We start from the raw sequence: 57,671 nt of genomic DNA on the forward strand, positions 1-57,671 counted from the left end.
TGGAGATGACGGGGTTGATAGGCCGGATCTGGAAGCCCAGTAATGGGTGGAGGTGACCGGTACTAATAGGCCGAGGGCTTGTCCATAGAGGCTCGCGTCCACTGTGTTTGGTTCTGAGACAATAACCGCACTTCTAAATGAAGAGTGTGCTTGTTCGCTTTGAGACTCCGGGACCTGGATCAAAGATCCGGGTGACCCGATCAGAGTTTCGGTGGTCATAGCGTGAGGGAAACGCCCGGTTACATTTCGAACCCGGAAGCTAAGCCTTTCAGCGCCGATGGTACTGCATGCGGGAGCGTGTGGGAGAGTAGGACGCCGCCGAACAATCTTTATGGCCCTTGGCCTCCAGCGTGCATGCGCTGGAGGCCAAGGGCCTTTTTTTGTTTTCTCTCCGCTTTCTCAAAGAGCGTTGTTCCACTGCCTGCGCGAGAATCGTGTACAGGCACCGCAGACAGGAGTCACGTCGATGTCCCCCAGCTCCTCCGACGACCGCGACCGCCCAGAACGCCGGCCACGGCAGTCCGGCTCCGGCCCGCGCCGCGATGACGCCTCCCGTCCGGGGGGTCCGCGCGGCCCGCGGCGTGAGGACGGCGGCCGCGGCGGCCGCGGTGGGGGTTTCCGCTCCGGCGGTGGCTACCGCTCGGATGACAGGGACGGGCGCGATGCGCGCGGCGGGCGGGGCGACCGTGGCCGGCCTCAGCGCTCCGGCGGCGGCTTCTCCCGCGACGGCCGTTCCCGTGACGGCCGTCCGCGCGATGACCGTCCGCGCGAGGGGCGGGACGAACGCCGGGGCCAAGGGCCCCGGCGCGAGGGTGACCGCGACCGTTCCTTCTCCCGTCGCGACGACCGCCCGGGTGGTTCCTACCGTAGTGACGACCGCGACCGTGACCGCGATCGTGGCTCGTTCCGTCGTGACGACCGTGACCGCGATCGTGGCTCGTTCCGTCGTGACGACCGCGACCGTGACCGGAGCCCGTACCGTCGTGACGACCGCGACCGCAGCCGTGAGCGCGACTCCTACCGCCGTGACGACCGCGACAGGGGTCGCGGCCGTGAGGGCGACCGCGACAGGGGGCGTCCGCAGGGCGGGCCCGGGGCTCGGCGGGACGAGGGGCGTGACCGTGGGCGTCGACCGTACGGGGGCCAGGGCGATGGCCGGGACCGTCGGGACGAGCGGCGGGGTGGTTTCCGGCGGGACGACGACAGGTCGGGCGGCTTCCGGCGCGGTGGCGGCGATCGTGGGCGGTCGTACGGGCGCGACGATCGGGAGCGGGGCCGCGACCGGCAGGATCGTGAGCCGTTGCGGCGGCTGCCGATCGATGAGGACGTCACCGGCGAGGAGCTGGACAAGGACGTCAAGCAGGAGTTGAAGAGCCTGCCGAAGACGCTGGCCGAGGACGTCGCGCGGAACCTGGTGATGGTGGCGCGGCTGCTGGACGAGGATCCCGAGCGGGCGTACGCGTACGCGAAGGTGGCGCTGCGGCTGGCGTCGAGGGTGCCGTCGGTGCGTGAGGCGGCGGGTTTCGCCGCGTACGCGGTGGAGAAGTACGCGGAGGCGTTGGCGGAGTTCCGTGCCGCGCGCCGGATGACCGGGCTGCAGCATCTGTGGCCGGTGATGGCGGACTGTGAGCGCGGTCTGGGGCGTCCCGAGAAGGCGTTGGCCATGGCGGGTGAGCCCGAGGTGCGGCAGCTCGACAAGGCGGGGCAGGTCGAGATGCGGCTCGTCGCGGCGGGGGCGCGGCGGGACATGGGGCAGGCGGACGCCGCGGTGGTGACGTTGCAGAGCCCGGAGCTGGCGTCCACGTCCGTGCAGCCGTGGACGGCGCGGCTGCGGTACGCGTACGCGGACGCGTTGCTCGAGGTCGGTCGTGAGGACGAGGCGCGTGAGTGGTTCGCCAAGGCCTTGGAGGCCGATCAGAGTGGTGTGACGGATGCCTCCGACCGGCTCGCCGAGTTGGACGGTGTGGAGTTCATCGATGCTCTGGACGGGGACAAGGACGGGGAAGACCAGGCCGACGCGGAGGGGACCGCTGGAGGGTCCGCCGGCGGGAGCGGGCGGAGCGGCGAGGGGCAGGCCTCGGAAGGCTGACCCCGGCCCGCACGGGGTTCCCGCCCCCGTGCGCGTGTGCTGGCGAGCAAGCCAAGCAGGTCGAGCAAGCCGAACAAGCCGAACAACGAGTACGAGGGGCGGCCCCCGGGTGGGGGCCGCCCCTCGTACTCGTTACGCGCTCTTTGTCACCGCGCGCTCGTGCTCACCTGTGCGCGGCCAGCGGGTTCTTCAGGGTGCCGGTGAGCTGGAGCGCCCCGGCGGGGTCCTGGAGGTCGACCATCTGCTGGTTGTTGCGCAGCTGGAGACGGTTGAGGCAGGAGAGGGCGAACTCGTCGGCGAACAGGTCGTAGCGTGCGTGGCGCTCGGCCAGGTGCGGGGTGGACTTCTGGTACTCCTTGGCGACGTCGGCGACGGTGGTCCAGAAGGTGTCCTCGTCGAGGATCCCGGCCGTGTCCAGGACGGGCGCGAGGAAGCGGAAGAAGCAGTCGAAGACGTCCGTGAAGAGGGAGAGGATCTTCATGTCCTCGGGGACGTCGGCGCGGATGCGCTCGACCTCGGTGGGGAGTTCGGCGTCCTCGCTCATGACGGCGATCTCCTCGGCCAGGTCCTTGAAGAGGGCCCGGCGGGGGACGCCCTGGTCGTCCAGGACGAGGATGACGTTCTCGCCGTGCGGCATGAACACCAGGTCGTAGGCGTAGAAGCAGTGCAGCAGCGGGGTGAGGTAGGCGGTCAGGTAGGAGCGCAGCCACTCGGTGGGTTCGAGCCCTGAGCTGTGGATGAGGGCGGCGGCCAGGGAGTTGCCGTCGCGGTCGGTGTGCAGGAGCGAGGCCATGGTGGCGGGCTTCTCGCCGTCGTGCAGGAACGGGATGGGGCTCTCGCGCCACAGTGCGGCGAGCATCTTCAGGTAGGGGGAGCCCTTGGGGGCGGCTGTCTCGTAGGGGGCGGGGTGGTAGCCGACGGCGGCGCGTTCGCGCAGGACGCCGAGGCCGGTGGCGCGGAGCGTCTCGTCGCCTGCCACCAGGTCGGCCAGCCAGTCGTTGATGGCCGGGGTCGCTTCCATGTAGGAGGCGGACAGGCCGCGCAGGAAGCCCATGTTGAGGACGGAGAGCGCGGTCTTCACGTAGTGCTTGTTGGGCTGGGTGGCGTTGAAGAAGGTGCGGATGGACTGCTGTGCGAGGTGTTCGTCGTCGCCGTGGCCGAGGGGCACCAGGTGGCGCTGGGCGACCTCGGCGGCGAAGGTGACCGACAGTTTGTTCCACCACTGCCAGGGGTGGACGGGCACGAGGTGGTAGTCGTCCATGTCCAGGCCCTGTTCGGTCAGGGCGGCGGAGAAGCGGCGGAGGGTGGCGCCGGAGAGCTCGGAGAGGACGAGTTTGTCGTAGGTGAGGTCGGCGCAGGCGGTGAAGGTGGTGCGGTCGCGGCGCGCGGCGAGCCAGATGAGGCGGACGGGGGCGCCGGTCTCGGGGGCGTAGGCGCGGTATTCGGCGATGTCGAAGCCGAGGCGGCCGTTGTTGGCGATGAAGCAGGGGTGGCCCTCGGTCATGCCGGATTCGATGTCCTGGAAGCCGGCGGCGGCGAGTTCGGCCGCGGTGGTGTGGGGCGCCGCGAGTTTGTACGCGGTGCTGGCCAGGGTGGAGCTGATCTCCTCCAGGTAGACGGGGAGGATGTCGTCGCCGAGGCCGAGTGAGGTCCGCAGTTCGGTGATGAAGGCCAGCGCGTCGAGGGGGAGTTCCGCGCCGTCGTGGTGACGGCTGATGCTGTCGGCTTCGACCTGCCAGTGGTCGAGGGCGAAGCGGCGGGCGGTGAAGCGGTACTCGGTGGTGCCGTCGTCGGAGCGGACGGCGTACCGGCGTGCGCCGTTCCCGTGGGACGCGTCTTTCTGCGTGTCCCCCCGCACGTCCCCCTGTTCCGCCTCGTCGAGCGGTGCCGGGGTCAGCAGCCGCTCGTGGGTGAACTCGGCGAGGGCCTTGCGCACCAGGAGTCGGGTGGCGCGGGCCCAGCGTTCGGGGGTGAGGTGGCTGACGGCCGCGTGCGGCGGGGTGGGCTGCGGGGTGGTGGCAAGGCTCATGCGGGGGTCACTCCTGTGGCGGCCTGGAACTGCTCGCGGGTGCAGAAGCTGAGGAGGGCTTCCTTCTCCGGCTTGGTGAGGGTGGTCTCGGCGCGGAAGCCGACGGCCTCGTTGAGGGCGTGTACGGCGGTGTTGCGCACGTCGGGTTCGACGACGACGCGGTGGGTGCCGGGGTCGGAGAAGAGCATCGCCATGACGGTGGTGAGGACGGCACGGGTGAAGCCGTGCACGGCCTCTTGGGTGGGGGCGCACAGGAAGTGCATGCCGATGTCGCCGTCGGCGTGCGGGTAGAGGCCGGCGAGTTCGACGTGGCGGGGGTCGTAGCGTTCCATCAGGAAGGCGGGTTCGCCGTTGTGCCGGCCGAGGAAGGCGTCGTGGTGGGGCGAGGCCGCGATGTCCATGAACTCGCGTTCGACGTCGGGGAGTGTCGCGTCCTGTAGCAGGTAGAACGCCGCCTTGGGGTGGGTGACCCAGGTGTGCAGCAGCTCGGCGTCGGTGAGCGGGTCGACGGGGCGGAGGGAGAAGCATCCCACTTCCGCGTCGGTGCGGGTGAAGACGGTGGCGTCGGCGGTGGTCACAGGGCGGCCTCCGCGTCGGTGGCGGGCGTGCCGTCGGGCAGGGGGGCGGCGAACTCCTGGAAGGCGATGGACCGCTCGATCGGGTACACCTCGCGGCCGAGCAGCGCGCGGACGATGCTGGAGTTGCGGTAGGCGGCCATGCCCAGGTCGGGGGCGACGAAGCCGTGGGTGTGCAGCTCCGCGTTCTGTACGTAGATCTCCCGCCCGGCGGTGTCGACGCTGTAGTCGCGGCGGACGGCGAAGCGTCCGCGCGGGTCCCACTCGATGCGGTCGGCGATCGCGTCGAGGAAGGCGGGGCGCTGGTAGCGGTAGCCGGTGGCCAGGATGAGGCCCTCGGTGGTGAGGGAGAAGTCGCGCTTTTGTTCCTCCTGGCGCAGCCCGAGCGTGTAGGTGCCGGCGGCCGCGTCGTAGGAGGCGTCGGTCAGCGCGGTGTTGGTCATCAGCCGGGTGGGGCAGGAGCGGACGCGGTTCTTCTGGTAGAGCAGGTCGAAGATGGCGTCGATCAGCTCGGAGTTGATGCCCTTGTAGAGGTTCTTCTGCGAGGCGACGAGGTCGTCGCGGGTGTCGGGCGGGAGGGAGTGGAAGTAGTCCACGTACTCCGGCGAGGTCATCTCCAGCGTCAGCTTGGTGTATTCGAGGGGGAAGAAGCGGGGGGAGCGGGTGAGCCAGTTGAGCGTGTAGCCGTGGGCGTCGATGTCCTGGAGGAGGTCGTAGTAGATCTCGGCGGCGCTCTGGCCGCTGCCCACCAGGGTGATGCTCTTCTTTTTCTGGAGGGTTTCCTTGGCTTCCAGGTAGCGGGAGTTGTGGATCAGGTCGCCGCCGAGGTCCTGGCAGGGTTCGGGCAGGTAGGGCGGGGTGCCGGTGCCCAGGATGAGCTTCGGTGCGCGGAAGGTGCGCCGCTCGCCTGTGGGCAGGTGCTCGGTGTGGACGGTGTAGAGCCCGGCGCTCTCGTCGTGTGCGATGTCGACGACGCGGTGGCCGAAGCGCACGGTGCCGTCCGCGAGCCGTTCGGCGGCCCAGCGGCAGTAGTCGCTGAACTCGGCGCGGAGCGGGTAGAAGCTCTCGCGTATGTAGAACGAGTAGAGCCGTCCCGATTCCTTGAGGTAGTTGAGGAAGGAGAACGGCGAGGTCGGGTCCGCGAGGGTGACCAGGTCGGACATGAAGGGCGTCTGGAGGGTGCTGTCCTCCAGCATCATGCCCGGGTGCCAGGTGAACTCCGGCTTGTCGTCGAGGAAGACGCCGTTCAGGTCCGGTATCGGCTCGGTCAGGCAGGCGAGGCCCAGGTTGAAGGGGCCCAGGCCGATGGCGACGAAGTCGTGTACGGGGGCGTCGTGGGTCACGTCGGGGCTCCGGGGTGTGGGGAGGTCGTGGGGGTCAGGCCTGGGCGGCGCTGAGGGCGGGGGCGTGGCCGTGGGCGTCGAGGTACCGTCCGGCGTGGCCGGCGATCAGGTCGAGGACGGTGGCGATGTCGGCCAGTGAGGTCTCGGGGTTGAGCAGGGTGAACTTGAGGTGGTGGCGGCCGTCGACCACGGTGCCGGCGACGATGGCCTCGCCCGAGGCGAACAGGGCGTCGCGTGCGTGCAGGTTGGCCTGGTCGGTGAGGGTCTGGTCGGCGCCGGCCCCGTCCGGGTCTCCCGCGGGGACGTAGCGGAAGACGAGGGTGGACAGCTCGGGGGTGACGACGACCTCGAACCTGTCGTCGGCGTCGAGCAGTTTCCAGGCGTCCGCGGCGCGGTCGACCACCTCGTCGAAGAGTTCGCCCACGGCGTCGGCGCCCATGACGCGCAGGGTCATCCACAGTTTGAGCGCGTCGAAGCGGCGCGTCGTCTGGATCGATTTGTCGACCTGGTTGGGCAGGCCCTTCTCGACGCTGTGGGTGGGGTTGAGGTAGTCGGCGTGGTAGGTGACGTGGCGCAGGGTGTCCTTGTCCCTGACCAGGACGGCGCTGGAGGAGACCGGCTGGAAGAACGACTTGTGGTAGTCGACCGTCACCGAGTCGGCGCGCTCGATGCCCGTCAACAGCGCGCGGCGGCGCCGTGAGGTGAGCAGCCCGCAGCCGTAGGCGGCGTCCACGTGCAGCCAGACGCCCGCCGCCGCGCACAGGTCCGCGAGGTCCGGCAGCGGGTCGATGCTGCCGAAGTCGGTGGTGCCCGCCGTGGCGACGACGGCCATCACCGTCTGGCCCGCGCTCTCGCAGCGCGCCAGTTGCTCCGCGAGCGCGTCGGGGCGCATCCGGCGCCGCTCGTCGCAGGCCACCGGGATGACGGCTTCGGGGCCCAGGCCGAGCAGGACCGCCGACTTCTCGATGCTGAAGTGGCTGCACTCGGAGGTGAGGATGCGCAGCCGCGGCAGGATCTGCGGGGTGCTCGGCGACGTCTCGGAGTTCTTGCGCACCAGCCGGCAGGTCTCCTCGCGGGCCAGCAGCAGCGCCTGGAGGTTGGACTGGGAGCCGCCGCTGGTGAAGATGCCGTCCGCGGCCCGCCCGAAGCCGATCCGCTGCGCCGTCCACTCGACGAGGCGGCGCTCGATCAGAGTGCCGCCCGCGCTCTGGTCCCAGGTGTCCAGCGAGGAGTTGAGCGCGGAGATGACCGCTTCGCCGAGGACCGCGGGTATCACCACGGGGCAGTTGAGGTGCGCGAGGTAGCGGGGGTGGTGGAAGTAGACGGCGTCGCGCAGGTACACCCGCTCCAGCTCGTCCAGCGCCTCGCGGGCCGTGCCCAGGGGTTGCTCCAGATCGACGGCGGAGACGGTGGGGGCGAGCTCCGCCGGGGTGACGCCGGTGAAGGGTTGCCCGGCGCCGGCGAGTTTCTCGGCGACGCGCTCGACACCGTCGTGCAGGGAGCGCCTGTAGTGCTCCGCTGTCCTGTCGTTGAGCAGGTGGGACCTGCTGCTCATGAAGTGTCCTCCTGACACGGACGTGGCACACCGCGCGGCTCGCGCGGTCAGGTAAGGCTAGCCTAACCGGGCCGGTCAGTCGGCGTGCAAGGGGGACTCCTCGGTCAGCCGCGCACCGCTCGGGCAGGGCGGAATTGCACGGCAATGCCCGTATGGGGGAGGGGACGTCGGACGCCGCGGCAGCCGGTGGCCGTAGCGGTTGTGCTGGTCAGTGCGGTGCGTCGGCCAGGGTGCGCAGCACGAGTCCGGTGGCCGGTTTCGGGCCGAACGAAGTGGACTTACGCGGCATCGTGACGCCCTGCTCGGCCAGCGCCCGCACCCTCTCCTCGACGACAGGCCGCATCAGCACGGCCGTGCCGCCCCGCGCCGCAGCCTGGCTGAGCGCGGCCTCGGTGTGGTGCAGATAACCGATGTCCGCCGGGGAGTCGGGGACCTGCCAGACGGCGTCCAGCAGCGTCGCGTGCAGGACCGTCGCGTCCAGCTCCCGCCACGCCGCCGGCCGCCCCGCCGGAACCGTCCGCTCCAGCAGCTCGGGAGCCGGCCTGTCGAGCAGATGGAAGACGCCGTCGCCCGCGCTCAGCAAAAAGGCGTTGCCTGCCGCCTCGTCCAGCGCGCGCAGCGCCGCCGCCGGCGGCCCTGGGAGCGTGCGCACCCGGAAAGCGCCCCGCTCCCCGCAGCCCTCCCCCGCACGGGAGAGCAGGTCGAGCGCCTTCTCCAGCGGCAGCCTGGGCAGCACCCGGTGGATGGCCCGCACCTGGAGCGGATAGCGCGCCGTGTCGACCAGCAGCACCAGGCCGTGGTCCCAGGGGGAAGGCGCGGCGGGGGAGGACGCGGCCCGCTGCCCCTGCTCCTCGCGCAGCCGCAGATACGTCGCCCAGCGGTGGTGGCCGTCCGCGATCAGCGCACGCCGCACGGCCAGGTCGGCGTCGACCGCCGCGAGCTCGGCCGGGTCCGTGACCGCCCACAGCCGGTGCGAGAAGCCGTCCTCGGTCGTCGTCGCCACCAGCGGCGGGCGCCGCGTCGCCCGCTCGATGACGGCCGTGGCACCCGTCCTCGAGCCGCTGCCCCGGTAGGAGAGCAGCAGCGGCTCGGGGTTGGCCGCCATCTGGCGCATCAGCGCGGCACGATCGGCGACGACCTCCGCTATAACGTCCTCGTGGGGCAGCACGATGCCGTCCTCGGGCGGGGTCAGCCGCAGCGCCCCGATGAGACCGCGCTGCAACAGCTCGCCCTCGCGCTGCTCGTACACGTACAGCGCCGGAAGCGGATCGTGGACCAGTACGCCGTCGGCCTGCCAGCGGCGCAGCGTCTCGGCCGCCTGGCGGTGCCGCACCTCGGGGTCCGCGGCCTGGGGGAGGATGAGCCGCACGATGTTGTACGGGTCGGCCGTCTCCAGCTGCCGCAGCCCGTCCGGCCTGACCACCACGTCGTACGGCGGGGAGGTCACGGCAGCGAGGCTGCTGACCTTCTCCGGCGCGTAGCGCAGTCCCCGGAACGGAGCGAGTCGAAGGCCTCGGGCGGTCATCCGTGCATCGTATGACGGTGCCCGGTGGCGCCGGGAGTGGGGCACAGGGGGCGCGCGGTGGCGGGGCCCGGTGGGACGTGGGAGAGGATTCCAGACGGCGCCGAGGCGAAGGCGCCCGGAGCACCACGAGAAAGCGAGCCCCCATGCACGCCAGCCCGTCAGCTCGAGCCGCCGCGACCCGTCCGCAGCCCAGCGAGCGCCCCCTGCACGAGTGCTACGACACCGCACTGCTCGACCTGGACGGAGTGGTCTACGCCGGGGGAGAGGCGCTGCCGCACGCCGTCGATTCCCTGGCCGCCGCGCGGGAGAGCGGCGTGCGCCTCGCCTACGTCACCAACAACGCGGCCCGCACCCCGCAGACCGTCGCCGCGCACCTGACCGAGCTGGGCGTGGCAGCGGGACCGGACGAGATCGTCACCTCGGCCCAGGCGGTCGCCCGGCTCGTCGCCGAACAGCTGCCCGAGGGCGCGCGCGTGCTCGCCGTCGGCGCCGAGGGGCTGCGGGTGGCCCTGGAGGAGCGCGGGCTGACCGTCGTCGAGTCGGCCGACGAGGAGCCCGCCGCCGTGGCGCAGGGCTACGGCGGGCCCGGCATGCAGTGGGGGCGGCTGGTGGAGGCCGCGCTGGCGGTGCAGCGCGGCGTGCCGTGGTTCGCCTCGAACACCGATCTGACCATCCCCAGCGGACGCGGCATCGCCCCGGGCAACGGCTCGGCCGTGGAGGTCGTACGGCTCGCCACCCGCTGGATGCGGCACCCGCCCGAGCCGCAGGTCGCGGGCAAGCCGCTGCCCCCGATGCACCGCGAGTCCATCATCCGTACCGGCGCGCGGCGGCCCCTGGTCGTCGGCGACCGGCTCGACACCGACATCGAGGGCGCGCACGCGGGGCGCGTGGACTCGCTGCTCGTCCTCACCGGGGTCACCGACGCGGGAGCGCTGCTGGCCGCGGGGCCCGTGCACCGCCCCACCTACGTGGCCCGCGATCTGCGCGGCCTGCTGGAGCCGCATCCCGCGGTCAGCGGCGACGCCGGCGCGGGGTTCACCTGCGGCGGCTGGAGCGCGCACGCCGAGGCCGGCCGGCTGCGGCTGGAGGGCGAGGGAGAGCCGGCGGACGGCCTGCGTGCCCTGTGCGCGGCCGCCTGGTCGGCGGCGGGCGACGCGACGTGCCGACTCGACGCGGACGAGCCCCTGGCCCGGCTGGGGCTGTGAGCCGCACGGGGCGGAAGGAGCCGGGAGGGGCCGTGGCCTCCCCGTGCGGAAGCAGCCGCGGGCGGCCGCGGCCGCCCGCGGGGGACGGATCAGGCGGCGGTGGCCGCCAGCGCCTCGGCCACCAGCTGCTCCTCGCTCGCGCCCAGCCGCCAGTAGCCGGTGAACTTGACCGCCCTGCGGTCGAACCCGCGCTCGCGCACCAGGTGGCGCCGCAGCGTCTTGACGGTGCAGGACTCGCCCGCGAGCCAGGCGTACGGAGTCCCCTCGGGTAGCTGCGCGGAGCGGACCGACTCCACCATCCGGTCGGCCCGCGAGGCGTCGGGCGCCTCGTCGCGCACCAGCCAGGTGATCCGCGCGTCGGAGACGGTCGGCAGGTCCTGGACGTCCTGCAGATGCGGGACCTCGGCGAACACCCGCACGGGCATCCCGGCCGGCAGCCACTCCAGGATGGCGCCGAGGGCGGGCAGCGCCGTCTCGTCGCCGCTCAGCAGCACCCAGTCGGTGCCGGCGGGCGGCCGGAAGTCGACGCCGCCGTTGTCCTCGACGACGGGACCGAGCAGCGTGACCCGGTCACCGGGCGCGGCGCGCAGCGCCCAGCGGGAGGCGGGGCCGATCTCGCCGTGCAGCGCGAAGTCGACGTCGAGCTCGTCGGCCGCGCCGTACTCGCTGCCCCGCCGCAGCGCCCGCACCGTGTAGCTGCGCATGATCCCGCGGATGTTCTCGTCCATCGCGCGCCAGGCCGGGAACCAGGCCTCTCCCGCCTCGGTGGGCACCACCGGCGCGGTCTGGCCCGGCTGCGGCAGGAACAGTTTGAAGCGCTGGTCCCGCCCGCCGGAGGCGAAGCGCTCAAGACCCTCGCCGCCGAAGGTGATCCGCAGCATGGTCGGGCCCAGCGTTCGGGTCCGTACGACGTGCAGGTCGAAGAACTGGAACGGTGCGGCGGCGGGCGCGGGCCGCGCCTGGGAGACCTGGCTCATCGTGTCTGCTCCTCCCGTGAGGGGTGTGCGGGTCGAGGGACGTGCCGGCGGCCTGTCGGCCGCCGCTCGGCGGTGTGCCGGTGGCCCCGTTGCGTCGGGGGCCTCCGGCGGTCGGTCAACGGAGCTTCTTGGCCTTCTCGATCGCCTCCGCGAGGTCCTCCAGCAGCGGCGCGGCACCCGCGTAGGAGAAGCGGGGCTCGGCCGCCCACTGCGCGACCTGCCCGGCCTTGACGGCGGGAAGGTCGTTCCAGGACGGCTTCGACGTGAGCGCCTTGGGCTGGAGGGACTGGGTGCGGTTGTCCAGGATGATCAGGTCGGCGTCGTACTTGTCGGCGTTCTCCCAGCTCAGCTCCTCGAAGAAGCCCTGCTCATTGAGCTTTTTGGGGGTGACGAGGTCGACGCCGAGCTCCTTGAAGTACGTCAGGTCGGAGTTGGCGTCCGGGTGCGAGACGTAGAACAGGTCGGCGGCGCCGGCGGCCGCCATCACGCGGATGCCGCTCTTGGCGGCCTTGCGCAGCCGCTCGGCGGCCTTCTCGAAGCGGGTCTTGGCCGCCGCGTTGGACTTCGACTTCAGGTCCGCGCCCAGCGACTCGGCGAGCTTGCCGAACTGCTGGATGACCTCGGCCATCGACACGTGCGCCGCGTTCATGGCCACCTGCGGCGCCAGCTTGAAGATCTTGTCCTTGCTCTCGGCGGGGACGTAGAAGAACTCGCCCTTGACGTACATGTTGCTGATCAGCAGCTGGGGACGGGTCTTGGCGTACTTCTCCAGGTCGAACTCGCCGAAGGCGTTGCCAATGACCGACAGCTTGGAGATGTCCATGTCGCCCGCGAGGACGTCGGGCTCGCCGTTCTTCTGCTTGGTCGGCCCGAAGACGCCGACGACCTTGTCCCGGATGCCGAAGTCCCACAGCGCCGCCGCCGTGCCGACGTAGGCCACGATGCGCTCGGGAACCGCGTCGAGGCCGACCTTCTTGCCCCGGCCGTCGGTGAAGGACCAGCCGTCGCCCTTCGAGCCGCCGCCCGAACCCGAGCCCGATCCCTCGCCGCCGCAGGCGGCCAGCAGCGCCCCGAGACCGGCGGCGCCACCCGCGGCCAGCAGGCCGCGGCGCGAAAGGTGGGGGAGGGAGGAGGAGCTGGGCATGGTCACGGGCCTTCTCTCGCGTTGCTGAGGGCGCACCGCGGGCATGCCGCGGACGTCACTGCGGGGCGGCCATGGGACCGCGTTCGCAGTTAGGCTAACCTAACCAAAGTTGTTGTTGTCCAGTGGTCGGGCGGTCCCTTCTCCCGGCCCCTACCGGAGCGGGTACGTGACTCTCACCAAGTCCCCGAAGGTGCACGGGGGTTCGGCGGCCGGTCAGCCGCCGGACGCCGAACCGGATCGCCCGGAGCGCGCACGGGCGCCCCTCGCACGCGCCGCCGGACTGCTGGCTTCCCTCCTCCTCCTGCTGGTCGTCCTGCTGCTCAGCCTCGCCTTCGGCGCCCGCCCGCTCTCCCTGGGCGACGCCTGGTCGGGGCTGGTCGACAGCGGCTCGGCGAGCTGGACCGTCGTCCACGAGATGCGGCTGCCCCGCACCCTCCTCGGCCTGCTGGCCGGGATCGCGCTCGGCCTGGCGGGCGGCGTGATGCAGGCGCTCACCCGCAACCCCCTGGCCGACCCAGGACTGCTGGGCATCAACGCGGGCGCCGCCGCCGCCGTCGTCACCGCGATCTCCTTCTTCGGGGTCGCCGGCTACACCGGCTACATCGGCTTCGCCTTCCTGGGAGCGGCCGCCGTCTCGGTGCTCGTCTACGCCGTCGGCGGCGGCCGCGGCGCCACCCCGGCCCGGCTCGCGCTCGCGGGGACGGCGCTCAACGCCGCGCTGGTCTCCTACGTGAGCGCCGTCCAGCTCATGGACACCGCCTCGCTGGACCGGATGCGGTTCTGGCAGGTCGGCTCGCTGGCCCGCGCCCAGGACGCGACGGTCACCTCGGCGCTGCCGTTCATCGTCGTCGGGGTCCTCATCGCCCTGGCGCTGGCCCGGCCGCTCAACGCGCTCGCCCTCGGCGACGACGCGGCCCGCGCCCTCGGCTCCCGGCCCACCCGCACTCGTGTCGCCGCCATCGTGGCCATCACCCTGCTGTGCGGAGCGGCCACCGCCGCGTGCGGGCCCATCGTGTTCGTCGGGCTGATGGTGCCGCACATGGTGCGCGCGCTGACCGGGCCCGACCAGCGCTGGATGCTGCCGTACTGCGCCGTCCTGTCCCCGGTGCTGCTGCTGGCAGCCGACATCCTCGGGCGCGTGCTGGGGCGGCCCAGCGAACTCCAGGTCGGCATCGTGACCGTCGTGCTCGGCGGTCCGTTCTTCCTCTACTTCGTGCGCAGGCGGAGGGTGGCACAGGCATGAGCGTCATACGCACCCCCGGCGGCCTGTCCGTCAGCTACCGGCCGCGCGCGCTGTTCGTCGGCGCCGGCTGCGTGGTGCTCGCGGTGGTCGCCGCCGTCCTGGCGATCGGCAGCGGCGAGTACCCGATGGCGCCGGACGAGGTCGTCCGCACCCTGGTCGGCCAGGGCGACCCGGCCGACGCCTTCATCGTCAACGAGCTGCGGCTGCCGCGCACCGTCACCGCGCTGCTCGTCGGCGCGGGTCTCGGCCTGTGCGGGGCCGTCTTCCAGGCCGTCGTACGCAACCCGCTCGGCAGCCCCGACATCCTCGGCTTCACCACCGGGGCGTCCGCGGGGGCGCTGGTGGTCATCGTGCTGGCGGGCGGCAGCAGCGCCTTCCTCGCGGGCGGCGCCGTCGTCGGGGCCCTGGTCACCGGCGTGCTGATCTACGCCCTCGCCTGGAAGGGCGGGCTGCACGGCTTCCGGCTGGTCCTCGTCGGTGTCGGCATGACCGCCATCCTGACCGGCGTCAACAGCTACCTGATCACCCGCGCCGACATCACCGACGCCTCCCGCGCGGTGCTGTGGATGACCGGCACCCTGGACGGGCGCGGCTGGGACGACGTACTGCCGCTCGCCCTCGGCATGGTCGTCCTCGTCCCGCTGGTCCTGCTCGGCTGTGCGCGGGCGCTGCGGATGATGGAGATGGGCGACGACGCCGCCGCCGCGCTCGGCGTCCGCGTCGAGCGCACCCGGCTGGCGCTGCTGGGCGCGGCGGTCCTGCTGGTGGCGCTCTCGGCCGCGGCGGCCGGGCCCGTCGCCTTCGTCGCCCTGGTGGCCCCGCAGGTCGCCCGGCGGCTCACCAAGTCGCCGGGACCCAACCTGCTGCCCTCGCTGTGCATGGGCGCGACCCTTTTGATCTGCGCCGACCTGGTCGCCCAGCGGGCCTTCGGCGACCATCAGCTGCCGGTCGGCGTGGTCACCGGCGTGGTGGGCGGCGGCTACCTGGTGTGGCTGCTGGCCACCGAACGCAAGGCGGGACGGATATGAGCGGCCGCACGGGCACGAGCCGCGGCCGTACGGGCACGAGCCGCGGCCGTACGGGCACGAGTAGCCGTACGGGACTGGACAGCCGCACGGGCGCGAACGGGCCCGCGGGCGCGCGCGGCCCTGCGGACACCGACGCACGAACGGACACGACGGAGGCGGGCACGGTAATGACGACCGCGACAGACGCAGAGGACCGGGTCACCGGCGACGGCGCCGCGCAGCGGGACACCACGGCTGCCCGGCTCACGGGCCACAACCTCACTCTCGCCTACGACCAGCGCACCATCGCCAGCGAACTGGACGTGGCGGTGCCCCACCAGTCCTTCACGGTGGTCGTCGGCCCCAACGCCTGCGGCAAGTCCACGCTGCTGCGTGCCCTCTCCCGGATGCTCAGGCCCACCAGGGGACAGGTACTGCTGGACGGCGAGGACATCGCCGGCATGCAGGCCAAGGCGCTCGCCCGCACCCTGGGCCTGCTGCCCCAGTCCTCCATCGCGCCCGACGGCATCACCGTCGGCGACCTGGTCGCCCGCGGCCGCTACCCGCACCAGGGACTGCTGCGCCAGTGGTCGCGCGACGACGAGTCCGTGGTCGCCGAGTCGATGGCGGCCACCGGTGTCGTCGAGCTCGGCGACCGCTTCGTGGACGAGCTGTCCGGCGGGCAGCGGCAGCGCGTGTGGATCGCCATGGCCCTCGCCCAGCAGACGCCGCTGCTGCTGCTGGACGAGCCCACCACCTACCTGGACATCGCCCACCAGATCGAGATTCTCGACCTGTGCGCACGGCTGCACGAGGAGGAGGGCCGCACCCTCGTCGCCGTGCTGCACGACCTCAACCACGCCGCCCGCTACGCCACCCACCTGATCGCCATGCGGGAAGGCCGGATCGTCGCGCAGGGCACACCGCGCGAGGTGGTGACCGCGCAGCTGGTGGAAGAGGTCTTCGGCATGCCCTGCCGTGTCATCGACGACCCGGAGACCGGCACCCCGCTGGTGGTGCCCGCAGCGCGCCGCTGATCCGTCGCCCCCGATGTCACACCCGGGAGGTAGCGTCGGGGGCATGAGCGAGTTCGCGCCGGGGACCGGCCCCGGATACGCCTTTGACCAGCACCGGACAGGGGACGGCAGCGGACGCCCCGAGCGCCACGAGGCCGGCGCGGAAGGGCCGTCGGGCGGTGTCCGGGAACAGCCCGTCCAGCCCCGGGACGGTGCGGGGCCACCCGACGAGCCGGCTCCGGAAGCCGGCACCGGGAGCGCCGAGGAGAGCGGCGAAGGCCCCAGGCCGCTGGGCGTCGGCGTGCGCCCCACGGGGCACGCCCCCGTCGACGAGCGGCTCAGGCGTCTGGAGGACGCCGACCACCTCGCCGTGTCGGGCCACCAGGAGGTGTACGAAGATGTGCACCGCGGCCTGCGGGAGACCCTGGCCGCGCTGGACCGCCCCCACACCCCCCGGAGCTGAACCGTGGCACGACGCCGACTCGACGCGGAGCTGGTGCGCCGCAGCCTCGCCCGTTCCCGGGAGCACGCCGGGCAGTTGATCGCCGCGGGGCGGGTCACGGTCGGCGGCAACATCGCCGCCAAGGCCGCCACCCAGGTCGAGACCAGCGCCGCGCTGGTCGTCAGGGAGGACGCGAGCGACCCGGACTACGTCTCCCGCGGCGGCCACAAGCTCGCCGGTGCGCTGGAGGCGTTCGCCCCCCGCGGGCTGCGCGTTCGGGGCCGCAGGGCGCTGGACGCCGGCGCCTCGACCGGTGGCTTCACCGACGTGCTGCTGCGCGCCGGCGCGGGCCACGTCGTCGCGGTGGACGTCGGCTACGGACAGCTGGCCTGGTCGCTCCAGCGTGACGAGCGCGTCACCGTCAAGGACCGGACGAACGTGCGGGAGCTGACGCCGGAGGACATCGGCTCGCAGCCGGTGGAACTCGTCGTCGGGGACCTCTCGTTCATCCCCCTGGGTCTCGTCCTGCCCGCGCTGGTGCGCTGCGCCGCGCCGGAAGCCGACCTGGTGCTGATGGTGAAACCGCAGTTCGAAGTGGGCAGGGAAAGGCTGGGCAGCGGCGGAGTCGTGCGCAGCCCGCAGTTGCGTGCCGAGGCCGTGCGGACGGTCGCCGGACACGCGGCGGCCCTGGGTCTGGGCGCGCTGGGTGTCACCTCGAGCCCGCTCCCCGGGCCCTCGGGAAACGTCGAATACTTTCTGTGGCTGCGCGCCGGGGCCGACGACCTCGACCCGGCGGCGGTCGACCGAGCGGTGGCGGAGGGGCCCAAGTGACCGAGGACAGCCGAGCGACGCGACCCACACCGCCCACACCGTGCTCCACGGCGCCCGGCACCGGCACCGCCGGCGCGGCCCCGGCGCACCCCGTCGGCGACCGTACGGTCTTCCTCCTCGCCCACACCGGCAGGCCCGCCGCGGTGCGCAGCGCCGAACTGGTCGTCCAGGGCCTGCTGCGCTGCGGTATCGGCGTCCGCGTGCTGGCGGACGAGGCCGCCGACCTGCCGCTGCCCGACCCGGTCGAGAAGGTCACCGCCAAGCCGGACGCCGCCGAGGGCTGCGAACTGCTCGTGGTGCTCGGCGGCGACGGGACGCTGCTGCGCGGCGCGGAGTTCGCCCGCGCCTCCGGCGTCCCCATGCTCGGCGTCAACCTGGGCCGGGTCGGTTTCCTGGCCGAGGCCGAGCGGGACGATCTGGACAAGGTCGTCGACCGTGTCGTCTCCCGCGCCTACGAGGTCGAGGAGCGGATGACGCTCGACGTGCTGGTGCGCAACGGCGGGCTGGGCACCAGCGGCCGCAGCGGCGGCCAGATCGTGCACGCCGACTGGGCGCTGAACGAGGTCTCCGTGGAGAAGGCGGCCCGCGAGCGGATGCTGGAGGTCGTCATCGAGGTCGACGGCCGCCCCGTCTCCAGCTTCGGCGGGGACGGTGTGGTGTGCGCCACCCCCACGGGTTCCACCGCCTACGCCTTCTCGGCGGGCGGCCCCGTGGTGTGGCCGGAGGTGGAGGCGCTGCTGATGGTGCCCATCAGCGCGCACGCGCTGTTCGCCAAGCCGCTGGTGACGGCACCGGACTCGGTGCTGGCCGTCGAGGTCCAGCCGCAGACGCCGCACGGCGTCCTGTGGGCCGACGGGCGGCGCAGCGTCGAACTGCCCTCCGGCGCGCGGGTGGAGGTGCGGCGCGGCGCCGTCCCGGTGCGGCTGGCCCGGCTGCACCACGCCTCGTTCACGGACCGCCTCGTGGCCAAGTTCGCCCTCCCGGTCACCGGCTGGCGCGGAGCGCCCCGCTAGGTGTGTCCTGCGGCTCGCGTTCCGGGTACCGGGTAGGGGGTGCCGCTTCCCGCCGTGTGCGGTCGGCGGGTGGGTTGGGGTTTGTGGGGGGCGCCTCCCGGCCGAAGTCCCCCAGCCTTCGGCCGGGAGGTGCCCCCAGGGGGAGCAGTTCCCCGGCGCGGCTGCGCTGGGGCAGCCCCGCTCGCCGTGGGCCGCTCGCGGTGACGGTCGGCACACCCGCCGCCGTCGTCACGGGGCGTCGCCGTGCGGTCGGTGGGCCGGCCGGCCGCAGGGAGGGAACCGGGCAAAACCGCCCGAACACGCGGGGACGACCGTCGTACGTATGTGCGGAAAACCGGGCGTCCCGGACCGTGCGCGAGCACCCTTCCGCGGCGGTCGGGGCCCGGCGCACGGCCCCCCGATCCGGCTACCACCCGCACCACAGGTGTGGCCACCGTGGCGGAACCTCGTATGGTCGTATCCGTGTTGGAGGAGATGCGGATCAAGGCCCTGGGCGTGATCGACGACGCCGTTGTCGAGCTGTCGCCCGGCTTCACCGCGGTGACCGGTGAGACCGGTGCGGGCAAAACCATGGTCGTCACCAGCCTCGGACTGCTGCTGGGCGGACGCGCCGACGCCGCGCTGGTGCGGGTCGGTGCCAAGTCGGCCGTCGTCGAGGGACGAATCGCCGTGCGACCGGAGGCGCCGGCCGCCCGCCGCGCCGAGGAGGCCGGCGCCGAGCTGGACGAGGGCGCCCTGCTGGTCAGCCGCACCGTCTCGGCCGAGGGCCGCTCACGCGCCCACGTGGGCGGGCGCTCGGTGCCGGTCGGGCTGCTGGCGGAGCTGAGCGACGACCTGGTGGCCGTGCACGGCCAGACCGACCAGCAGGGCCTGCTGCGCGCCGCCCGGCAGCGCGAGGCGCTCGACCGCTACGCGGGAGCGGCCGTGACCGGGCCGCTGACCGCCTACCGCGACGCCTATCGCAGGCTGCGCACCGTCGCCGCCGAGCTGAGCGAGCTGACCACCCGCGCCCGCGAGCGCGCCCAAGAGGCCGACCTGCTGCGCTTCGGCATCCAGGAGATCGAGGCCGCCGAGCCGCAGCCGGGTGAGGACACCGACCTGGCGGCCGAGGCCGAACGGCTCGGGCACGCCGAGGCCCTGGCCTCCGCCGCCACCACCGCGCACGGCGCCCTGGCGGGGGACCCCGCCGACCCCGAGGGTGTGGAGGCCGCCACCCTCGTGGCGGGGGCCCACCGCGCGCTGGAGGCGGTAAGGGTCCACGATCCGGCGCTCGCCACGCTCGCCGACCGGCTGGGCGAGGTGCACATCCTGCTCTCCGACATCGCGGGCGAACTGGCCGGTTACGCGGACGACCTGGACGCCGACCCGCTGCGGCTGGCCGCCGTCGAGGAGCGGCGCGCGGCCCTGGCGCAGCTCACCCGCAAGTACGGCGAGGACCTCACGGCCGTGCTCGCGTGGGCCGGGCAGAGCGCCGAGCGGCTGGCCGAACTGGAGGGGGACGACGACCGCATCGGTGAGCTGGGCGCCGAGCGCGACGCGCTGCGCACCGAACTCGCCGAGCTCGCCCGTACGCTCACCGAGGCCCGCGCGGACGCCGCCAAGCGGTTCGCCGACGCCGTCACGGAGGAACTGGCCGAGCTGGCGATGCCGCACGCGCGGGTCTCCTTCGACCTCAAGCACACCGAGGACCCCGACGGGCTCGGCGTCGAGGGGCGCACCCTGGCGTTCGGCCCGCACGGCACCGACGAGGTCGAACTGCTGCTCGCCCCGCACCCGGGCGCCCCGCCCCGGCCCGTCGCCAAGGGCGCCTCGGGCGGCGAGCTGTCCCGGGTGATGCTCGCGGTCGAGGTCGTCTTCGCCGACTCCGACCCCGTACCGACCTATCTGTTCGACGAGGTGGACGCGGGCGTCGGCGGCAAGGCGGCCGTGGAGGTGGGCCGCAGGCTCGCGCGGCTGGCCAGGTCGGCCCAGGTGGTGGTCGTCACGCACCTGCCCCAGGTCGCCGCGTTCGCCGACCGGCACCTGGTGGTGCACAAGACCGACGACGGCTGCGTGACCCGCAGCGGCGTGCGGGCGATGGAGGGCGAGGACAGGATCCGTGAACTCTCCCGCATGCTCGCCGGCCAGGAGGACTCCGAACTCGCCCGCGCGCACGCCGAGGAGCTGCTGGAAGCGGCCCGCGCGGGAGGCTGAGCCCGGCCCGGCACTGGGCGTCGCCCGCGAGGGAGCACAGCGGTGGCGCAGCGCCTCGGCCGGGTCGGCCCCGGTCGGGTGGGTGCTGAGCCGGGCGCCCGAGGAGGGCGTGCGACGGCGCGCGCGGGCGGCGTATCGAAGCCGGGCACCGGCGCGCGGCGCGGTATGCGCGCCGTCGCCCGTGTGAGTGAGAGTGGGTGAGCGCCGCCGTGCTGTGGCGCCGACCGGGGCCGGCCGGGGCCCCACCGCGGCGTGCCCGGCGGGCGTTACCTGGCATCCTGGGCAGGCCTCCCCACCCGCCACCGGAGAAAGCCCGCCTGCCGTGAGCCCGAGCCGCACCCCCGCCCCGCGCCGGTCACCGGTCGGCGCGCGGCCGACGCACGCCGTGCACCTGCTGGGCGGCACCGAAGGCCCGGACGGCGACGACAGCCCCTCGGCGGACACGACGGCCTACGCCCGTTCCCTCGCCCAGGGGCTGACCGCCCGCGGCGCACGGATCACCGTCTGCTCCCGGCACGACCCCACGCTGCGGCACGCCTTCACCGGAACCGGAGCGGACGTGCGCATGCTGCGGGGCCGCACGGAAGCCGAGACGGCCGTCTCGCTGCGCGCCGTGTGCCAGGACGCCGACCTCGTGCACGCACACGGGCCGCACGCCGGGCTGCTGGCCGCCCTCGCGCTCGGGTCGGGGCGCCGGTGCACCCCCCTCGTCGTCAGCTGGCACGCCCCGCCGGGGCCCGGCCCCGGACCCGCCCGTCCCACCCGCGCCGACGCCGCCCGCGAGCTGGTGGTCAGGCTGCTGGCCCGGCGTGTCGCCCGCGCGGCGACCGTCGTGCTCGGCGCCACCACGGCGCTGGTCGACGCGGCGCGCCGCAGCGGCGCCCGCGACGTGCGGCTGGCCCCGGCGCCCATCCCCCTCGAAGGGCCGCGCGCAGGCCCGCCCGACGACGGGGCGGACGGCGCGGAGGCACTGCTCCACAAGGTGCGCGCGGGCATCGGCGCGCTCGACCGGCCGCTGGTCATGGCCGTCGGGCGCCTGGACGGGCGGAGCGGGCACGAGACGGCGCTGACCGCCTCCCGCGTCTGGCGCGGGCTCGACCCGCCGCCGCTGCTCGCCCTGGCGGGGGAGGGGCCGCAGCGGGCCGCGCTGCAGCGCCGTATCGACCGCGAGGCGCTGCCCGCCCGGCTACTGGGCCGGCGCGACGACGCGCTGCGGCTGCTGGCGGGCGCCGACGTGGCGCTGGTGCCGGGCCGCTGCCAGGGCCGCTCGCTGGTCGCCCAGGAAGCCCTGCGCTCCGGCGTACCGCTGGTGGCGGCCGACGGCGGCGGCGTCCCCGAACTCGTCTCGGACGCCGCCGTGCTGGTGCCCTGGGGCGACGCCGACTCGCTGGCGGCCGCCGTGCAGACCCTGCTGACCGATCAGGGCCGCCGCGCGGAGCTGTCCAAAGCGGGCCGCGCCCGTGCCCGTACGTGGCCCACCGAGGACGACGCCGCGGCCCAGATCCTCAGCCTCTACGACGAACTCACCGAGGCGGCGGCCGGACGCTGAGCCGGAACGCCGCCGCGCACCCGGACACCGCCGCGCACCCGGACACCGCCGCGCACCGGAACGCTCCCGCCGGGGGCCGCGGCCCCTGCGGACACAGCAGTGCGCCCGGTTCGCCTGTGGGCACCGGGCGCTCGCACTTCGCTCTTCCGCCGGGCCCCGGACCTGTGGATCCAAGGCCTCGACGTCTCAGACCCCGTAGGCCCCCGAGGCGGTCAGCCGCAGGGCCGTGTCGATCAGCGGGACGTGGCTGAAGGCCTGCGGGAAGTTGCCCACCTGCCGCTGGTTGCCCGAGTCCCACTCCTCCGCCAGCAGGCCCACGTCGTTGCGCAGGGCCAGCAGCTTCTCGAACAGCTTCCGTGCCTCGTCGACCCGGCCGATCATCGCCAGGTCGTCGGCGAGCCAGAACGAGCAGGCCAGGAAGGCTCCCTCCTCGCCCGCGAGCCCGTCGAGGTTCTCGCACGGCTCGCCGTCGGGTCCCGCCTCCGCGCTGGTCGGGTAGCGCAGCACGAAGCCGTCCTCGGTCGACAGCTCCCGCTGGATGGCCTCGATGGTGCCGATGACCCGCTTGTCGTCCGGCGGCAGGAAGCCCATCTGCGGGATCAGCAGCAGCGAGGCGTCCAGTTCCCGGGAGCCGTAGGACTGCGTGAACGTGTTGCGTTCCTTGTCGTAGCCCTTCTCGCACACCTCGCGGTGGATCTCGTCGCGCAGGTTGCGCCAGCGTTCGACCGGGCCGTCCACGTCGCCCGCCTCGATCATCTTGACCGTGCGGTCGACGGCCACCCAGGCCATCACCTTCGAGTGGACGAAGTGCCGGCGCGGACCGCGCACCTCCCAGATGCCCTCGTCGGGCTCGTCCCAGTGGTCCTCCAGATAGCCGATGAGTTTCAGCTGGAGGAGCTGCGCGTAGTCGTTGCGGGCCAGGCCCGTCATGTGGCCCAGGTGCAGGGCCTCGACGACCTCGCCGTACACGTCGAGCTGGAGCTGGCCCGCCGCGCCGTTGCCGACGCGTACCGGCTGGGAGTTCTCGTAGCCCGGCAGCCAGGTCAGCTCGGCCTCGGACAGCTCGCGTTCGCCCGCGATGCCGTACATGATCTGGAGATTCTCCGGGTCGCCCGCCACCGCGCGCAGCAGCCACTCGCGCCAGGCTCGCGCCTCCTCGCGGTATCCGGTGCGCAGCAGGGAGGAGAGGGTGATGGCCGCGTCGCGCAGCCAGGTGAAGCGGTAGTCCCAGTTCCGCTCTCCGCCGATCGCCTCGGGCAGCGACGTGGTCGGTGCGGCGACGATCCCGCCGGTCGGCGCGTAGGTGAGCGCCTTCAGCGTGATCAGCGAACGGACCACGGCCTCCCGGTAGGGCCCGTGGTAGGTGCACGTCTCGACCCAGTCGCGCCAGAACTCCTCGGTGGTGCGCAGCGCCTCCTCCGGCTCGGGGAGCGGCGGCGGCTCGCGGTGCGACGCCTCCCAGCTGATCGTCAGCGCCACCCGGTCGCCGGGGCCGACGGTGAAGTCGGAGTAGGTCGTCAGATCCTCGCCGTAGCTGTCGACCTCGGTGTCCAGCCACACGGAGTCGGGCCCGGCGACGGCAGCGGTGCGATCGTCCAGCTTGTGCACCCACGGCACGACCCAGCCGTAGGAGAACCGCATTCGCAGCGCCGAGTGCATCCGCACCCGCCCGCTGACCCCCTCCACGATCCGCACCAGCTTGGGCGGGTGATTCTCACGCGGAGGCATGAAATCGATGATGCGGACCGTCCCCCTGGGGGTGTCCCATTCCGACTCCAGTACGAGTGAGTCCCCCCGGTAGCGGCGGCGGTCGGCCCGTGGCGGGTCGCCGCCCGCGGGGTGGGCAGGGCCCACCCGCCACAAGCCGTGCTCCTCGGTGCCGAGGAGGCCCGCGAAGACGGCATGGGAGTCGAAGCGGGGCAGACACAGCCAGTCCACCGCTCCGTCTCTGCCCACAAGGGCAGCTGTCTGCATATCCCCGATGAGTGCGTAATCCTCGATGCGCCCAGCCACGTGCATCTCCAGTCGAACGAAAAACGAACGGCGACGCCCCCGTGGGACGTGCTGGTTGACCTGTGTGTTTCTGCCTGTCCTTGGCAAGTGTCCGTGCAGGATACGACGCTGGGATCCCTTCCGCCCGACGGTCGGCTGAGTCCGGCTGCGCCGATGGGGTGACCTTCGCTACCGCGTTCACCTGCTGCGACTCCACCGTCACCCTGGGGGGCGTGTGACGGCTTGCCCGGCGGCGCCACCGACCTCGGCAGCGGCACAGGATCCGCGGCACTGTTACGCTGGTAGCCCGTGGAGCGGTGGGCCGCGAACGCGATCTGTTCGAGACGCCAGCCCCCCGAACCGCAGCGAGGCCCCACCCGGACACCCCTCCAGGATGCAGCCTCCGCACCCCACCAAGCGACCACGGGAGCCCCCTCTTGGCCATGCCGCCTTCGTCCATGACGACCAAGCACCTCTTCGTCACCGGGGGGGTCGCCTCCTCGCTCGGCAAAGGGCTCACCGCCTCCAGCCTGGGCGCCCTGCTCAAGGCCCGGGGTCTGCGGGTCACCATGCAAAAGCTCGACCCCTACCTGAACGTCGACCCGGGCACGATGAACCCCTTCCAGCACGGTGAGGTGTTCGTCACCAACGACGGCGCCGAGACCGACCTGGACATCGGCCACTACGAGCGGTTCCTCGACGTCGACCTCGACGGCACCGCCAACGTCACCACGGGCCAGGTCTACTCCACGGTCATCGCCAAGGAGCGGCGCGGCGAGTACCTGGGCGACACCGTGCAGGTGATCCCGCACATCACCAACGAGATCAAGAGCCGCATCCGCCGCATGGCCACCGACGACGTGGACGTCGTCATCACCGAGGTCGGCGGCACCGTCGGCGACATCGAGTCGCTGCCGTTCCTGGAGGCCGTCCGCCAGGTCCGCCACGAGGTGGGCCGCGACAACGTCTTCGTCGTCCACATCTCGCTGCTGCCCTACATCGGCCCCTCGGGCGAGCTGAAGACCAAGCCCACCCAGCACTCCGTCGCCGCGCTGCGCAACATCGGTATCCAGCCCGACGCGATCGTGCTGCGGGCCGACCGCGACGTGCCCGTCTCCATCAAGCGGAAGATCGGGCTGATGTGCGACGTGGACGACGCGGCCGTCGTCGCCTGCAAGGACGCCCGCTCCATCTACGACATCCCCAAGGTCATCCACTCCGAGGGCCTGGACGCCTACGTCGTCCGCAAGCTCGACCTGCCCTTCCGCGACGTGGACTGGACCCAGTGGGAGGACCTGCTGCGCCGCGTCCACGAGCCCGACCACGAGGTCACCGTGGCGCTGGTCGGCAAGTACATCGACCTGCCCGACGCCTACCTGTCGGTCACCGAGGCGCTGCGCGCCGGCGGCTTCGCCAACCGGGCCCGCGTCAAGATCAAATGGGTCACCTCCGACGACTGCCGCACCCCCGAGGGCGCCAGGCGCCGGCTCGGCGACTGCGACGCGGTGTGCATCCCCGGCGGCTTCGGCGAGCGCGGTGTGGACGGCAAGGTCGGCGCCATCACCTACGCCCGCGAGAACCGCGTCCCCCTCCTCGGCCTGTGCCTGGGGCTCCAGTGCATCGTCATCGAGGGCGCCCGCAACCTGGCCGGCATCACCGACGCCAACTCCACCGAGTTCGACCGGTCCACCGCGCACCCGGTCATCTCCACCATGGAGGAGCAGCTCGACATCGTCGCCGGTGAGGGCGACATGGGCGGCACCATGCGGCTGGGCATGTACCCGGCCAAGCTCGCCGAGGGCTCCCTCGTGCGCGAGGCCTACGACGACGAGGCCTACGTCGAGGAGCGCCACCGCCACAGGTACGAGGTCAACAACCACTACCGCACCGAGCTGGAGAAGAAGGCCGGGCTCGTCTTCTCCGGCACCTCGCCCGACAACAAGCTCGTCGAGTACGTCGAGTACCCGCGCGAGGTCCACCCCTACCTGGTGGCCACCCAGGCCCACCCGGAGCTGCGTTCCCGCCCCACCCGCCCGCACCCGCTGTTCGCCGGGCTGGTCAAGGCCGCCGTCGCCCGTCAGCAGGGAGAGTGAGCACCATGGTCACCCGCATCTCCGACACGCCCGCGGAGTGGGAGGTCACCGCGACCTCCACCCCGTTCCAGGGCAACAAGACCGGTGTGCGTACCGACCAGGTCGTCATGCCCGACGGCTCCGTCGTCGGCCGCGACTACCAGACCCACCCCGGGTCCGTGGCCATCCTCGCCCTCGACGAGCAGGACCGCGTCCTGGTCGTCAACCAGTACCGGCATCCCGTGCGCGAGAAGCTGTGGGAGATCCCCGCCGGGCTCCTCGACGTACCCGGCGAGAACCCGCTCGCCGCCGCGGAGCGCGAGCTGTACGAGGAGGCGCACACGAAGGCCGAGGACTGGCGGGTCCTCGTCGACGTCTACACCACCCCGGGCGGCAGCGACGAGGCCGTGCGCATCTTCCTCGCCCGTCAGCTGTCCGACGTCGAGGGCGAGCGCTTCGAGGTCTCCGAGGAGGAGGCCGACATGGAGGTCGCGCGCGTTCCGCTGGAAGAGCTGGTGCGCGGCGCTCTCGCCGGTGAGCTGCACAACAACTGCCTCGTGGTGGGGTGCCTGGCGCTGAGCGCCGCGCTGGCGAGCGGGGGCGGCCCCGGGGCGCTGCGTGCGGCGCAGGCGCCGTGGCCGGCCCGGCCGTTCGAGGCCCGGTAACCCGACGCGTCGTCCACCGCGCAGGGGGCTCCGCCCGTGTGGGAGCCCCCTCGGGGGCCGCCTGCCGGCCTCTCGCGGCCGGCGGGCGCAGGGGCACCGCGTTGCTCTCCTGCCGCGAAGGAGGGCGACCGTGAGCCGGTGTGGTGATTTTTTCAGGTGGCAGGGGCGGTTGTCGGCCCCGGTTCGCGGCAGGCGGTGAACTACGCTCGCCAGTGATTCGTCTCGCGCACACCAGGTGAACAGCGAACGGGAGCGTAGCCCGTGACAGACCAGGCGGTGGAGCCCGCAGCGACGGGGCCGAGCCCCCACCCGTTCACGGGCCGCGGCCGCGAACTGAGCGCACTGCGCCAGGACATCGAGCGCGTCGGGCTGCACACGCTGTCCGGGCAGCCCCCGCCGCACTGCCGCATCCTGCTGATCGCCGGTGCGCCGGGGGCCGGCCGTACCGCCCTGGCGGAGGAGTTCGTGCGGCGGATCGCCGACCGCTACCCGGGCGGAGTGCTGCGGGCCCGCCTCACCGATCCGGGCGGCGTCCCCGTACCGACCGAACGCACCGCCCGCGACCTGCTGGCAGCGATGGCCGGGACCGGCACGCCCGGGCAGGACGCTTCCCGGCCGCGCCGGGACGCGGCGCCCGCGCCCGGTGCCGACGAGGCCGCCGTCGCGGAGGCCTTCCGTGCCGCCCTCACCCGCCGGGGCGCCACCGTGCTGCTGCTGGACGACGTGGCGGACTCCGAGCAGCTCCTCGACCTGGTCCCGGCCAGCCGCGACTGCCTCGTCGTCGCCGTCGCGACCGGCCCGCTGACCGACGTACCCGACGTACGGCCCTGCACCCTGGGGGGTCTGGAGCGGGCCGCTTCCGTGGCGCTGCTGGCCCGGTACGCGGGATCCTCACCCCGTTTCACGGTGGACCCGCGCAGCGCGGAGACGCTCGCCGAGCGGTGCGGCGACCTGCCCGCGGCGCTGACGCTGATGGGGGGCTGGCTGGCCTCCCGGCCCATGCTCTCCGTGCTACAGGCCGCGCAGGCCCTCTCCGGGACGGCCGCCGGGCCCGAGGAGGCCGAGCCGCAGGACGGCGGCGGCTTCGAAGACCGGGAGACGGACGGGGCGCGTGCCGCCGCGCAGTCCCCGGCCGGCCCCGGCACGGAGCGGGAGGAGACCGCCGAGTCCCGCGGCCCGTCGGCGGCCGGGGAGGCGCCCGGCGCCGAACGGACGACCGCACGGGGAACCCCCGAACCGCTCGTGCGGGCCTTCCAGCTGGTGCACGGCTCTCTGCCGCGGTCCTCCGCGCGGCTGTTGCGGCTGCTGGCGCTCGCGCCGGCCGGATGCGTGGATCCGCAGACGGCGTCGTCGCTCGGCGGCTGCTCGGTGAGCACGGCGTGCCTGGCACTGGATGAGTTCGTACGGCTCGGACTGCTGCGCGCGCTGGGCGGGGACCGCTACCAGGTGCCGGGCTGCCTGGATCCGCTGCTGCGCGCCGAACTCGCGGCGCGTGAGCGTCCCGCCGAGGCGATGCTGGCGCGGGCCCGGATGCTGGAGCGGCTGGTGCGGCAGCTCCAGGCCTGCCGTGCGGTGTGCGAGCCCGCCGGTTCGCCGGGGCGCGCACGGATGGCGGGGATGGAGCGGGGCTTGCGCTTCGCCCACCGCGCCGAGGCCCGTTCCTGGCTCCAGGCGCGGCGTCCCGCGCTGCTCGCCGCGGCACGGATGGCCGTCGCGGAGGGCGGTGGCGAGCTGGACACGCTGGCCCGGCGGCTGGTCTCCGCGCTGGCCCGCGCCTTCGACGCGCACCGGGACCCCGAGGAGGCCGCGCCGGAGCTCTACCGGCTGCACGAGTTGGTGCTGCGGGTGGCCGAGCGGGGCCACCGGCACCGGGAGCGGGCGGCGGCGCTGCTCAACCTGGGCGGTCTCGACGCGGACACGGACCGCTTGGAGGACGCGCTGGTGCGCTACCGCGCGGCCCTGGACGCCGCGCGCGAGGGTGAGGACGAGTGGGCGGCGGGCCGGGCCATGGAGTCACTGGCCGGCTGCTACGCCGAGTTGGAGGACTGGGAGCGGGCCGCCGACTGGTACGGCAGGGCGCTCGCGCTGCGGCTGACCCGGGGCGAGCGCGCCGACCGCGAGGCCGCGGCACGGCTCCACGGCCGGATCGGCGCGGTGCACACCTACGCGGAGCGCTGGGACGAGGCACTGCGTGCCTGGCGTGCCTCGGCTGCGGCGTTCCGCAGGCTCCGTGAGCCGGCGGCGCAGGCGCGCGCGCTGGCGGAGGTCGCCCGCGTCCAGGAGTGCGCGGGGCGCCCGCACGAGGCGCTGCGTTCGTGCGACCAGGCGCTGGTGGCGGCGCGCGGTGCGGGAGACGGGCGGTTGGAGGCGGCGCTGGAGCTGCGCGCGGCCGGGGTGTGCGAGCGGGCCTGCCACCCGCGTGCGGCCCGGCGGCACCGCGCGGCGGCGGAGCGGCTGCTCGGCACGTTGCCGCCGCCTCGCTCCGACGGCGCGGCGGCCGGGGAGGCGCGCACGGACGGTGGTGGAGCGCGGGTGGCCGCGGCGGAGGGCGAGCGGGGGCCGGCCGAACCGGGTGCGGGGGGCGCGTAGGGCTGTGAGGGGGGTCACTGCGCGCTCTCGGGGTGTGCGGGGACTCGGGCCGGACGCCCCGCAACCTGCGAAACGTATAGCGATAACGAAAAAGATCGACCGTTTGTAAGGCTAGACAGCTCAGCCTCCTTTATTAAACTGGTCGAGCCGCGGTCCCCCCGGGTGTCTTCGAGCATGCGCGACCCGGCTTCTCTACTGCCTTCTGCACCCTGAGTGAAGGACCGTGATCGACGTGAAGGTCGGCATTCCCCGCGAGGTCAAGAACAACGAGTACCGCGTCGCCATCACCCCGGCCGGAGTGATGGAGCTGGTCCGCAACGGCCACCAGGTGTTCGTCGAGAAGAACGCCGGGGCGGGCTCTTCGATCCCCGACGGTGAGTACGCCGCGGCCGGCGCCGCCGTCCTGGACACCGCCGACGAGGTGTGGGCCACCGCCGACCTGCTGCTGAAGGTCAAGGAGCCGGTCGCCGAGGAGTACCACAGGCTCCGCAAGGACCAGACGCTCTTCACCTACCTGCACCTGGCCGCCTCCCGGGAGTGCACGGACGCGCTGCTTAAGGCGGGCACCACGGCCATCGCCTACGAGACGGTCGAGCTGCCGAACCGCACCCTGCCGCTGCTCGCCCCGATGTCCGAGGTCGCCGGGCGCATCGCCCCGCAGGTCGGCGCCTACCACCTGATGGCCTCGGCGGGCGGCCGCGGGGTACTGCCCGGCGGCGTGCCAGGGGTCGACCCGGGGCGCGCGGTCGTCATCGGCGGCGGCGTCTCCGGCTGGAACGCCACCCAGATCGCCGTCGGCCTGGGCTTCCACGTCACGCTGCTCGACAAGGACGTCAACAAGCTCCGCGAGGCCGACAGGATCTTCGGCACCCGGGTGCGCACCATCGCCTCCAACGCCTTCGAGCTGGAGCGTGCCGTGCTGGAGGCCGACCTGATCGTCGGTGCCGTGCTCATCCCCGGCGCCAAGGCCCCGAAGCTGGTCACCAACGACCTGGTGTCCCGGATGAAGCCCGGAAGTGTTCTTGTCGACATCGCGATCGACCAGGGCGGCTGCTTCGAGGACTCGGCGCCGACCACGCACGCCGAGCCGATCTTCCCGGTGCACGACTCGGTCTTCTACTGCGTCGCCAACATGCCCGGTGCGGTGCCGAACACCTCCACGCACGCGCTGACCAACGCGACGCTGCCCTACATCGTGGAGGTCGCGAACCGCGGCTGGCGCGAGGCGCTGCGCCGCGACCCGGCGCTGGCCAAGGGCCTCAACACGCACGACGGCGAGGTCACTTACGGCTCCGTCGGCGAGGCGCACGGCCTGCCGGTGCGCGACACCGCGTCCCTGCTCGGCTGAGGCGCGCGCCCGGCGAGGACGGCGACCGGCGGGGGAGGGCCCCGGCGGATGCCGGGCCGCGGTGCGGGCGGGTCAACCCCTCAAGTCAACGTCGGCAACATCACGTCACCGTCCGGACCGTGGCGCCACGGTCCGGACGGTGACGTCGTCATGCGCCCGTACAGCAACGCCAATTCGCCGCAAAAGTAACTGTCTCACCGATTTGCCCACCGGTGAAACGGCCCCGGGGTCACCCGGGGGCCTCTTGACACAACGGGGCTCGCATACCGACACATCGTGCCGTCTCCGGCGGATTGTGTTGCTGCGGACCGCCGACACGCCATAGAGTCGCCAACCGTCGGCATGGTGTCACGCTGACTAGTCGAGAAATTTCCTGGTCACCTTAGGAGGTAAGACGACTTGTGAACGAGTCGACATTTTCTCCCGGGGGTGGTCAACCAGGAGCGCCTGCACTCGGCCAGGGGTCCTCGGGCCCCACAGGTCCCGAGGGTGTCGGCTCCGTCGCTGTCCGCACCTTCGCAGCCCACCAGAACCCGACGCACACCATGACAGCCAACCAGAGCACGGACGGCCAACACGTGAACGCCACGGCCGGCGACGCTACGAACGGTCAGTCCGCCGAGCGTTTCGCCGACTACACCGATCCGCACTACGACCCCAACTACGGCGAACTGCCCGAGGGGCACTTCTACGACCCGGACGCGGAGTACGAACCCGATCCGGAGTACGCGGCCACGCTCGCGCCCGACGCGGCGCGCCAGCGGCGTGAACGCATCGGCCCGACCGGGCGCCCGCTGCCGTACTTCCCGATCCCCGGTCCGGTCAACGAGCACGGCCCCGCCAAGATCATCGCGATGTGCAACCAGAAGGGCGGGGTCGGCAAGACGACCTCCACCATCAACCTGGGCGCCGCACTCGCGGAGTACGGGCGGCGCGTGCTGCTGGTCGACTTCGACCCGCAGGGCGCCCTGTCCGTCGGCCTCGGCGTCAACCCGATGGAGCTGGACCTGACGGTCTACAACCTCCTGATGGAACGCGGCCTGGCCCCCGACGAGGTGCTGCTGAAGACGGCGGTCGCCGGCATGGACCTGCTGCCCAGCAACATCGACCTGTCGGCAGCCGAGGTCCAGCTCGTCAGCGAGGTGGCCCGCGAATCCACCCTGCAACGCGCCCTCGGCCCGCTGCTGAGCGACTACGACTTCATCGTCATCGACTGCCAGCCCTCGCTCGGCCTGCTCACCGTCAACGCGCTGACCGCGGCGCACAAGGTGATCGTGCCCCTGGAGTGCGAGTTCTTCGCGCTCCGCGGTGTCGCGCTGCTGACCGAGACGATCGAGAAGGTCCAGGAGAGGCTCAACCCGGAGCTGGAGCTCGACGGGATCCTGGCGACGATGTACGACTCGCGCACCGTGCACAGCCGTGAGGTGCTCGCCCGCGTCGTCGAGGCGTTCGACAACAACGTCTACCACACGGTCATCGGGCGTACCGTCCGCTTCCCCGAGACGACCGTCGCGGGCGAACCGATCACGACGTACGCCTCCAACTCCGTCGGCGCCGCCGCCTACCGCCAGCTCGCCAGGGAGGTGCTCGCCCGGTGCCACGCCGAGTGAGTCTCCCGGCAGCCGACGAATTGTTCCGTACGACCGGTGGCGCCGCGGTCCAGTCGTCGGCGCCGCAACAGGGGCCGCCCGCACAGGTCGGCCAGGTGAACGGCGAGACGGCGCCACCCCCGCAGGGGGCCGCCGGCGGCGCCTCGCCGTCCACCGCGCCGAAGGTGCCGGCGCCGTCCCCCGAGCCCGCGGCCGAGTCCGAGGGCGGCGACCACGCCGCGGCCGACGAGTCCGCCGGCCGGGCCGCCGCCGACCCGGCCGAGCACGCGGGCCGCCAGGGCCGCGGCACCGGCAAGCCGGAGGCCCAGCGCGCCACCACCCCGCCCCAACAGGTTCCCCCCGCACAGGGCGAGCGGGCCGCACGGCGCGGCGGCGGCACCAAGAACCGCCAGGCCCAGGCGTCTTCGGCCGCCCCACGAGGGCGACGTGCGGCCCGCAGGCCCAGCGGGCGCGAGCGCCACGACGAGAAGATCACCGTCTACGTCTCGGCCGAAGAGCTGATGGACCTCGAACACGCGCGGTTGGTGCTGCGCGGCGAACACGGCCTCGCCGTCGACCGCGGCCGCATCGTCCGCGAGGCGGTCGCCGTGGTCCTCGCCGACCTCGAATCCCGCGGAGACGCGAGCATCCTCGTACGGCGGTTGCGCGGGCGCTGACCTGCTTGCCAGTACGCTGCCTGCGATGCCCCCACCGACTCCGAACGACGCGCGCCACCACCGGGGCCCCCGCCGACCGCTGGGGCGGGGGCCCGCGGGGGCGCACGAGCCGCCGGAGCCGCAGCCCGCCGAACGGACCGCTCAACACCCCCCGGCCGAGCCCCACCTGCCGGAGCAGGCCCGCGGCGTCCAACGAAGCGGCCCCGAGGGCGAACCGGACACCACCGTCGGCCCGCCGGCGGAAGCGGAGCCGGAGGCCGCCGGGGAATCCGAGGGAGAATCCGCCCGAGAGGCGGCTGGAGAGGCGGACGACGGCCGCTTCCGCGTCGTCCTGGACAACTTCGAGGGCCCCTTCGACCTCCTCCTCCAACTCATCTCCAAGCACAAGCTGGACGTCACCGAAGTCGCGCTCTCGAAGGTCACCGACGAGTTCATGGCGCACATCCGCGCCATGGGGCCCGCGTGGGACCTCGACCAGACCACCGAATTCCTCGTCGTCGCCGCCACGCTGCTGGACCTGAAGGCCGCACGGCTGCTGCCGCAGGCCGAAGTGGAGGACGAGGCGGACCTGGCCCTGCTGGAGGCCCGCGACCTGCTCTTCGCCCGGCTGCTCCAGTACCGCGCCTACAAGGAGATCGCCACGATCTTCGCCGGCCGCCTGGAGACGGAGGCCCGGCGCTTCCCCCGCACGGTGGGGCTGGAGCCGCACCACGCCGAGCTGCTGCCCGAAGTGGCGCTCAGCGTCGGCCCGGAGGGCTTCGCCAGGCTGGCGGTCAAGGCGATGCGGCCCAAGCCGAAACCGCAGGTGTACGTCGAGCACATCCACGCGCCCCTCGTCAGCGTCCGCGAGCAGGCCGAGGTGGTCGTCGCGCGGCTGCGGGAGCGGGGCGAGGCCAGCTTCCAGGAGCTGACCGAGGACACCACCGACACCCTCACCGTCGTCGCCCGCTTCCTCGCGCTGCTGGAGCTGTACCGCGAGCGGGCCGTCGAGCTGGACCAGGACGAGGCACTGGGCGCGCTGCTCGTACGGTGGAGCGGCACGGTCGACACCGCACCCGTGGTGACCGACGAGTTCGACCAGGAGCCGGGAGCCGGCAAGTAGGAGCCAGGGGAGCACAGGGATGAGTGACACAGCAGCCGGCACGGCCGAGGAGACCTACGAGGTCCAAGCGGCCGTCGGCGAGGGCACCGAACCGCCCGCCGGCGGCTCCGAGGTCGCTCAGCTGGAGCTGAAGCCCGCCCTGGAGGCGGTCCTCATGGTCGTGGACGAACCCGCCACGGCCGAGCACCTGGCCAAGGTGCTCCAGCGGCGGCCCCGCGAGGTCTCCGACGCCCTGCGCGAGCTGGCCGACGAGTACACCGTCCAGGGGCGCGGCTTCGAGCTGCGGCTGGTCGCCGGCGGCTGGCGCTTCTCCACGCGCGGTGACTACGCGGACGCGGTCGAACGCTTCGTGCTCGACGGCCAGCAGGCACGGCTGACCCAGGCCGCGCTGGAGACCCTCGCCGTCGTCGCCTACCGGCAGCCGGTCAGCCGCTCCCGCGTCTCGGCCGTACGCGGCGTGAACTGCGACGGCGTCATGCGTACGCTGCTCCAGCGCGGTCTCCTGGAGGAGGCGGGCACAGAACCCGAGACAGGTGCGATCCTTTACAGGACGACGCATTACTTTCTGGAGCGGATGGGCCTGCGCGGCCTGGACGAGCTTCCGGAACTGGCGCCCTTCCTTCCGGAGGCGGAGGCCGTGGAGGGGGAGACCCCAGAAGGCATGCCGTCGTTCGACGTAGACGATCCTTCCCCCGAGTCCCAGACGGAACATTGATGCGAAGCAGCGGCAGGAACACCGGCGGTAACCGAGGCGGCAAACAGGGCGGCGCTGGCCGCGGCGGCCAGGGCGCCCCGCGCGGCGGCACCCCACGCGGCGGCGCCCCGCGCGGCCAGGGCGGCGGCCAGCGGGGCCGGGACCAGCAGTCCCGCCAGCCCCGCCCCGAGGAGCGCCGCCACACCCAGACCGGCGGCCGCCCGAGCGGCGACGGCCGACCGGGCGACCAGGGCGGCGGCCGCGGCGGCGCCAAGCCCCAAGGCCCCCAGAAGCCCCGGAGCGGCCCCAAGTCCCAAGGCGGCCAGACCGGCCGTGGCGGTCAAAGCGGTGGCAACATCCGCAAGAACGTCACCAAGAGCGGCGCCCCCAAGGCGCGCGACCGCAGGGCCTCGGCACCCGCACGCCCCCGCGAGTACGAGGCCCAGATCGAGGAGCGCAACCGCGCCCGGCACAGCAAGCCCGCCGTCAAGCTCCCCAAGACCTTCGGCGAGCAGGAAGGCGAGCGCCTGCAGAAGGTGCTGGCCCGGGCGGGTATGGGCTCCCGGCGGGCCTGCGAGGAGCTGGTCGAACAGGCCAGGGTCGAGGTCAACGGCGAGATCATCCGCGAGCAGGGGCTGCGGGTCGACCCCGAGAAGGACGAGATCAAGGTCGACGGACTGACCATCGCCACCCAGTCCTACGTCTTCTTCGCCCTGAACAAGCCGGCCGGCGTCGTCGCCTCGATGGAGGACCCCGAAGGCCGCCAGTGCCTGGGCGACTACGTCCAGAACCGCGAGACCAGGCTCTTCCACGTCGGCAGGCTCGACACCGAGACCGAGGGGCTGATCCTGCTCACCAACCACGGTGAGCTGGCCCACCGCCTCACCCACCCGCGCTATGGCGTGACGAAGACCTACCTGGCCGCCATCCAGGGCCCGCTGCCGCGGGAACTGGGCAAGCAGCTCAAGGACGGCATCCGGCTGGACGACGGCTTCGCCCGCGCCGACCACTTCCGCGTGGTCGAGAACCACGGCAAGAACTACCTCGTGGAGGTCGCCCTCCACGAGGGCCGTAAGCACATCGTGCGGCGCATGCTCGCCGAAGCCGGCTTCCCCGTCGAAAAACTCGTCCGCACCCGTTTCGGCCCCATCGCCCTGGGCGACCAGAAGTCCGGCTGGCTCCGTCGCATGACCAACACGGAGGTAGGCATGCTCATGAACGAGGTAGATCTCTAAAAGCCCCGGTCCGAGCCCTCTCACTCCAGAGCGAACCCGCACATGCCCCGGGGGCTCCTAGGGGGGCGAAGCCCCCGTAGCGGGGGGCCGTTGGGGTGGGGGTCCCCCCGGACGGAGTCTGGGGGAGGAGCCCCCCAAACAGAGGGCAACCCCCACAGGGGTGGGCGGCCTCCATGGAATGAGAAGGCCATGGGGGGCCCGCCCACAGGAGGGGCCAACGGGGCGGAGCCCCGATCAAGACCAGAGGGCCAGAGCGAGAGCTCTCCCCTCCGCATCGCGCCGAACCTCCAGCATCCCCGCCACCGCCGACCGATTGACCCGCCCATAGATCAGCGGAGCAGGCTCCCACCGCACCCGCGCGTCCAAGCGCTGTTCGTCGATCATGAGCGCCATCACGGGTCCGACGGCCGCGCGGAACCGCGCGTCGGCGACGGTCAGCGCGTGCTGTTCGTCGGCGGTGCAGGGGATGAAGCCGTCTTCGGCGAGCACGCGCGGGGAGTAGGGACGGTCCGGGGCCAGCAGCCAGTCGTCCAGCGGGACCACGTGGAAGATCATGCCTTCACTTGTACCGCCTCACCGGCCGGGCGGCCCGCACATGCACGCGTGCGCAGTACGCACTCCACCTTCGGTCCGTATCCTGTCCCACGGCACTGAGCCCCCGGACCACCCGGACCGCCCCACCTGGGACCACCCCATCCACCCACCCACCCGCAAGGACACCGGACAGCCATGCGTACAGCCCTCGTGCTCGGCACGGGCCTCATCGGTACCTCGGCCGCGCTCGCCCTCGCCGCGCGCGGGGTGCGGGTGCATCTCAGCGACCGTGATCCGGAGCGGGTCCGTACGGCCGCCGCACTGGGCGCGGGCACGGAGGGTGAGCCGGAGCCGGGCTCGCCCGTCGACCTGGCCATCGTCGCGGTGCCGCCCGCGCACATCGCGGAGACCGTCGCCCAGGTGCAGCGCCGCGGGCTGGCACGCGGAGTGATCGACGTGGGCAGCGTCAAGGGCGGGCCGCGCCGGGAGCTGACCGAGCTGGGCGGCGATCTGACGACCTACCTGGGCAGCCACCCGATGTCGGGCCGGGAGCAGTCGGGCCCGCTGGCGGCGACGGCCGACCTGTTCGAGGGGCGGCCGTGGGTGCTGACGCCGACGCACGGCACGGACACCGAGGTGCTGAACCTCGCGCTGGAGCTGATCGCGCTGTGCGGGGCGGTACCGGTGGTGATGGAGGCGGACGCGCACGACCGGGCGGTCGCTCTCGTCTCGCACACGCCGCAGCTGCTGTCCAGCCTGGTCGCGGCGCGGCTGGTGGAGGCCGCCGAGACGGATGTGCGCCTGTGCGGCCAGGGCATGCGTGACGTGACCCGGATCGCGGGCTCCGATCCGGGGATGTGGGTGGACATCCTGTCGGCCAATCCAGGACCTGTGGCCGACGTCCTCGCCGAGGTCGCCGACGATCTGCAGGCGGCGGTCAGGTCGCTGCGGGAGCTGGGCTCGGCGGACGAGGCGGAGCGGGCCGGCGGCGCCGAGGGCGTCGAGATGCTGCTGCGCAGCGGCAACGCGGGCCGGGCGAGGGTTCCGGGCAAGCACGGGCAGGCGCCGGCCGCCTACGAGACGGTGACCGTGCTCATCAGCGACCGTCCGGGACAGCTCGCGAGGATCTTCGCGGACGCCGACTCGGTGGGGGTCAACATCGAGGACGTCCGCATCGAGCACGCGACGGGCCAGCAGGCCGGCTACATGCAGTTGATGGTGGAGCCGGGCGCGGTGCCGGTGCTGGAACAAGAGCTCAGAGACCGCGGCTGGTCCCTACGCCAGTAGGGGCCAGCCGGTCCCCGGGCCCACCCAGGCCCCCGGCGGCCGGGGGACCACCCCAGGCACCCGGACCGTCCGGGGGCCGCCCGGGGAGGGGGCCCACCTCGCTGCCCGGACCGTCCCGAGACGGTCCGGGACGCGCGGCATGGCCCACCCACGACAGCCGGTAGCCTGGTGCGGGGGAATCAGGCGCCCCACGCCGCCCCACGCGCCGCGCGCGCCGAGAGCCCGTAGACCCACGAAAGGTGCCCACCACCGTGTCCGCGACCCCCGCAGCAGTGATTGTCGCCATCGACGGCCCCTCCGGCACGGGCAAGTCGAGCACCTCCAAGGCCGTCGCGGCCCAGCTGGGGCTGAGCTACCTGGACACCGGCGCACAGTACCGGGCGATCACCTGGTGGATGCTCAGCAACGGTGTGGACGTCTCGGACCAGGAGGCGATCGCCGCCGCGGCGGACAAGCCGAGCATCGTCTCGGGCACCGACCCCCGGCAGCCGGCCATCTCGGCAGACGGGCTCGACGCCGCGGGCCCGATCCGCACGCAGGAGGTGACGGCCGCGGTCAGCGCGGTCAGCGCCGTACCCGAGGTGCGTACCCGGATCACCGAGCTCCAGCGGGCGATCGCCGCCGAAGCGGGCGGCGGCATCGTCGTCGAGGGCCGGGACATCGGCACCACGGTGTTGCCGGGGGCCGACCTGAAGGTGTTCCTCACCGCCTCGCCCGAGGCCAGGGCGGCTCGCCGCAGCGGCGAGCTGAAGACCACCGAAGGCAAGCCGGTGACGGATCTGGCCGCCACCCAGCAGGCGCTGACCGCCCGCGACAAGGCGGACTCCAGCCGCAAGGCCTCTCCGCTGAAGAAGGCGGAGGACGCCGTGGAGGTGGACACCACGGAGCTGACCTTGGAGCAGGTCATCGAGTGCGTGGTCACCCTGGTGGAGAAGGCCGCGGCACGCAAGGCCGAGGCGGAGCCGGTGGAGGAGGCGGCGCGGTGACGCCGAAGGACTCCGCTCCCGGCGCCTCCGGCGAGCGGGAGCCGGCTTCGGGCACCCCCGGCGACCGGGGCGCGACTTCCGGCGGACGGGGCTCCGCTTCCGGCGACCCCGGCGAGCGGGGCGCCGCCGTCGGCCGCCGGATCGGCCTGGGGCTGATGCACTCGCTGTGGCGGCCCCGGGTGCTGGGCGCGTGGCGGGTGCCGCCGGGCGGCCCGGTGATCATGGCGGTCAACCACGCGCACAACGTCGACGGCCCGATGCTGATGGGGACGGCGCCGCGCCCCGTGCACTTCCTGATCAAGAAGGAAGCGTTCGTGGGCCCGCTCGACGCGTTCCTGCGCGGTATCGGCCAGCTGAAGGTGGACCGTACCTCCGCCGACCGGAACGCCGTCACCAGCGCGCTGGAGGTGCTGGCGCGCGGCGGGGTGCTGGGGATCTTTCCCGAGGGCACCAGGGGCGAGGGCGACTTCGCCTCGCTGCGCTCCGGGCTCGCCTACTTCGCGCTGCGCTCCGGTGCGCAGATCGTCCCGGTCGTGGTGCTCGGCAGCGCCGACCGCCCCGGGCGGCTGATACGGGCGCTTCCGCCGCTGCGCAGCCGGGTGGACGTGGTCTTCGGTGACCCCTTCACCGTGGGCGACGGCTCGGGGCGCCGGACGCGCAAGGCGCTGGATCAGGCCACCGTTCAGCTCCAGGAGCGGCTGACCGCACATCTGAAAGACGCCAGGCGGCTGACCGGCCGCTGATCCGTACCGCCGAGCCGGCCGCCGCGACCTGCGGCCGCCGCCGATGAGCCCGGCCCCGGTCCCTGGACGGGATCGCTGAACGACGAGGACGAGACGTCATGAACGACCAGATGCAGCCCGCCGACGACGGCACCGAGCACGGGCACGGTGAGCTGGGTGACGCCGAGTTCGCCGAGTTCCTGGAGATGGCCGCCGAGGAGGGCTTCGACCAGGAGGAGGTCGAGGGCGCGCTCGGTGAGGCCGGGCACGGGCCGCTGCCGGTGCTCGCGGTCGTCGGCCGCCCCAACGTCGGGAAGTCGACGCTGGTGAACCGGATCATCGGCCGCCGCGAGGCGGTCGTCGAGGACCGTCCCGGCGTCACGCGTGACCGGGTGACCTACGAGGCCGAGTGGGCGGGCCGCCGCTTCAAGGTCGTCGACACCGGCGGCTGGGAGCAGGACGTCCTGGGTATCGACGCCTCGGTCGCCGCGCAGGCCGAGTTCGCGGTGGAGGCCGCCGACGCGGTGGTGTTCGTGGTGGACGCCACGGTGGGTGCCACCGACACCGACGAGGCCGTCGTCAAGCTGCTGCGCCGCGCGGGCAAGCCGGTGGTGCTGTGTGCCAACAAGGTCGACGGGCCCTCGGGCGAGGCGGACGCCACCTACCTGTGGGCGCTGGGCCTGGGCGAACCGCACCCCGTCTCGGCGCTGCACGGACGCGGTACGGGCGACATGCTGGACGAGGTGCTCAAGGCGCTGCCCGAGGCGCCCCGCGAGACGTTCGGCGGAGTGGCGCTGGGCGGGCCGCGCCGGATCGCCCTCATCGGCCGCCCGAACGTCGGAAAGTCCTCGCTGCTGAACAAGGTGGCGGGCGAGGAGCGCGTCGTCGTCGACGAGGTGGCCGGTACCACCCGCGACCCGGTGGACGAACTGATCGAACTCGGCGGCAAGACGTGGAAGCTGGTGGACACCGCCGGCATCAGGCGCCGGGTCCACCTGACGGAGGGCGCCGACTACTACGCGTCGCTGCGCACCGCGGCGGCGCTGGAGAAGGCCGAGGTCGCGGTCGTCCTGATCGATGTCGGCGAGTCGATCAGCGTGCAGGACCTGCGGATCATCACCATGGCCGTCGAGTCGGGCCGCGCCGTCGTGCTGGCCTACAACAAGTGGGACACGCTGGACGAGGAGCGCCGCTTCTACCTGGAGCGGGAGATCGAGCGGGACCTGGTGCAGGTGCGGTGGGCGCCGCGCGTCAACGTCTCGGCGCGCACCGGGCGGCACGTGGAGAAGCTGGTGCCCGCGATCGAGACGGCGCTGGCGGGCTGGGAGACGCGGGTGCCGACCGGGAAGCTGAACGCGTTCCTCGGTGAGATCGTGGCCTCGCACCCGCACCCGGTGCGCGGCGGCAAGCAGCCCCGCATCCTCTTCGGCACCCAGGCGGGCACCAAGCCGCCGCGCTTCGTGCTGTTCGCCTCCGGGTTCCTGGAGGCGGGCTACCGCCGTTTCGTGGAGCGGCGGCTGCGCGAGGAGTTCGGTTTCGAGGGGACGCCGCTGCAGATCTCGGTGCGGGTACGGGAGAAGCGCGGCCGCAAGAAGTGACGGTGCGCGGGGTGGGCCCCGCCCGGCCACCTCAGTGGTGGTGACCGTGGCGGGGCGCCGGGGGCAGTGCGGGCAGGTGCCAGACGGGGGCGTGCCAGGAGGCGGTGGGCCCGTCCTCGTCACGCCAGGAGCCTGTGCCCGTGCCGTGCACCGTGCCGAACCCCACGAACCGCAGCTCCTCTTCGCCCGTGCGGTCGCCCGGCAGCGCGCGGAAGAGTCTGCGGTACTCCGCGTACAGCGAGTCGTAGATGGGTGTCGACCCTTCCGGTGACGCGCTGTGCGGCGACCGCATCCTGGGGACGACGAAGGTCCCCGAAGGGGCGGGTACCCGGCTGCTGCCGTGGTGGGCGGGGTGGGCTCGGAGAGGCTCGTATGGCTGCACGTCTGCCCAACGACCGTGCGGCGTGCCGGATGCGGGCCCGGGCCGCGAATGACCTGATCGCAGGGGCGGCCGCGCGCCGCTCACGCGGCGGCCCCCGGTGCGGTGCGGCGGCTCATGTGCCCGCCAGCGGCATCGTTCCTGCGACCAGCAGGCCGCCGGCGGCCGCCTTCTCCAGCGCCTCCCGCAGCAGGTCCTCGCGGGGCTGCTGGCCGATGGATCCCGCGGGCGCCGCGTAGACCAGCACGGTGTGGCTCTTGGCGGCCGCCGTGCGCCAGCCGTCGGTGACGGCGAGCGGCTGGTGCGCCTGCCACCACGCGACCGGCTGGGTGCCGGGTGAGGTGGGGGGCTGCAGGATGGCGTGCAGCTGTCCCATGGCCAGCAGCACCGACCATCCGGCGACCGGTGCGGGCTGCCGGGCCACGTCGTCGACCGGCAGGAAGCCGTGCTCGATCAGCAGCGGCAGGAACTCGTCGCCGGAACCGTCGGAGCCGGGGCGTGCGATGGGTCCTGTCGGCTCGACCACGATGGCCGGATGCAGCGTGTCGTCGAGGAGCACCTGCCCGCACGTCACGCCGAGCACGGCCTGCCTGGCGTTCGGCTGGGGGTTCGCGCCGGCGGGCGGTGCGGTGGCCGACGGCGTTTCCTGGCCCGGGCCGGTGGCCGGCTCGGCACCGGGCTCGCCGGCTGCCAGTGTGCGTACGGCGCCCTGGAGCTGGTCCTCGGAGACGGTGACCACCTGGGAGGGGATGCACGCGGCGTGGGCGAAGGCGAGGACGGCCGTCTCCTCCCCGACGAACAGCACGGTGCTGGTGCGTTCATGGCGGGGGTTGCCACGGGCGCGGCACGAGGTGCAGTCGTACTCTCCCGGGGTGTTCTCTCCGGCGAGCAGCCTGTCGGCTTCTGCTTCGCCGATCTCGGCGCGTACGGCGTCGCTGACATCGAGCATGGGGGACACGGGGACTCCTGGCTTTCGGTTCGGCGTTCGCCTGGACAACGGGCGGCCTGTGGTAACGGTCACGCGCGGGCGCGTGACGGCTGTCCGTATCCGCCGGTATCCGGTCACGTACGCGGGGCACGGGCTCACGCACCGTCAACAGAGCGGCCGGGGACGGGAGTTCGACTCGTGAAGTGACTCACAGCGAGCGCCTCACCCTGTCAACTACTGCCCGGATTGCGGGACTTTGGGGGTGTCCGAAAATCGTTGTTATACGGAGTAACCAGCATCTGACCTGGTCAGATGAGGATCTGGTTTCAATTCGGGCGAGGTACCCCATACATTTCACGACGGTGCAACGCGCACCACCCGGGACAGGCGGCACGAGAGCGGGCGTCAGGTGCGCCCCGCCACTCGTCCGCTCGGGGGAACGAGGGGGACCCCGGGTTCGTGGAGAGGGTTTGATTTGTTCAAGCGTCGTACAGCAGCGGTGCTCACGGGTGCCGGTATCGCCGCCCCGCTCGCCCTGCTCGCCGCGATGGCTCCGACGGCCTCGGCGGCGTCGAACGACGGAGTGTGGGACCGCATCGCCCAGTGCGAGAGCGGTGGGAACTGGCAGACCAGCACCGGTAACGGGTACTACGGCGGTCTTCAGTTCTCGAACAGCACATGGCAGGCCTACGGCGGCGGCTCCTACGCCTCCACCGCCGACAAGGCCAGCAGGTCGCAGCAGATCGCCGTGGCCACCAAGGTGCAGCAGGCCCAGGGCTGGGGAGCCTGGCCCAACTGCTCCCAGCAGGCCGGGGCCTCCGGTACGCCGCCGCAGTCGGCCCCGGTGCCGGACCAGGGTGAGGGCCAGGGCCAGGGTCAGGGCCAGGGCCAGGGCGGGCAGCAGTCGCAGGACCGGCCCGCCACGCACCCCGACCGCAGTGCGGTGCGCGGTGGTGCGGGTGACTACACCGTCAAGTCCGGCGACACCCTCGGCTCCATCGCGGCAGCGCACGGGAAGGGCTGGAAGGACCTCTACACCGCCAACAAGGACGTCATCGGCTCCGATCCCGACTTCATCGTCATCGGCCAGAAGCTCGACGTCTGAGGCGTCGGACCACTCATCGGCTGACCCCTCATGAGGGGAGCGGCCCCGCCGGGTCAGGTGCCCGGCGGGGCCGCGCTCGTGTCCGCCCCTGGCGTCGCGGAGCAACGAACAGGGGAGGGGCAGAGTTCCCCGCGCAAGGTCACAAAAGTGAAACCGTTCAGAACTCTTCTGAAACAACCTGCTCAGCGCACCCAACCCTCCCAGGTACTTAACGGTCTAGCTTGGTGACAGTGCGGACAGAGGGGGACTGACCGCAAGGACGCGATGGACTCGGGTAAAATGCACATCTCCTTTTTGCTCCACAACGGGTACGCCATCGGGGGAACCGTCCGTACCACCTACAACCTGGCCCGCTGCCTCGCCGAACACCACGACGTGGAGGTCGTCTCGGTCTTCCGCAGCCGCGACCGGCCGGTCTTCGACCCCGGGCCCGGAGTCGGACTCCGGCACCTCGTCGACACCCGCGGAATGCGCACGCCCGCGGACCTGGGAGCCGAACACGCGCGCCCCGCCCAGGTCTTTCCGCAGGCCGACGGCAAGTACCCGATGTACAGCGGCCTGACCGACCGCCTCATCGGGGAACACCTGGCCGGCACCGACGCCGATGTCGTCATCGGCACCAGGCCCGGGCTCAACACCCACCTCGCGCGCCAGACCAGGCGCGGTCCGGTGCGTCTCGGCCAGGAACACCTCACCCTCGCGACCCACTCGCGCAACCTGAAGCTCGTGCTGCGCAGCGTCTACCCCCGGCTCGACGCGCTGACCACCGTCACCGAGGCCGACGCCGCCGACTACCGCCGCGCACTGCGCCTGCCCGGCGTGCGGATAGAGGCCGTGCCCAACAGCGTGCCGGCCCCGGAGGTCACCCCGGCCGACGGCAGCAGCAAGTGGGTCGTCGCCGCGGGACGACTCGCTCCCGCCAAGCGGTACGACCTGCTGATCAGGGCGTTCGCCAAGGTCGTCGCCGAGCGCCCCGACTGGCGCCTGCGGATATACGGCGGTGGGCGCGAGAGACCGAGGCTGCGAGCCCTGATAGACGAACTCGACCTCTACAACCACGTCTTCCTCATGGGCGCCATCCACCCCATCGAACCCGAGTGGGCCAAGGGGTCGATCGCCGCCGTGACCTCCAGTCTGGAGTCGTTCGGTATGACCATCGTCGAGGCCATGCGCTGCGGCCTCCCCGTCGTCGCCACGGACTGCCCGCACGGCCCCGCCGAGATCATCCGGCCGGGCGTCGACGGGCGGCTCGTCCCGACGGGAGACGAGAACGCCGTCGCCTCGGCGCTGCTCGGACTCATCAACGACGACGCACTGCGCCGCCGCATGGGCCAGGCCGCACTCGCCGACTCGGCGCGCTTCGACCCCGCCAGGATCGGGGCCCGCTACGAGTCGCTCATGCGGGACCTCGCCGGCAAGGGCAGCCGTGGGCTGCACCGCACCCGCGCCTCGCTGCTGGGCGGGGCCTACGCGGTCAAGGACGCCCTCCGGGGGACGGCGTACACGGCGCTCCAGACGGGACGCACAGCATGAGCGGCACCACCACCCGGACACCGACGAACGCGGCGGAGACCACCAACCAGGCCTCCCCGCCCCCGGCACCCCTCCCCACCGCCGCAGGGGAGCAGCACCACCCGAACGCTGGAGAACCCGTGCGCGCACAACCCGCCGAGCGCGGCCCGACGGCCGACTGCACCGCCGACAGCGCGGGCGGCCTCACCTTCGACGTACGGCTCCCCGCGGGCGTCTCGCACGGCGCGGACGCCGGGCTGCTGCTGCGCCGCCGCCCGGACCCCTCAGGCGAGACCGAGGAGGTCAGGCTCCCGCTGGCACCCGTCCAAGAGGCCGCGGACGGCACGCTGCGCGCGGCGCTGCCCAGCACCGTCCGGCTCGGCGAGGGCCGCTGGAACGTCTTCCTCCTCCTGGCGGGGCAGCAGCCGCGCCGGCTGGCACCCGGCATCAACGACCTGCGCTCCCTGGTGGACCGCGTCCCCCACGAGAGCCGCACCTGGCTGGGTGTGCGCATCCCGTACGCCACCAAGCACGGCAACCTCAGCGTCCGTTCCTGGATGCGCTGGCCGCACGCGGAAGCCGGGGCGCTGTGCGTCCACGACGGCGGACTGGAACTGACAGGGCGGCTCTACGGCGCCGAGGTGAAGCCGACCGCCCGCCTGGAGGCCCGGCCCCGGCGGGGGGAGGCCACCGCTCCCGTGCTGGTCGAGGTGGCTCCGTCGGCCGCCGACCCGAGGGAGTTCACCGTCACACTGGCGTACCCGGCGCTGGCCGCGCACCGGCTGTGGGACCTGTGGCTGCGGCCCGACGACGGGGCCGAGGCGGTGCGCGTCGCCCGCATCCTCGACGACGTCGCCGACAAGAAGCGGATCTTCACCTACCCGGCGCAGGCCGTGGAGGTCGCGGCCGCTGCCGGCGAGGAGCCGGCACTCACCGCGAAGCCCTACTACACGCTCAACAACGACCTGGCCGTGCGCGTCGACCGCGCGGAGCCCTGAACGACCGTTTCCGCCCCTGGCCGGGCGCGCAGCCCTTCGAGGCCGTTCGCGGACCCACCCGTCCGCGGACGGTGCGGGACGGCGTGCGCGCCCCGCCAAGCGGGCTGCCGAGTTCGAGCGTGAGCCGCAGGAGTTGAGTGCGTGCGCCGCCGCGTTGCGCGACCGGTTGTCCCGCTCTCCGGAAGGCCGGGCGACACCGCGCATATAGCGGGACCAGTGGACTTCGGCATCTCTTCCGACTGTCTTAAGGTGCCCTTCGCCTCCCGTTCCGGAATTCATGAGAACGGCTCCGGCGCCGCTATTTCCGCACACCCGAACGAAATGCGGAATCCGTCGAATTGAGGCCGCGCGGAAGGCGCGTACGAGTGACACAGGCAACCGCCGACTGTGCACGGTGTGTTGTGACACAAGCGTGACGGCGCCGGGATGCGGGCCGTACTTGCCGAGTGTGCGCACCCTGCGCATACGGTGGCCCCATGGCACCGGAACCCGTGAACCCGCAACGCCCCGACGACGACCCGGAGACCTACGTGGGCCTGGCCGCGCAGGAGGCCGAGCGCCGCGCCCGCGAACGCGGCTGGACCAGCGTGCGGCAGCTGGAACCCGACGCGATCATCACCATGGAGTACGTCGCCGGGCGGCTCAACCAGGCGGTCAAGGACGGCCAGGTGGTGCGCTGCTGGCAGGGCTGACCAGCAGCGGAAGGGCCCGTCGCAAAGCTCAGTAGCGCGACGCGGGAGCGTGCGCCTCGTCGGTCGCGCGGGGCATCGCCGCGCTCCGGTTGCCGGAGCCGGAGTCCTGCGCGGGCACCCGGGGGCCGACCAGCTTGCCCCGCGCGGAGACCGGCTGCCCCGTGGGGGAGGAGGCGGGCGCGGGCGCCAACCGCGACCCCGCCGTGGTGAACCGTTCACGCAGCGCGTAGATGAACGCCTCGACCCGCAGGATCGCCGGCTCGCACCAGGGCAGCCCCAGCAGGATCACCAGCCCCGCGGCCCAGCCCAGCAGCACGTCGCTCACCCAGTGCGTACCGAGGTAGACGGTGGTGGCGCCCACGCCGAGGGCGAAGACCGCCCCGACGACGGACAGCCAGCGTCTGGCGAGCGGCGTGGTGGCGAGGTAGGCGAGAATGCCCCAGGTCACGACGGCGTTGGCGGTGTGGCCCGAAGGAAATATATCGCCGCCCTTGAGCAGCTCGGCCGAGCCGATCTCCGTGGCGTAGTGCGGTCCCAGCCGCCCCAGGCCGATCTTGACGGCGCCGACCGAGACGTTGAGCAGCAAAAGAGCGAAGGCCAGCGCCAGCAGCGGCCGCAGTGTGCGCTGCCGCCAGGAGCGCCAGCCCAGCCAGGCGGCCACCAGCACCGCCGTCGGCCCGCGCTGCCCCAGCACCACGAAGGCGTCCAGGAAGCCGTGGATGGCGGGCCACTGCTTGTACGGGCGGAAGAGCATGACCTGCCAGTCGATCTGGACGAGCCACGTCGTGCCCAGGACGGCGACCACGATCGCCAGGTAGAAGGCGACCGTGACGCTGAACAGACCCAGCCGGACGCGGCTCATCCGCGGGAACGGGCCACAGGGGCGGTGAGGCTCCTGCTCCAGCCGGGAGAAGATTCGGTCGGTACGCACCTAATCGAGATTACCGCGCGTGAAGAGTGCCTTCGGCGAGGGCGGGCTCTTCGTGATGCCGATGTGATCTGCAAAAGCGCCCCGCGCAGGCTTAGGTTCTGTTTATCTCGGTCGATTCCCGGGCCGATTGATTGTGCTGAGACGACCGTGAAGCGACGCGTGTCACAGGGCGGTTGACGGCAATTCCCGCCATTCCCCGGAAGCGGTACGGCTTTCCGCGGCGGCCGGGCGGCGCGGCGGAGGCGCGAGCGGGCGCCGGGCGTGGTGGCCCCCGGCGCCGCGGCGGCCCCGGGCGGTCCGCTCGGGCGCGCTCGAAGGACACCCGGACCTCAGGGCGGTCCCGAGCCGTTCAGCCACCAGGCGCCGTAGACGGCCGAGGCCGCCGCGAGCGCGCCGAGGGCGAGCGCCGCACGGGCGGGCCGCCGGCGGGACAGCGCCACGGCGCAGGGCAGCAGCAGGGGGAAGGCGGGCAGCAGCAACCGCGGCTTGGACCCGAAGTAGCCCTTGGCGCACAGGGCGAGCGCCACCACGATCCCCGCATACACCAGCAGGGCGTAGGGCTGCCGCTGCCGCACGCACAGCGCGTACAGCCACAGGACCAAGGCGACGCCCGCCAGCAGTGCCAGGCCGCCGACGAACGTGCCGGTCAGGTTCTCCCAGACGAAGCGGGCGAACGCCCAGCCGCCGTCGAACCCGTTGCCCCACTGGCCCTGGACGTCGAGGTAGCCGGTGACGCTTCGGGTGCGGACACCCACCCAGGCCACGAACCCGAACCACCCCGTCGGGGCGAGCAGCAGCCCCAGCGCCATGCGCGCCCCGGGACCCCGCCGCCGGCGCCACAGCTCGCAGAGCGCCGCGCACCACACCCCCGCCACGACCGCGGCCCCCACCGGACGGGTCAGCCCCGACAGCGCGGCCAGCGTCCCGGCCCACACCCAGCGACCTGTCAGCGCCGCCCACAGCGCCCAGGCCGCCAGCGCGGTGAACAGTGACTCGCTGTAGGCCATCGACTGCACCACGCCGACCGGTACCGCCCCCCACAGCACCGCCAGGCAGACCCCGGCACGGGGCCCGTGCAGCCGCTCGCCGATCAGGTAGAGCGCCCACGCCGTGGCCAGTGAGGCGACCGCGCTCACCAGCAGGCCCGCGTCGGGCGCCGAGAGCGGCGACAGCTGTGCGAAGCCGCGCTCAAGTGCCGGAAGCAGCGGAAAGAACGCCAGGTCCGAGTGGACGCCGCCCTCGGGCAGCCGCACCTGGTAGCCGTACCAGCCCTCGGCGACCCGGGTGTACCAGAGCGAGTCCCAGCGGGCCGCGAGCAGCGTGTGCGCGCTCGTGCCCCGTGCCGCGCTCCACACCGCCAGCACGGCCAGCCCCAGTGCGCGGACACCCGCGTACGCCAGCACGGCGGTGACGACCCGGCGACACCCCGTCGCACGGACATCCAGGGGAACGTCCGTACGGCTTCGGGGGTGGCCGGCATCGGCGAGTTCAGTCATCCGGACGATTATTGGTCACAGCCCGCGGACCCCGAGCGGCGGGAGCGACCCCACCCGGCGGACCGCGCGGACCGTGCAGAACACGAATACCGCTGGAAAACGGCCGTCATGCACGCCCGAAAACCGGGCAGATGCACTGGCGCCGATACACCCGTTGAATGGGGGAGCGGTGGACGCCCGCTACGACTCGCGTACGCTAACCGGCACTCGCCCCTCCACACCGGGCCGGGACCGACGCCGAGCGGGCCACGCGGGCAGCACGCCGCCCCCGGCAACCGTCCCACCCCCCCCAGACGGCCGGCCGACGGGTGCGAGAGCAACAGGAGGTGCTGTACATGTCCGGGACGACCACGGCCACAGCGCGGCAGGCGGCGGACGTCCCCGAAGGCGGAGCGGACAGCCGCGGGCCCGTCGGACAGGCCAACCGATGGGTCGTGCTCGTCGTCCTGTGCGCGAGCCTGCTCGTGGTGGCCGTCGACGCCACCGTGCTGCACGTCGCCGTCCCCGCCGTCTCGGAGGACCTGCGCCCCGGCTCCATCGAACTGCTGTGGATCGTCGACGCCTACCCGCTGGTCTGCGCGTCGCTGCTGATCCTCTTCGGCACACTCGGTGACAAGATCGGCACCCGCAGAGTACTGCTGTTCGGCTACACGTTCTTCGCCGTCGCCTCGGCCCTCGCCGCCTACGCGCACACCGCAGGCGTCCTGATCGGCGCCCGCGCCCTGCTCGGCGTCGGCGGCGCCATGATCATGCCCGCCACCCTCTCGATACTCCGCCAGGTCTTCCCCGACCGCCACGAGCGCGCCCTGGCCGTCGGCATCTGGAGCGCCGTCGCCGCCGTCGGCGCCGCCGTCGGCCCCCTGGTGGGCGGCGCGCTGCTGGAACACTTCTGGTGGGGCTCGGTCTTCCTGATCAACCTCCCCCTGATGGCGGTGGGCCTGCCGCTGGGACGCTGGCTGCTGCCCGAGTCCGTCACCGGCAGCGAGGGGCCGTGGGACGTCGTCGGGGCCCTGATGGCGGCCGCGGGGCTCTTCGGCGTGATACTCGGCGTCAAACAGGCCGGTGGCGGCGAACCGCTCTCCCCCCTGTGCTGGCTCCCCCTCGCCGTCGGAGCCGCACTCATCACCCTGTTCGTCCGCCGCCAGCGCCGGCGCACCCAGCCGCTCATCGACTTCGGCACCCTCACCCGCGCCGCCTTCGGCACCTCCGTCGGCTGCATCGTGCTGACCGTGCTGGCGCTCGTCGGCCTCGCCCTGATAGCCGCCCAGTACCTCCAGCTCGTCCTCGGCCTCTCCCCGCTGGAGACCGGCCTGCGGCTGCTGCCGCTGTCCGTCGCCGCCATCGCCGCCGGACTCCTCGGCTCCCGGCTGCTGGCACTGCTCGGACCGCGCACGATGGTCGCGCTCGGCTTCGTGGCCACCGCCGCCGCCGTGCTCTGCCTCCTCGGAGTGGGCCAGCACGACCGTCCGGGACTCCTCGTCGGCGGCTTCGTGCTGCTCGGCTTCGGGCTGGAGACGACGCTCTTCGGCTGCTACGAGTCGATGCTCAGCGAGGCCCCCGCCGAACAGTCGGGCGGCGCGGCGGCCGTCGGCGAGACCGCCTACCAGCTCGGCGCCGGCATCGGCATCGCCCTCCTCGGAAGCGTCATGAACGCCGCCTACGGGCCGGGCGTCCGCGACGCGGCCGACCGCTTCGGCATCCCCGGCGGCGACGGAGCCGACGCCGGCCACTCCCTGGGCGAGGCGTACGGGGTCGCCGACCGCCTCGGCGGCGGCACCGGAGCCGCGCTCAAGGAAGCGGCGCGCGCCTCGTTCGTGACGGGGCTGCACGTGACGTTGCTGGTCAGCGCGGCACTGCTGCTCCTTGGAGCGTTGGCAGCGCTGCGGTTGCCTCGGCATATGGAGGGTGCGGGTGCCGGGCAAAACGGTTTGCCCGGCGTCGGGCAGGACGGCTCCCCCGGCGTGGGGGAGGGCGGTACCCCTGGCGTGGGGGAGGACGGTGCGTCCCGCGTCGGGGAGGACGGTTTGCCCGGAGCCGGGCAGGGCGGTGTGTCCGGTGCCGGGGAGGACGGTTTGCCTGGTGCCGGGGAAGGCGGTACGTCCCGTGTCGGGCAGGGCGGTGCGCAGTCCGAGGGGCGGCCCTTGTCGCGGGGCGTTACCCGGTCGTAGCGTCGGCCGGGTATCCGTGATCGTTCCGCCCCGGAGGCCCCACCCATGACAGCGTTCGACGCGCACGATCCGCTGGGAATCGACGACCTGCTCAGCGACGAGGACCGCGCCGTGCGCGACACCGTGCGCTCCTGGGCCGCCGACCGCGTCACTCCGCACGTCGCCGACTGGTACGAGCGCGGCGAACTCCCCGGCATCCGCGACCTGGCCCGCGAACTCGGCTCTCTCGGAGCCCTCGGCATGTCACTGACCGGGTACGGCTGCGCGGGGGCCGGCGCGGTGCAGTACGGACTCGCCTGCCTGGAACTGGAGGCCGCCGACTCCGGCATCCGCTCCCTGGTCTCCGTCCAGGGCTCCCTCGCCATGTACGCCATCCACCGGTTCGGCAGCGAGGAGCAGAAGCAGCACTGGCTGCCGTCCATGGCCTCGGGCGAGGTGATCGGCTGCTTCGGGCTGACCGAACCCGACCACGGCTCCGACCCCGCCGGCATGCGGACCCACGCCGAACGCGACGGCTCCGACTGGGTGCTGAACGGACGCAAGATGTGGATCACCAACGGCTCGGTCGCCGGGGTCGCCGTCGTGTGGGCCCGCACCGACGAGGGCATCCGCGGGTTCGTCGTCCCGACCGACACCCCCGGCTTCTCCGCGCCCGAGATCAAGCACAAGCTCTCCCTGCGGGCCTCGGTCACCAGCGAGCTCGTGCTGGACGACGTGCGGCTGCCGGCCGACGCCGTGCTGCCCGAGGCGCACGGGCTGCGCGGCCCGCTGAGCTGCCTGAGCCACGCGCGGTACGGCATCGTGTGGGGCTCCATGGGCGCCGCCCGCGCCTGCTTCGACACGGCGCTCGCGTACACGCGGGAGCGGGAGCAGTTCGGAAAGCCGCTCGCCGGATTCCAGCTCACCCAGGCCAAGCTCGCCGACATGGCCGTCGAACTCCACAAGGGCGTACTGCTCGCCCACCACCTGGGGCGGCGGATGGACGCCGGGCGGCTGCGGCCCGAACAGATCAGCTTCGGGAAGCTGAACAACACCAGGGAAGCGATCGAGATCTGCCGGGTCGCACGGACGCTGCTGGGGGCGAACGGGATCTCCATGGAGTACCCCGTCATGCGGCACAGCACCAACTTGGAGTCGGTGCTGACGTATGAGGGGACTGTGGAGATGCATCAGCTTGTGTTGGGGAAGGCGCTTACGGGGGTTGACGCGTTTCGGGGCTGAGCGTTTGTTGGGGCCGAGCCTGTGTTGGGGCTGACCTCTTGTGGGGCGGGCCCCCCATGTGCCCCCTTTTCATGGAGGCCGCCCACCTCTGGGGGTGTTGCCCTCTGTTTGGGGGTCTCCTCCCCCAGACTCCGTCCGGGGGGACCCCCACCCCAAGCCCCCGGCCCCTCGCCGGGGAGGCTTTGGGGCGGCTCCGCCCCCCAAACGCCCCCCCGCTACGGGGGCTCCGCCCCCCTAGGAACCCCCGCCAAGGGGCTCCGCCCCCTGGACCCCCGACATGGGGGCTGAGCTCACTGGACCCGGTCAGGGGCTTCGCCCCTGGCCCCCCAACACAGGGGGCCAGGGGTTAGCTCTGGTTGTAGAAGCCGCCGGGGTCGCGGTGGTCTTCGTTGGTGACGACGCTGTAGTCGGGCGGGGTCAGCAGGAAGACGCGGTTGGCTACGCGTTCGATGGAGCCTCGCAGGCCGAACGTCAGGCCTGCCGCGAAGTCGACCACGCGCTTCGCGTCGGCCGAGTCCATGGCGGTGAGGTTCACGATCACCGGGACCCCGTCCCGGAAGAGTTCGCCGATGCCGCGCGCGTCGCGGAAGCAGTCCGGGCTGACGGTCGCGATCTTGGTGCCCTGGTCCTGGGCGGTCTCGGCCGTGACGCGGACTCTGGGGTCGGTGACCCACGGCTCCCGTGCGGCGTCCGCGGGTACCGGCCCCTCGGCCGGGCCGTCGTCCGTCCCGTCGGCATAGTCGTAGTAACGCATCTCGCTGTCGTCGACGAGGCCCAGCCAGGCACTCGCCTTGCGCACCGATCCCATGGACGCCTCCTTTCCTTCGCGCGGTGTCCCACTGTTCTCAGCGCTCCGCCGCGGGTCCGCAACCCCTATGGTCGTCCATGATGCTGATGATGCGCCAAGCGGATACCCATCCTGGCGGGGTTTCGTGACGGTTCTGGTGCAGAACTTCCGGCACTCGATCAGGGATCTCGTGTTAAGAGGCAGGTGAAGGAGCACGAGAGCGTCCGCATTGTCCCGTTCCCGCCGGATGGGTGGCCGCCAAGGACATCCGAGTGAGCGACACCTTCCGCATCGTCCCGGGTTGACCTGGTGTTGACCAGGTTTGACTTCTCCCCGCTGTTCGTCGTCCCAAACGCCGAGGGAGTCCGAAAGAAGGTCTTGCCGGTCCGGAAAATCACGGCGAATACTCCATGCAGCGTTTGTCAGGAGCACGCTTTGATTTCCGTGATCGGGAGGAAAAGTGAAGACCAAGCGCACCACATCAGGCGACGGTGGGACACGCCGCAGACGCAACCGGCTGATCGCCGTCGCGTCGGGCATGGCGGCGGCCGGGGCGCTCATCGCGCCGGCCACGGCCTCCGCCGAAGCCCCCACCCCCCACACCTGGTCGGCCTCCGCGCTGGACACGGCGAGCGACGCCGTGCGTTCGGCCGACGTGGCCGGCACCGCGTGGCACGTCGACAAGGAGAGCGGCAAGCTCGTCGTCACCGCAGACAGCCGGGTCTCGGGTGCCGGGCTGGCGCGGATCCGGCGGGCCGCCGGGGAGGTCGCGGGCGCTGTCGAGATCGAGCGGGTCGAGGGCACGTACCGCAAGTACCTTTCGGGCGGGGACGCCATCTACGCGGGCCAGTACCGCTGCTCGCTCGGGTTCAACGTCCGCAAGGGCGGCACGTACTACTTCCTGACCGCCGGGCACTGCACGGAGGGCGGTGGCAACTGGTACACCGACGCGGGCCACTCCACCCTCATCGGCCCCACGGCGGGTTCGAGCTTCCCCGGTAACGACTACGGGCTGGTGCGGTACAGCAACTCCGGCGTGTCCCACCCGGGAACCGTCGGCAGCGTCGACATCACCGGTGCGGGAGACGCGCGCGTCGGCCAGAGGGTGACCCGGCGCGGGAGCACCACGGGTACCCACAGCGGGCAGGTCACCGGTCTCAACGCCACGGTCAACTACGGGGGCGGCGACATCGTCTCCGGGCTGATCCGTACCACCGTGTGCGCGGAACCGGGGGACAGCGGCGGTCCTCTCTACGCGGGGGGTACGGCGCTCGGTCTCACCTCCGGTGGCAGCGGTGACTGCTCCAGCGGTGGCACGACCTTCTTCCAGCCGGTGCGTGAGGCCCTCAACGCGTACGGCGTGAGCGTGTACTGACGTCGTTTCTCCCGCTGGGAGTGCGGATGGCCGTGTGCCCGTGTGCGCCACCGGAGGCGCGCACGGGCACACGTGTGTCCGGCCCCGAGGGGCGATATCCAGTCAGGTCTACGCCTTACCGTGCGGGCACAGGGCATCGCCCCGGGTCGTCGTCGGGTGGGACGTCGCGGACACGAAGGGACGTTCGGCACCTTGACACGGGAACCGAACTTCCGGTCGGCTGACGTGATCTGAACCTTGTGCGGGGAGACGGGGCTCGCAATACTCGGCCCACAAGTTGGCATGGACGCGACTTCTTGTGAGTCGGAAGTCCGCGCTCCATACATCCTCCTGGCCCGCCCCACACCCCGGGCGGTCCAACCCCCCACTGGAGGTTCCACGTTGTCACAGCACCGACGCGTACCCAAGCGCCGCATAGTCCTCGCCGGGTCGGCGGTCGCCGCCCTCGCCGTCGGGACGCTCACGGCCACCACGGCCAACGCCTCCCAGGACGCCCCCACGCTCAAGTCCCTCTCCTCGACGTCGGCGGCCCAGCTGGCCGACCAGCTGACCTCGGACATCAAGGGTGACGCCGGCTCCTACTACGACGCCAAGGCGAACAAGCTCGTCGTCAACGTCACCGACAAGGCGGCCAAGGAGAAGGTCGAGGCCGCCGGGGCGCAGGCCAAGGTCGTCACGCACACCCTGGCCCAGCTCGACTCCGCCAAGGATGCCCTGACCGGGAAGAACATCCCCGGCACGGCCCGTTCGGTCGACGTGAAGACCAACAAGGTCGTCGTCACCGCGGACAAGACGGTCAAGGGCGCCGACCTCGCCAAGCTCAAGAAGGCCGTCAAGGCCCAGGACGGCAAGGCCGAGCTCAAGCGCGCGGAGGGCAAGTTCACCACCAAGATCGCCGGTGGCGACGCCATCTGGGGCGACGGCGGCCGCTGCTCGCTCGGCTTCAACGTCACCACGGCCGACGGCAAGCCCGGCTTCCTGACCGCGGGCCACTGCACCACCGCGATCTCCTCCTGGTCCGACAGCCAGGGCGGTCAGCCCATCGCCGAGAGCGGCGACGGCAAGTTCCCGGGCAACGACTACGGCATCGCCACCTACACCGGCGACACCGACCACCCGAGCGAGGTCAACCTCTACGACGGTGGTACGCAGGCCATCTCCGGCGCCGGCGAGGCGCAGGTCGGCCAGACGGTCACCCGCAGCGGCAGCACCACCCAGGTCCACGACGGCACCGTCAAGGCCGTGGACGCCTCCGTCACCTACCCGGAGGGCACCGTCGACGGTCTGATCCAGACCGACGTCTGCGCCGAGCCCGGCGACAGCGGCGGTTCGCTCTTCGCGGGCGACAAGGCGCTGGGTCTGACCTCCGGCGGCAGCGGTGACTGCTCCGCCGGCGGCGAGACCTACTTCCAGCCGGTGCCCGCCGCGCTCGACGCGCTGGGTGCCAAGATCGGCTGATTCGGTCATCCCCCCACGGCGGAACCCCCCGGACACGGTCCGGGGGGTTCCGTACGTGCACGCGGGCGGTGGCGTCAGCTCAGCTCGGCCGCGACCAGCTCCGCGATCTGCACCGCGTTGAGCGCGGCACCCTTGCGCAGGTTGTCGTTCGAGAGGAACAGCGACAGGCCGTTCTCGGCCGTCTCGTCCGCGCGGATACGGCCCACGTAGCTGGCGTCCTTGCCGGCCGCCTGGAGCGGGGTGGGGATGTCCGACAGCTCCACGCCGGGCGCCCCGGCCAGCAGCTCGGCGGCGCGCTCGGGGCTGAGCGGGCGCGCGAAGCGGGCGTTGACCTGGAGCGAGTGGCCGGTGAAGACCGGGACGCGCACGCAGGTGCCCGAGACCTTCAGGCCGGGGACGTCGAGGATCTTGCGGCTCTCGTTGCGCAGCTTCTGCTCCTCGTCCGTCTCGGCGAGGCCGTCGTCGACGATCGAGCCGGCCAGCGGCAGCACGTTGAAGGCGATCGGCCGCTTGAACTTGTCCGGCTCGGGGAAGTCCACCGCCTCGCCGTCGAAGGTCAGCTGCGCGGCGTCGTTCTCCACCGCCTTGCGGGCCTGCCCCTCCAGCTCGGCGACGCCCGCCAGGCCGCTGCCGGAGACCGCCTGGTAGGTCGAGACGACCAGCGCGGTCAGCTCCGCCTCGTCGTGCAGCGGGCGCAGCACCGGCATCGCGGCCATCGTGGTGCAGTTCGGGTTGGCGATGATGCCCTTGGGGCGCTGCTTGGCCGCGTCCGGGTTCACCTCCGAGACGACCAGCGGCACCTCGGGGTCCAGCCGCCAGGCCGAGGAGTTGTCGATGACGACCGGGCCCTGGGAGGCGACCTTCTCGGCGATCGCCCTGGAGGTGGCGCCGCCGGCTGAGAACAGGACGATGTCCAGCCCCGTGTAGTCGGCCGTCGACGCGTCCTCGACGGTCACCTCGCCGTCCTTCCAGGGCAGCGTCCGGCCCGCGGAGCGGGCGGAGGCGAACAGGCGCAGTTCGTCGACCGGGACCTTGCGCTCGGCCAGAATCTCGCGCATCACTGTGCCGACCTGACCGGTGGCTCCGACAATCCCGACCTTCATGGGGCTCCTTCGGCTGATCGCGCGGCCGGGGGCCCGGGTGGGGCCCTGCGTATCCGGCCGCGCTGGCTTTACGTCCGTATCGCGCGTGCCCCTACCCTGCACAGCGCCGGGTAGGGGTGCCAGTGCTTTGATTTCGGTCACAGCACGGCGCGCCGTTCCGGGAGTGCGCGTGAGTACGGCTACGCGCGGGGTGTCCGCACTCCTGCGGTCAGCCCCCGCAGACAGCGTACGGCGAGCGCGGCCGGACCCCGCTCGGGGTCGTCGGGCCCGGCCTCGCCTGCCGCCCACGTCTCCATGGCGATCCGCATGGCGGCGTTGGCGGCGGCCGCCGCCAGCCGCAGCTCCAGCGGGTCGGTGTCCTCGCGGGAGAGCTGCCCGAGCACGGGCACCAGCGCCTCTTCGGTCTCCGCGTGCACCCGCAGCCACACCGAGCGCAGCGCGGGGTCGCCTCCGGCGGCGCGCAGCAGGCCGCGGGTGCTCTCCAGTGCCTCGGCCTGGAGGTCGGCGTGCGGCCCCTGCGGGGTGAGGGCGCCGCGGACGGCCCGCTCCAGCGCCTCGGCCACGGACAGTTGGGCGGGGGCGGCCGCCAGCTCCGCCAGCCACTGGCGCACCCCGCCGGTCAGCAGGGGGGTGACCGCCTCCTCCTTGGTGCGGAAGTAGCGGTAGAAGGTGCGCAGCGAAACCCCCGCCGC

At 72.6% G+C, this 57,671-nt stretch carries 47 protein-coding genes and 2 rRNA genes (1 of these 49 running past the window's edge); 33 read left to right on the top strand and 16 right to left on the bottom strand.

Going from position 1 to position 57,671, the window contains the following annotated elements; genetic code table 11:
- The 3 genes from DTL70_RS03350 to DTL70_RS03365 form a co-directional block, all read left to right on the top strand.
- A 23S ribosomal RNA gene (locus DTL70_RS03350) occupies positions 1-86 on the top strand; the annotation flags it as partial.
- A gap of 121 nt (positions 87-207) precedes the next feature.
- A 5S ribosomal RNA gene (gene rrf, locus DTL70_RS03355) occupies positions 208-324 on the top strand.
- A gap of 985 nt (positions 325-1,309) precedes the next feature.
- Complete coding sequence (locus DTL70_RS03365) at positions 1,310-2,089, top strand: tetratricopeptide repeat protein (RefSeq protein ID WP_114020655.1); 780 nt, start codon at positions 1,310-1,312, stop codon at positions 2,087-2,089.
- Between the two features lie 163 nt (positions 2,090-2,252).
- On the opposite strand, the gene DTL70_RS03370 is transcribed toward DTL70_RS03365, so the two are convergent.
- The 5 genes from DTL70_RS03370 to DTL70_RS03390 all read right to left on the bottom strand — a co-directional run bounded on the left by DTL70_RS03370 (position 2,253) and on the right by DTL70_RS03390 (position 9,116).
- The gene (locus DTL70_RS03370) at positions 2,253-4,118 is read right to left on the bottom strand and encodes an IucA/IucC family protein (protein ID WP_114020324.1); all 1,866 of its coding nucleotides are present in this window, start codon (positions 4,116-4,118) and stop codon (positions 2,253-2,255) included.
- Entirely contained in the window at positions 4,115-4,696 is a 582-nt protein-coding gene (locus DTL70_RS03375) for a GNAT family N-acetyltransferase (protein ID WP_114020325.1), read from the bottom strand. The genes DTL70_RS03370 and DTL70_RS03375 overlap by 4 nt, the downstream gene beginning before the upstream one ends.
- Complete coding sequence (locus DTL70_RS03380; protein ID WP_114020326.1) at positions 4,693-6,036, bottom strand: lysine N(6)-hydroxylase/L-ornithine N(5)-oxygenase family protein; 1,344 nt, start codon at positions 6,034-6,036, stop codon at positions 4,693-4,695. Before DTL70_RS03380 ends, DTL70_RS03375 begins: the two co-directional genes overlap by 4 nt.
- Before the next feature lie 34 nt (positions 6,037-6,070).
- Complete coding sequence (locus DTL70_RS03385; RefSeq protein WP_114020327.1) at positions 6,071-7,591, bottom strand: pyridoxal phosphate-dependent decarboxylase family protein; 1,521 nt, start codon at positions 7,589-7,591, stop codon at positions 6,071-6,073.
- Positions 7,592-7,799: 208 nt separating this feature from the next.
- Positions 7,800-9,116 carry a DUF1015 family protein gene (locus DTL70_RS03390; protein ID WP_114020328.1) on the bottom strand — a complete coding sequence of 439 codons (1,317 nt, stop codon included), beginning with the start codon at positions 9,114-9,116 and terminating at the stop codon, positions 7,800-7,802.
- 143 nt (positions 9,117-9,259) lie between these two features.
- Here DTL70_RS03390 and DTL70_RS03395 point away from each other — a divergent pair, with 143 nt between their 5' ends.
- Positions 9,260-10,321 carry an HAD hydrolase-like protein gene (locus DTL70_RS03395; protein WP_114020329.1) on the top strand — a complete coding sequence of 354 codons (1,062 nt, stop codon included), beginning with the start codon at positions 9,260-9,262 and terminating at the stop codon, positions 10,319-10,321.
- 89 nt (positions 10,322-10,410) lie between these two features.
- Here the strand turns inward: DTL70_RS03395 and DTL70_RS03400 are convergent, their stop codons facing one another.
- Together DTL70_RS03400 and DTL70_RS03405 are read right to left on the bottom strand one after the other, a co-directional pair.
- Positions 10,411-11,298: a siderophore-interacting protein gene (locus DTL70_RS03400; RefSeq protein ID WP_114020330.1), complete on the bottom strand. Its 888-nt coding sequence runs from the start codon at positions 11,296-11,298 to the stop codon at positions 10,411-10,413.
- A gap of 115 nt (positions 11,299-11,413) precedes the next feature.
- The gene (locus DTL70_RS03405) at positions 11,414-12,442 is read right to left on the bottom strand and encodes an ABC transporter substrate-binding protein (RefSeq protein WP_114020656.1); all 1,029 of its coding nucleotides are present in this window, start codon (positions 12,440-12,442) and stop codon (positions 11,414-11,416) included.
- Between the two features lie 166 nt (positions 12,443-12,608).
- Here DTL70_RS03405 and DTL70_RS03410 point away from each other — a divergent pair, with 166 nt between their 5' ends.
- The 8 genes from DTL70_RS03410 to DTL70_RS03445 all read left to right on the top strand — a co-directional run bounded on the left by DTL70_RS03410 (position 12,609) and on the right by DTL70_RS03445 (position 21,736).
- Positions 12,609-13,685, top strand: coding sequence for a FecCD family ABC transporter permease (locus DTL70_RS03410; RefSeq protein WP_114020331.1), 1,077 nt, complete (start codon positions 12,609-12,611; stop codon positions 13,683-13,685).
- Positions 13,682-14,713, top strand: coding sequence for a FecCD family ABC transporter permease (locus DTL70_RS03415; protein ID WP_114020332.1), 1,032 nt, complete (start codon positions 13,682-13,684; stop codon positions 14,711-14,713). The genes DTL70_RS03410 and DTL70_RS03415 overlap by 4 nt, the downstream gene beginning before the upstream one ends.
- A gap of 167 nt (positions 14,714-14,880) precedes the next feature.
- On the top strand, positions 14,881-15,729 hold the full coding sequence (locus tag DTL70_RS03420; RefSeq protein WP_181860762.1) for an ABC transporter ATP-binding protein: 849 nt from the start codon (positions 14,881-14,883) through the stop codon (positions 15,727-15,729).
- Between the two features lie 43 nt (positions 15,730-15,772).
- Positions 15,773-16,171: a hypothetical protein gene (locus DTL70_RS34075; RefSeq protein WP_245978969.1), complete on the top strand. Its 399-nt coding sequence runs from the start codon at positions 15,773-15,775 to the stop codon at positions 16,169-16,171.
- Between the two features lie 3 nt (positions 16,172-16,174).
- Positions 16,175-16,981: a TlyA family RNA methyltransferase gene (locus tag DTL70_RS03430; protein ID WP_114020333.1), complete on the top strand. Its 807-nt coding sequence runs from the start codon at positions 16,175-16,177 to the stop codon at positions 16,979-16,981.
- A complete protein-coding gene (locus DTL70_RS03435; protein WP_114020334.1) occupies positions 16,978-17,994 on the top strand; it encodes an NAD kinase in 1,017 nt (338 codons plus the stop codon). The genes DTL70_RS03430 and DTL70_RS03435 overlap by 4 nt, the downstream gene beginning before the upstream one ends.
- A gap of 450 nt (positions 17,995-18,444) precedes the next feature.
- Entirely contained in the window at positions 18,445-20,187 is a 1,743-nt protein-coding gene (gene recN / locus DTL70_RS03440; protein ID WP_114020335.1) for a DNA repair protein RecN, read from the top strand.
- A 322-nt stretch (positions 20,188-20,509) separates the two neighbouring features.
- Positions 20,510-21,736, top strand: coding sequence for a glycosyltransferase family 4 protein (locus DTL70_RS03445; RefSeq protein WP_114020336.1), 1,227 nt, complete (start codon positions 20,510-20,512; stop codon positions 21,734-21,736).
- A gap of 186 nt (positions 21,737-21,922) precedes the next feature.
- On the opposite strand, the gene DTL70_RS03450 is transcribed toward DTL70_RS03445, so the two are convergent.
- A complete protein-coding gene (locus DTL70_RS03450) occupies positions 21,923-23,755 on the bottom strand; it encodes a glycoside hydrolase family 15 protein (protein ID WP_114020337.1) in 1,833 nt (610 codons plus the stop codon).
- A 416-nt stretch (positions 23,756-24,171) separates the two neighbouring features.
- Here DTL70_RS03450 and DTL70_RS03455 point away from each other — a divergent pair, with 416 nt between their 5' ends.
- From DTL70_RS03455 to DTL70_RS03495, 9 genes are all read left to right on the top strand, one after another.
- Positions 24,172-25,821, top strand: coding sequence for a CTP synthase (locus DTL70_RS03455; RefSeq protein ID WP_114020338.1), 1,650 nt, complete (start codon positions 24,172-24,174; stop codon positions 25,819-25,821).
- Positions 25,822-25,826: 5 nt separating this feature from the next.
- Entirely contained in the window at positions 25,827-26,465 is a 639-nt protein-coding gene (locus DTL70_RS03460; RefSeq protein WP_114020658.1) for an NUDIX domain-containing protein, read from the top strand.
- Between the two features lie 261 nt (positions 26,466-26,726).
- The gene (locus tag DTL70_RS03465; RefSeq protein WP_114020339.1) at positions 26,727-29,054 is read left to right on the top strand and encodes a tetratricopeptide repeat protein; all 2,328 of its coding nucleotides are present in this window, start codon (positions 26,727-26,729) and stop codon (positions 29,052-29,054) included.
- A 223-nt stretch (positions 29,055-29,277) separates the two neighbouring features.
- Positions 29,278-30,402 (top strand): alanine dehydrogenase, encoded by a 1,125-nt coding sequence (ald, locus tag DTL70_RS03470; RefSeq protein WP_181860763.1) that lies wholly within the window; start codon positions 29,278-29,280, stop codon positions 30,400-30,402.
- Between the two features lie 545 nt (positions 30,403-30,947).
- A complete protein-coding gene (locus DTL70_RS03475) occupies positions 30,948-32,012 on the top strand; it encodes a ParA family protein (protein WP_423835367.1) in 1,065 nt (354 codons plus the stop codon).
- Positions 32,009-32,668, top strand: coding sequence for a hypothetical protein (locus DTL70_RS03480; RefSeq protein ID WP_245978971.1), 660 nt, complete (start codon positions 32,009-32,011; stop codon positions 32,666-32,668). Before DTL70_RS03475 ends, DTL70_RS03480 begins: the two co-directional genes overlap by 4 nt.
- A gap of 25 nt (positions 32,669-32,693) precedes the next feature.
- Entirely contained in the window at positions 32,694-33,770 is a 1,077-nt protein-coding gene (locus DTL70_RS03485; RefSeq protein ID WP_181860764.1) for a segregation and condensation protein A, read from the top strand.
- A gap of 19 nt (positions 33,771-33,789) precedes the next feature.
- Positions 33,790-34,485: an SMC-Scp complex subunit ScpB gene (gene scpB, locus DTL70_RS03490; RefSeq protein WP_114020342.1), complete on the top strand. Its 696-nt coding sequence runs from the start codon at positions 33,790-33,792 to the stop codon at positions 34,483-34,485.
- The gene (locus tag DTL70_RS03495) at positions 34,485-35,699 is read left to right on the top strand and encodes a pseudouridine synthase (RefSeq protein WP_114020343.1); all 1,215 of its coding nucleotides are present in this window, start codon (positions 34,485-34,487) and stop codon (positions 35,697-35,699) included. Before scpB ends, DTL70_RS03495 begins: the two co-directional genes overlap by 1 nt.
- A gap of 234 nt (positions 35,700-35,933) precedes the next feature.
- Here the strand turns inward: DTL70_RS03495 and DTL70_RS03500 are convergent, their stop codons facing one another.
- A complete protein-coding gene (locus DTL70_RS03500; RefSeq protein ID WP_114020344.1) occupies positions 35,934-36,254 on the bottom strand; it encodes a DUF952 domain-containing protein in 321 nt (106 codons plus the stop codon).
- A gap of 174 nt (positions 36,255-36,428) precedes the next feature.
- Between DTL70_RS03500 and DTL70_RS03505 the strand changes: the two genes are divergently transcribed.
- The 4 genes from DTL70_RS03505 to der all read left to right on the top strand — a co-directional run bounded on the left by DTL70_RS03505 (position 36,429) and on the right by der (position 40,826).
- Complete coding sequence (locus tag DTL70_RS03505) at positions 36,429-37,520, top strand: prephenate dehydrogenase (protein ID WP_114020345.1); 1,092 nt, start codon at positions 36,429-36,431, stop codon at positions 37,518-37,520.
- Positions 37,521-37,771: 251 nt separating this feature from the next.
- On the top strand, positions 37,772-38,506 hold the full coding sequence (gene cmk, locus DTL70_RS03510; RefSeq protein WP_245978972.1) for a (d)CMP kinase: 735 nt from the start codon (positions 37,772-37,774) through the stop codon (positions 38,504-38,506).
- 155 nt (positions 38,507-38,661) lie between these two features.
- Complete coding sequence (locus DTL70_RS03515; protein WP_181860785.1) at positions 38,662-39,249, top strand: lysophospholipid acyltransferase family protein; 588 nt, start codon at positions 38,662-38,664, stop codon at positions 39,247-39,249.
- A 98-nt stretch (positions 39,250-39,347) separates the two neighbouring features.
- On the top strand, positions 39,348-40,826 hold the full coding sequence (der, locus tag DTL70_RS03520) for a ribosome biogenesis GTPase Der (RefSeq protein ID WP_114020348.1): 1,479 nt from the start codon (positions 39,348-39,350) through the stop codon (positions 40,824-40,826).
- A gap of 31 nt (positions 40,827-40,857) precedes the next feature.
- Here the strand turns inward: der and DTL70_RS03525 are convergent, their stop codons facing one another.
- Entirely contained in the window at positions 40,858-41,118 is a 261-nt protein-coding gene (locus tag DTL70_RS03525) for a hypothetical protein (RefSeq protein ID WP_114020349.1), read from the bottom strand.
- Positions 41,119-41,320: 202 nt separating this feature from the next.
- Complete coding sequence (locus DTL70_RS03530) at positions 41,321-42,154, bottom strand: hypothetical protein (RefSeq protein ID WP_114020350.1); 834 nt, start codon at positions 42,152-42,154, stop codon at positions 41,321-41,323.
- Between the two features lie 454 nt (positions 42,155-42,608).
- Between DTL70_RS03530 and DTL70_RS03535 the strand changes: the two genes are divergently transcribed.
- The 4 genes from DTL70_RS03535 to DTL70_RS03550 all read left to right on the top strand — a co-directional run bounded on the left by DTL70_RS03535 (position 42,609) and on the right by DTL70_RS03550 (position 46,440).
- Positions 42,609-43,238 carry a LysM peptidoglycan-binding domain-containing protein gene (locus tag DTL70_RS03535; RefSeq protein WP_245978973.1) on the top strand — a complete coding sequence of 210 codons (630 nt, stop codon included), beginning with the start codon at positions 42,609-42,611 and terminating at the stop codon, positions 43,236-43,238.
- Between the two features lie 279 nt (positions 43,239-43,517).
- On the top strand, positions 43,518-44,771 hold the full coding sequence (locus tag DTL70_RS03540; RefSeq protein WP_114020351.1) for a glycosyltransferase family 4 protein: 1,254 nt from the start codon (positions 43,518-43,520) through the stop codon (positions 44,769-44,771).
- Positions 44,768-45,748, top strand: a complete 981-nt coding sequence (locus DTL70_RS03545; RefSeq protein WP_114020352.1) for a hypothetical protein — start codon at positions 44,768-44,770, stop codon at positions 45,746-45,748. Before DTL70_RS03540 ends, DTL70_RS03545 begins: the two co-directional genes overlap by 4 nt.
- A gap of 476 nt (positions 45,749-46,224) precedes the next feature.
- Positions 46,225-46,440 (top strand): I78 family peptidase inhibitor, encoded by a 216-nt coding sequence (locus DTL70_RS03550; protein ID WP_114013520.1) that lies wholly within the window; start codon positions 46,225-46,227, stop codon positions 46,438-46,440.
- 28 nt (positions 46,441-46,468) lie between these two features.
- On the opposite strand, the gene DTL70_RS03555 is transcribed toward DTL70_RS03550, so the two are convergent.
- Positions 46,469-47,371, bottom strand: coding sequence for a phosphatase PAP2 family protein (locus DTL70_RS03555; protein WP_181860765.1), 903 nt, complete (start codon positions 47,369-47,371; stop codon positions 46,469-46,471).
- A 329-nt stretch (positions 47,372-47,700) separates the two neighbouring features.
- Positions 47,701-48,867 carry a glycosyltransferase family 39 protein gene (locus DTL70_RS03560; protein ID WP_114020354.1) on the bottom strand — a complete coding sequence of 389 codons (1,167 nt, stop codon included), beginning with the start codon at positions 48,865-48,867 and terminating at the stop codon, positions 47,701-47,703.
- Between the two features lie 335 nt (positions 48,868-49,202).
- Here DTL70_RS03560 and DTL70_RS03565 point away from each other — a divergent pair, with 335 nt between their 5' ends.
- Together DTL70_RS03565 and DTL70_RS03570 are read left to right on the top strand one after the other, a co-directional pair.
- The gene (locus tag DTL70_RS03565; protein ID WP_114020662.1) at positions 49,203-51,035 is read left to right on the top strand and encodes an MFS transporter; all 1,833 of its coding nucleotides are present in this window, start codon (positions 49,203-49,205) and stop codon (positions 51,033-51,035) included.
- 45 nt (positions 51,036-51,080) lie between these two features.
- On the top strand, positions 51,081-52,256 hold the full coding sequence (locus DTL70_RS03570) for an acyl-CoA dehydrogenase family protein (RefSeq protein WP_114020355.1): 1,176 nt from the start codon (positions 51,081-51,083) through the stop codon (positions 52,254-52,256).
- A gap of 346 nt (positions 52,257-52,602) precedes the next feature.
- Here DTL70_RS03570 and DTL70_RS03575 read toward each other — a convergent pair whose 3' ends face one another.
- Entirely contained in the window at positions 52,603-53,064 is a 462-nt protein-coding gene (locus DTL70_RS03575) for a cell division protein SepF (protein WP_114020356.1), read from the bottom strand.
- Between the two features lie 439 nt (positions 53,065-53,503).
- On the opposite strand from DTL70_RS03575, the gene DTL70_RS03580 reads away from it, so the two are divergent.
- Together DTL70_RS03580 and DTL70_RS03585 are read left to right on the top strand one after the other, a co-directional pair.
- Positions 53,504-54,418 (top strand): S1 family peptidase, encoded by a 915-nt coding sequence (locus DTL70_RS03580; protein WP_245978974.1) that lies wholly within the window; start codon positions 53,504-53,506, stop codon positions 54,416-54,418.
- A gap of 381 nt (positions 54,419-54,799) precedes the next feature.
- Positions 54,800-55,876 (top strand): S1 family peptidase, encoded by a 1,077-nt coding sequence (locus DTL70_RS03585; RefSeq protein WP_242750163.1) that lies wholly within the window; start codon positions 54,800-54,802, stop codon positions 55,874-55,876.
- A 74-nt stretch (positions 55,877-55,950) separates the two neighbouring features.
- Here DTL70_RS03585 and DTL70_RS03590 read toward each other — a convergent pair whose 3' ends face one another.
- Together DTL70_RS03590 and DTL70_RS03595 are read right to left on the bottom strand one after the other, a co-directional pair.
- Complete coding sequence (locus DTL70_RS03590; protein ID WP_114020358.1) at positions 55,951-56,979, bottom strand: aspartate-semialdehyde dehydrogenase; 1,029 nt, start codon at positions 56,977-56,979, stop codon at positions 55,951-55,953.
- A 179-nt stretch (positions 56,980-57,158) separates the two neighbouring features.
- Positions 57,159-57,671 carry the 3' portion of a TetR family transcriptional regulator gene (locus tag DTL70_RS03595; protein ID WP_114020359.1) on the bottom strand. 144 nt of this gene lie beyond the right edge of the window, so only the last 513 of its 657 coding nucleotides appear in the window; the start codon falls outside the window, past its right edge — the gene reads right to left on this strand; it ends in the stop codon at positions 57,159-57,161.

Source organism: Streptomyces diacarni, from assembly GCF_003323715.1.
In the GTDB taxonomy this organism is placed as follows: Bacteria; Actinomycetota; Actinomycetes; order Streptomycetales; family Streptomycetaceae; genus Streptomyces; species Streptomyces diacarni.

Excerpts from the sequence above, each read along its gene's own strand:
- DTL70_RS03370 (WP_114020324.1), bottom strand. The coding sequence starts at position 4,118 with ATGAGCCTTGCCACCACCCCGCAGCCCACCCCGCCGCACGCGGCCGTC.
- DTL70_RS03385 (WP_114020327.1), bottom strand. The coding sequence starts at position 7,591 with ATGAGCAGCAGGTCCCACCTGCTCAACGACAGGACAGCGGAGCACTAC.
- DTL70_RS03390 (WP_114020328.1), bottom strand. The coding sequence starts at position 9,116 with ATGACCGCCCGAGGCCTTCGACTCGCTCCGTTCCGGGGACTGCGCTAC.
- DTL70_RS03395 (WP_114020329.1), top strand. The coding sequence starts at position 9,260 with ATGCACGCCAGCCCGTCAGCTCGAGCCGCCGCGACCCGTCCGCAGCCC.
- DTL70_RS03400 (WP_114020330.1), bottom strand. The coding sequence starts at position 11,298 with ATGAGCCAGGTCTCCCAGGCGCGGCCCGCGCCCGCCGCCGCACCGTTC.
- DTL70_RS03405 (WP_114020656.1), bottom strand. The coding sequence starts at position 12,442 with ATGCCCAGCTCCTCCTCCCTCCCCCACCTTTCGCGCCGCGGCCTGCTG.
- DTL70_RS03415 (WP_114020332.1), top strand. The coding sequence starts at position 13,682 with ATGAGCGTCATACGCACCCCCGGCGGCCTGTCCGTCAGCTACCGGCCG.
- DTL70_RS03420 (WP_181860762.1), top strand. The coding sequence starts at position 14,881 with ATGACGACCGCGACAGACGCAGAGGACCGGGTCACCGGCGACGGCGCC.
- DTL70_RS34075 (WP_245978969.1), top strand. The coding sequence starts at position 15,773 with ATGAGCGAGTTCGCGCCGGGGACCGGCCCCGGATACGCCTTTGACCAG.
- recN (WP_114020335.1), top strand. The coding sequence starts at position 18,445 with ATGGTCGTATCCGTGTTGGAGGAGATGCGGATCAAGGCCCTGGGCGTG.
- DTL70_RS03450 (WP_114020337.1), bottom strand. The coding sequence starts at position 23,755 with ATGCACGTGGCTGGGCGCATCGAGGATTACGCACTCATCGGGGATATG.
- DTL70_RS03455 (WP_114020338.1), top strand. The coding sequence starts at position 24,172 with ATGCCGCCTTCGTCCATGACGACCAAGCACCTCTTCGTCACCGGGGGG.
- DTL70_RS03460 (WP_114020658.1), top strand. The coding sequence starts at position 25,827 with ATGGTCACCCGCATCTCCGACACGCCCGCGGAGTGGGAGGTCACCGCG.
- DTL70_RS03475 (WP_423835367.1), top strand. The coding sequence starts at position 30,948 with ATGACAGCCAACCAGAGCACGGACGGCCAACACGTGAACGCCACGGCC.
- DTL70_RS03485 (WP_181860764.1), top strand. The coding sequence starts at position 32,694 with ATGCCCCCACCGACTCCGAACGACGCGCGCCACCACCGGGGCCCCCGC.
- scpB (WP_114020342.1), top strand. The coding sequence starts at position 33,790 with ATGAGTGACACAGCAGCCGGCACGGCCGAGGAGACCTACGAGGTCCAA.
- DTL70_RS03495 (WP_114020343.1), top strand. The coding sequence starts at position 34,485 with ATGCGAAGCAGCGGCAGGAACACCGGCGGTAACCGAGGCGGCAAACAG.
- DTL70_RS03500 (WP_114020344.1), bottom strand. The coding sequence starts at position 36,254 with ATGATCTTCCACGTGGTCCCGCTGGACGACTGGCTGCTGGCCCCGGAC.
- DTL70_RS03505 (WP_114020345.1), top strand. The coding sequence starts at position 36,429 with ATGCGTACAGCCCTCGTGCTCGGCACGGGCCTCATCGGTACCTCGGCC.
- DTL70_RS03515 (WP_181860785.1), top strand. The coding sequence starts at position 38,662 with ATGCACTCGCTGTGGCGGCCCCGGGTGCTGGGCGCGTGGCGGGTGCCG.
- der (WP_114020348.1), top strand. The coding sequence starts at position 39,348 with ATGAACGACCAGATGCAGCCCGCCGACGACGGCACCGAGCACGGGCAC.
- DTL70_RS03525 (WP_114020349.1), bottom strand. The coding sequence starts at position 41,118 with ATGCGGTCGCCGCACAGCGCGTCACCGGAAGGGTCGACACCCATCTAC.
- DTL70_RS03530 (WP_114020350.1), bottom strand. The coding sequence starts at position 42,154 with ATGCTCGATGTCAGCGACGCCGTACGCGCCGAGATCGGCGAAGCAGAA.
- DTL70_RS03540 (WP_114020351.1), top strand. The coding sequence starts at position 43,518 with ATGCACATCTCCTTTTTGCTCCACAACGGGTACGCCATCGGGGGAACC.
- DTL70_RS03545 (WP_114020352.1), top strand. The coding sequence starts at position 44,768 with ATGAGCGGCACCACCACCCGGACACCGACGAACGCGGCGGAGACCACC.
- DTL70_RS03550 (WP_114013520.1), top strand. The coding sequence starts at position 46,225 with ATGGCACCGGAACCCGTGAACCCGCAACGCCCCGACGACGACCCGGAG.
- DTL70_RS03560 (WP_114020354.1), bottom strand. The coding sequence starts at position 48,867 with ATGACTGAACTCGCCGATGCCGGCCACCCCCGAAGCCGTACGGACGTT.
- DTL70_RS03565 (WP_114020662.1), top strand. The coding sequence starts at position 49,203 with ATGTCCGGGACGACCACGGCCACAGCGCGGCAGGCGGCGGACGTCCCC.
- DTL70_RS03570 (WP_114020355.1), top strand. The coding sequence starts at position 51,081 with ATGACAGCGTTCGACGCGCACGATCCGCTGGGAATCGACGACCTGCTC.
- DTL70_RS03575 (WP_114020356.1), bottom strand. The coding sequence starts at position 53,064 with ATGGGATCGGTGCGCAAGGCGAGTGCCTGGCTGGGCCTCGTCGACGAC.
- DTL70_RS03590 (WP_114020358.1), bottom strand. The coding sequence starts at position 56,979 with ATGAAGGTCGGGATTGTCGGAGCCACCGGTCAGGTCGGCACAGTGATG.